This window comes from Paenibacillus sp. FSL M7-0420, assembly GCF_038002345.1.
GTDB lineage: Bacteria > Bacillota > Bacilli > Paenibacillales > Paenibacillaceae > Paenibacillus_AQ.
Map to the genome: position 1 here is coordinate 5651193 of NZ_JBBOCJ010000001.1, position 57671 is coordinate 5708863.

Consider the following 57671-nt stretch of genomic DNA (forward strand, 5'->3'; position numbering starts at 1 on the left):
CCCGCGGCGGAGCACGCCGGGCGTAATGAACGTGCCCGCCTCCGCATGGCTGGCCACATTAACGGGCAGCCCCAGCTGCCGGGCTTCCGCGGCAACGGCCTCATTCACCGCCCTGTTATCGCTGGCGGCATAGACCAGCACAGCTCCCTGGAGATCTCCGGGAGCATAGGGGCGGCTGATCCATTGCAGCCGCTCCCCATCAGCCATCGCAGCCAGCGTCCCGCTGAGCGAGGGGCTGATCACCGCCAGCTCCGCGCCCGCTTCCAGCAGCGGAGCCGCCTTGCGCGCAGCCACCGCCCCGCCGCCAATGATCACCACCCGCCGGCCTTCCACATCCAGCATAATCGGCAGATACTTTTTCATCCCGCTTCACTCCAGCTCTCCCAGCGCTTCCTACTCACTGTCACCCAAATTCCATTCCACTGGCAAGCTACTCTTCATCCCGCTTCACTCCAGCTCTCCCAGCACTTCCAACTCGCTCTCATCCAACTTCCATCCCACTGGTTAGCCACTTTCCATCGCGCTCACTCCAGCTCCCCCAGCACTTCCAACTCACTCTCATCCAACTTCCATTCCACTGGCAAGCTACTCTTCATCCTGCTCACTCCAACTCTCCCAGCACTTCCAACTCACTTTCATCCATCGTCCATCCCACTGGTTAGCCACTTTCCATCCCGCTCACTCCAACTCTCCCAGCACTTCCAACTCACTCTCATCCAACTTCCATCCCACTGGCAAGCTACTCTCCATCCCGCTTCACTCCAGCTCTCCCAGCACTTCCAACTCACTCTCATCCATCTTCCATCGTCCATCCCACTTCACTCCCCGCCCCAGCCATGGAACTCCGACCAGGAATTCAGCAGGAAGTTAAGAATAATGAAGCCGTACCCGGTAATCGCCCAGCGGGCCATGACGGTACCGCTTCGGCGGCCGGAGAATTTCAGCACAAGGTAAACGATGTAGACGCCCAGGCCCGTAAGTGTTGTCAGGACCTTCGTATCCTGAAAAAGCGGTGTCCGCCCTTCCGCGACAATCGACAGACCCGCCAGAATCAGCGAGGCCAGCAGCAGCGGAACTCCGGCCAGGATCGCCGTGTAGGAATATTTGTCCATCGTCTCCAGGCTGGGCAGCCTGCGGACACGGTCATCCCACTTCTTATTCTTCAGCTTCGTATGCAGGAATAGATACATTATCGCAAATACCGTCCCCAGTGTCAGTGCGGCAAAGCTCAGATTCGCCAAAATCACATGCATCGCCAGCCACCCGTGCACCGCACTCCAGCTCTGCAGCGTATGATCCTCCGCCGTCAGCCATACCCGGTTCAGCAGGAATACACTGAAGCCCGCCATGCTGAGCAGCAGGACGGTGAACTCGCCGCCGCGCGTATAGGCCACCGCAAACGAGGTGACCACCATGCTGAAGGAGAACCAGAACAGGAAGTCGTAAGGCGTAAAGATCGGCAAGCCGCCCTCCTGGGAGAAGCGGATGGCCAGGCCCCCAAGCTGAAGCAGGCCGACAACAGCAAGAAGCCCTGTGCCCAGCCGCTTTCCGCCCGGATTGCGCCGAAGGCAATCCGAGAAAACAAACAGCAGGCTCAGGGCATATAGCAGCAGAGCGGCATCATATATTCCGTTCAGCAGCATGTGGCTCACCCGCCCAGCAGACCGGCTGGGGTAAGCACCGCTCCCGGCACACGGATCTCTCCGCCGGAGGGCCGTTCAGCAGAGCTGCGCTGAAGCGGTTCAACACTTTCACCGGCCGGACCTGCATCCAGCTGCTCCTGCAGGGCGAAGATTTGAGTGAAATACTCCAGTGCTTCATTCCCTTGCTTGCCGCCGGACATCTCCTTGATCACATTGATCGGATCATGCATCATCTGGTTGACAATGCTCTTGGTCAGGCGGCGGATCACCTTGCGCTGATGCTCATCCAGCTCAGGCAGCTTGTTGAACAGACTATCCATCGTGTCTTCATATATTCCGTTTGACTTGTCCTGCAGCGCACGGATCACCGGTCTGACGCCCAGCGTCTTCAGCCATTGCTGGAAATCCGCCATCTCGCCTTCAATCATAACCTCGATCTTGGCAGCTTCACTGCGGCGCATCTCCAGGTTGCTCTCCACAATGCCCTCCAGATCATCGATATCATAGAGGAATACATCCGGTACACTGGCAGCAGCAGGGTCAATATCGCGCGGCACAGCAATGTCGATCATGAACAGCGGCCGTGAAGGGCGGCGCTTCATGCCCTCGGCTACCTGGGCAGCCGTCAGCACATAGCCGTCCGCACCCGTAGAGCTGATCACAATATCCACTTCATCCAGAGACTTCAGCGCCTCTTCAATCGTGCTGGGCTTACCCGAGAATTTCTCGGCCAGCTCGATAGCACGGGACAAGGTACGGTTGGCGACAATCACTTCCGCCGCGCCGCTGCTGTACAGATGCTTCACCGTCAGCTCGCTCATTTTGCCGGCGCCGAGAATGAGCACTCTTTTGCCGGTGAACATGCCGAAGATGCGCTTCCCCAGCTCCACCGCCGCATAGCTGACCGACACCGCACTCTCGCCGATCGAGGTCTCACTATGCGCACGCTTGCCGAGCGTCACCGCCTGCTTGAACAGCCGGTTGAACCAGGTTCCGGTAACCCCTTCCGCCTGAGCCGTCAGGAAGGCACTGCGCACCTGACCCAGAATCTGCGTCTCGCCTATCACCATTGAATCCAGACCGCAGGTGACACGCATCAGATGGGCAATCGCCTGCTCGTCTTCATATATATACATATGTTGCGTAAATACATCGCTTCTTACTCCGAACCACTGCTCCATGAAGCTGCGGATGAAATATCCGCACATATGAAGGCGGTCCACGACCACATAAATTTCCGTCCGGTTACAGGTGGCGACAACGACCCCTTCCAGAACGCTCTTCGTCTGCAGCAGCTGATGAAGCGCAGCAGGCAGATCCTTCTCGGCAAAAGCGAACTGTTCCCTCACCTCTACGGGAGCCGTACGGTAATTCAGGCCAACGACGACAATATGCATCGCTTGTTCACCATCCTAATCTATATTCATTGGTGTAGGCACTGTTGCTGCTTATCAGCAGATATTAGAATCAATTTCACAAGATCCACGAACACTGTGTTAAGTATATCACATCAAAATACGGCTTTTAACAAAACCTTTGAACTATTTATGAATTGCAGATAATAATTATTATAAACAAGTATTTAGGTCATGTAATATGACACAATAATGAAATATTGACACACTTTATTACGGATGATAGCATATAACAAATGATCTGAGTTAACTTTTATAACATCCATAGCAAAAATCGTCTGATTCCCCGTCCCTAAGTTAACACCGCGTCAGTTATCCCCCTTCAAACCTCTCTTGTATAAGCCCGTTAATCCGGAACGGGCGTATCTACAGGCAACCGTAAATTGCCCCAGGCTACAAGAGGCCAGCCCCCCTGCTGGATGTATCAGCGTGAGCTCACGGGCGAAACCGTGCTTTTCTGCGCTGATGTATCCTGCTTTGGACTGCGCCTCCTTTAGCCTGGGGTTTTTGGCATCCATTATAATAGAAGGAGTGAGGGCAAATGAGTGCTTCCTACGCAAGCTTAAGTGAATCGATCCGCAAGGCCAGAAATGTGAGGATCTACAAGAACAAGGACACCGCCTATGACTTTAAGCTCTACCCCTTCGGAGAACGCGGTACGTATATCGCCCCCGAGCTGATCCGTGAAATCACTCACAATCTGGCGGAAGCTGTAACGGAACAGTTTCCCGATTTTGATTACATTGTCTCCCCTGAACCCGGCGGTCATACCTGGGGGATGCTGGCTGCCTATAAGCTGATGAAGCCGATGAATATTCTGCGCCTCAGCACTGAGCTGTACGAGAATTATGAGGTTAGTGTGAGACGCGAGACGGCGTATAATGAGAATTATATTTATTTTGACGGCTTCTCCGCCGGTGACCGGGTACTGCTGCTGGATGATGTGATCAGTTCCGGCGCTACGATCCGCTGTATTGCTGCTCAGTTGTCCGTGATGGGCATAGAGCTTGTCGGCGTGCAGGCGATTCTGGCCAAAGGGGAGCATTACAAGCAACTGGAAGCGGACATTGGAGTACCCGTCAGATTTCTGTCCCAGGTATGATTTGTAAAAAAATAGCAGGGGAGTGACAAGCCATGGCTTTTTATTACGAGCAGCCTTCAAGAACCTTCAGTGAGTTCCTGCTGGTACCCAGCCTGACCACCAAAGATTGCATTCCCGGAAATGTGGATCTTAGCACACCAGTAACCAAATTCCGCCGGGGAGAGACCCCAGCACTGACCATGAACCTCCCCGTGACTTCGGCGGTAATGCAGGCGGTATCCGACCACAACATGGCGATTGCGCTGGCCAAAAGCGGGGGCATCTCCTTCATCTACGGCTCCCAGTCCATCGGCCAGCAGGTCGAAATGGTCCGCCGGGTCAAAAAGTTCAAAGCAGGATTCGTCCTCAGCGACTCCAACCTGCGCCCGGAAGATACGCTTCAGGATGTGCTGGCGCTGAAGGCGCGCAGCGGCCACTCCACCATTGCGATCACAGACAACGGGGAACCGACAGGCAGACTGATGGGCATCGTCACCAGCCGGGATTACCGCGAGAACCGCCTCCCGCCGGATTGCCCGATTACAGAGTTCATGACCCCGCTTGCTTCGCTGATCTACGCCGAAGAAGGGATCACGCTGACAGAAGCGAATGACATGATCTGGGATCATAAGCTGAACTGCCTGCCGATTGTGAATGCCAGCGGCCATCTCGTCCATTTGGTCTTCCGCAAGGATTATGACAGCCATCAGGAGTATCCGCTGGAGCTGCATGACGACAACAAGCAGCTCATTGTAGGCGCAGGAATCAATTCGCGGGATTATAAGGAGCGTGTGCCAGCACTGGTGGAAGCGGGGGCAGATATCCTGTGCATCGATTCTTCTGACGGGTATTCGGAGTGGCAGGCGGAGACCATCCATTATATTAAGGATACTTTCGGGGAGAGTGTGAAGGTTGGCGCGGGCAATGTTGTTGACAAGGAAGGGTTCCTGTACCTGGTGGAAGCCGGGGCGGATTTCATCAAAGTCGGCATCGGCGGCGGCTCCATCTGTATTACCCGCGAGCAAAAAGGGATCGGCCGGGGGCAGGCCTCCTCTGTCATCGAAGTGGCGGCGGCCCGCCAGGAATATTACGAGCAGACCGGTATCTATGTCCCGATCTGCTCGGACGGCGGGATTGTCCATGATTATCATATTGTGCTGGCGCTGGCGATGGGCGCTGACTTCGTGATGCTTGGCCGCTATTTTGCCAGATTCGATGAGAGCCCCGGACGTAAGCTGCTGGTCGGCGGGAACTTCGTGAAGGAATATTGGGGCGAAGGCTCCAGCCGTGCCCGCAACTGGCAGCGTTATGACTTCGGCAACACCGATAAGGAGAGCAAACTTGAGTTCGAGGAGGGCGTGGATTCCTTCATTCCCTATGCCGGGCGGCTGAAGGATAATCTGGATCTCAGCATCAGCAAAATCAAGTCCACCATGTGCAATTGCGGCTCGCTGACCATCCCGGAATTACAGCAGAAGGCCAAGATTACCCTGGTCTCCTCGACAACGATCTTTGAAGGAGGCGCACATGATGTTATGCTTAAGGAAAAGGATAGATCCTCCTCGTGATCACATCCTAATCCATAAGGAGCGTCAACCATGACCCAAATTACCAAAGTTCTGGTCAGCAAGGACCAACTGCAGCAGCGAGTACAGGAACTGGGCGCTGAAATATCGCGCGATTACGAAGGCAAGGAGCTGGTGCTTATCGGCATTCTTAAGGGCGGGGCCGTCTTCATGTCTGATCTGATGCGTGAGATCACCTTTCCGGTCGGCGTCGACTATATGTCGGTGTCCAGCTACGGGGCAAGCTCTACCTCCTCCGGCGTCATTACGATCAAGAAGGATATCGACATGGATATCCGCGGCAAGCATATCCTGCTGGTCGAGGATCTGATCGACACCGGCCTGACGCTTCAGCATCTGAAGGAGCTGTTCGCCCTGCGCGAGGCGGCAAGCGTGCGTATCTGCACCATCCTCAGCAAGCCTTCCCGCCGCCTCGTCGATGTTCCCATTGACTACAGCGGGATTGATATCCCCGACGAATTTGTTGTCGGCTACGGTCTCGACTACGCCGAGCAGTACCGCAATCTGCCGGAGGTCTGGATCGTCGAGACCGGGGACTAGGATGAATAAGCAAGCAGAAGGGAGCGCCATTCACGGCGCTCCCTTTGTACTGCAGCGGCCTTCAAAGCCCGCTCAGCAAATCAATGTTCAGATAATTCGTATTTCCGAGCGCACTGTTATACCCGAGTTGAATGGTGTTCGAGCCTGCGTTCAGCGGGATCGTGACGGATACCGTTCCGTAGGTGCTCCAGCTGGAGGTGGAATTGAACACCAGATTGGAGGTAGTAACCACGCCGTTCACTTTCACGTAGCGGGAAGCATTGCCTGCCGCCGCCGCGTAGCGGAAGGTGACAGTTCTGGTTCCTGCCGCATTCTGGTTGACATAGAAATCAATGGAGGTGCCGCTTGTGTTCCAGCCCCCGACATACCCTCTTCCGGTAAAGCCGGCATTAGTGCTCTCATTGATCATCCCGCCTCCGCCGACCAGCGTCCGCGCGGCATTCTCCGCTTCATAAGCCCCGTTGCCCGCAATGTACCCGGTGTAGCCGTCAGCGGGAACGAGCTGCAGAATGGAAGCGCCCGCAGCAGCGGCCAGGCTCTGCACATAGGAAGTGCCCGTATTACGCAGCCAGTCGCTGCCGATGATTCCGTCGCTCATGCGGCGGTGATTCCAGGCCTGCGTTGCATTCTGCTGAAGAAAGCTTAAGTATTGCGGCTGTCCGCCCAGCGTACGGAGACGGTTCAGGTTGCGGGCAAAGACCATTTTAAAGCCCGCAGCATCATTCTCCCCTTCATACAACAGTGTCTGGGCGGAAACCATTTTATTAACGGCATACCCGGCTGCATTGTTGGCATCCGTTAGGTAGGCGGAAGCTCCGGTAGCCTGATACAGGGACACAGCCGCCCCCAGGAACGTTCCGTAATTGTAAGTGAAATCCCAATCCTTAATGAGACCGCTGCCCGCACCTTCAATATGATCGTTGATTTTGCTGCCATTAACCAAGGTAGCCTTGGTCCAACTATAGATTTGAGTAGCCTTGGTCAGATACGCAGGATCATTGTAGGCACTATACAGCTTGACTGCGGTCATGACCATCGGGGCATTCGTGGCCATATTCTTCTGGGCGTTGGCCTGGCCCGGGACATGGGCGTCCCTTCTCCACCAGATCCCGCCGCCGTATGTGCTGTCCCTTTCGCTGTAGATTTGGCCAAACAGGAAGCTGGCACGGTTCAGATACTCCGTAGTTCCCGTCAGTTCATAGGCTCTTGCGCAGGCCAGCGCCCACCAGCCCAGGTCATCGTTGAACGGATTCGTCATCATATCCGGGTATTTGGCGTTGAATCCGGTGTAGATCTCATCGATCATCGTGCGGTAGACATTGCTGCCCGTGCGCTCGTAGGCATCCATTACGGTCTCCCAGAGCTGTGCCTCCCACCAGAAATCGGTGTAGAGTCCCCCGTTCGGCCCGTGAGCATGTTCAGAATGAATCAGATGATCACTGTTGGTATAGAAGTATTTGGCGGAAGAATCATAGAATACTTGCACAAATGAGTTCATTGCAGCATCAGCGTTAGAGACGGTGAATGCCTCTGCCGTACCTCGTGCACTGGGAGACGGCACAGACACAGACAGAGACAGGGACAACAGACAGAGAACAGCGGCACTCCTTATTTTCTTCCAGGTGAACATTTCCGGATACCCCCTTCATTTGTACATCCAGTCCGTAACCGTCAGGCGGCAGCGGGCTAATGCTTAAGCTTGGCTACTCCCTCCAGCAGCATCAGACCGCTGAGCTGTACACTGAGCTGTACCGGCAGCCCGGGAACCTGCTCCCAAGAGGGTCCGCACAGCCCCAGCGTCCGGTCCAGCCCTTGCGCCCATAGCGTCCGGGCATTGGCCAATATAACTTCACGGACCCGGTCATTTCCGGGGAAATGCTGCTCCAGCTGTACCAGATAGCGGATCAGAATTCCCTTGAACAATCCGGTGTCGTCAATCCCTTCATCCGGCAGCAGCAGCGATTCAGAATGGCATAAGCGGTCTAAGCAGGCCTCAGCGGTCCGGCGGGCATCTGCGGCATAGCCGGAATCGCCGGTGACACGGCAGAGCTCTATTCCCGCTCCTATGAATACTCCCTGATAGTAAGTGAATTCCCAGTCGTAATCTATCTGCCCATCCCCCTGCCGGTTCATTCCATCCCATACGAATCCGGTGTCCGGGTCCACCAGATTGGCCTGGTTCCAGCGGTAAATCCGGATCGCCCAGTTCAAATCCTCCTCCTGTCCACGCAGCGAGTATAGGCGGGCGGCCAGAATAGCGGCCGGGGCATTCGCCGGAGTGTTCTTATAATCCAGCTGATCCTTTTTCCAGGCCATGCCGCCCCCGCAGTGCTCATTCCAGGCCGTCTGAATATCCGCCCATAATTCAAGGACAGCACTCAGATATTCCGCTTCGCCGGTAGCCTGATACGCCCGCAGCAGCGCAAGGGCGGTCCATTCCATATCATCATAATAATTATGCTTGAACGTCCCGCCGTTATAGGCGTGCAAGCTGCGGCTCAGACTGCGGATGCGTTCGGCATACCTGGAATCCCGCGTCCTTTCGTAAGCATCGGTCAGAACATCAATGACATGAGCCTGCCACCAGTAGTAGAAATTGTCGCCTGCCCTGCTGTATTCCTGCGGATACCATTGGTTCATTATTCCGCTGTCTGCATTATAGTAATGCTCCCACAGGGAGTCCTGGAACGAGTCGGCGCGCGCCGCCCAGTTCTCTGCCAGTGATGTCCCGTTAGAATGATCCATAAGCCAGCTCCTCCCCTTAAAATGAGGCTCGGGCATTCGCCTGCCCCTTCCCTGCAAGCACAACCATCCGCTCCAGCAGCTTGATTCCGCTGAGCTGGGTGCTCAATTGCACAGTGTCCGAAGGTGCCTTCGTCCAATCGGGTCCGAACAGCACCCGGTCCGCCGCCTTCCCTTGGTCCCACAGCAGCTCTGCGTTACTGCGCAGAAAAGCCCCGGCAGCTCCATCTGCCTGACCGGCCTGTGCCAGTTCTGCCGCATAGCGGACCAGAATGCCCTTGAAGAGACCGGCATCACCGCCGCCCTCCTCCGGGAGCACGCCGCTATTCGGGCCAGCCAGTTCCTTGACCGCTGCGCCGAACGTGCGCCGGGCCTCCTCCAGATAGTCACGGCTCCCGGTAACCCGGTACAGCTCGATAGCCGCACCGATATAAACACCCTGATTGTACGTATATTTCCAATCCTTATCGATCCTGCCGTCACCGGTACGGTTCATTCCATCCCAGACGAAGCCCGTCTCCGGGTCCACCAGATGGGACTGCTGCCAGTTATACAGCGTATGTGCCCACTCCAGGTCCTGCGGATCTCCAAAGGCCTGATACAGACGGGCGGCAAGGATAGCAGCCGGTGCATTAGCCGGGGTGTTCTTGTAATCCAGCTGCGATTTCTGCCAGGCGATACCGCCCCCTGAATGGCTGTTCCAGCCGGTTCTGATATCCGTCCAGAGGATAAGAACCGTTTCTTTGTAGAGCTCATTTCCGGTTGCCTGATACGCGCGAAGCCAGGCCAAGGCCATCCACTCCATGTCGTCGTACAGCTCATTGGGCCACACGCCGCCGTTGCGGCGGAGCAGTCCAGCATGTAGAGCGGTCAGTCGTTCGCGGTACATAGCAGCCCCAGTCCGCAGCAGGCCGTCCACCAGCACATCCACGGCATGGGCCATCCACCAATAATGAAAGACCGTATTACATGCGCCTTCCGGACAAGGTGTCTCAATGTCATACATTCCGATGGCTTCGTTCCAGAAGCATTCATCCAGCGCTTCCTGCGCCGAGTCCGCCCGTTCCGTCCATTGTTCAAGCTCTATTTGCTTCATATGGTGTCTCTCTCCCCGTAAATGATTTGCCATCGGCAGCTGACTTAGCCTTTGATGCCGCTGAAGGCAATCCCCTGTACAAAATAACGCTGCAGCGCCAGGAACAACACCAGTATCGGCAGTATCGCCACCAGCGCCCCGGCCATCATCGGCCCGTAGTCCGTCTGGAAATTATAAGAAAAAGCCTGCAGGCCCATCTGAATCGTTGCCTTGTCCGGATCATTCAGCACAATCATCGGCCACAGGAAGCTGTTCCAGCCGGCCTGGAAGGTGAAGATGCTCAAGGTCGCCAGCGCCGGGCGGGTAAGCGGCAGATAAATCCGCCAGAAAATTTTAAATTCCCCGCAGCCCTCAATCCGGGCCATCTCCAGCATGTCGCTGGGGAGCGTCAGAAAAAATTGCCGCATGAAGAATACTGCGAAGCTCCCGGATGCGCCGGGCAGAATGATGCCCCAGAACGAGTTCATCAGTCCATTGCCGCCTCCGCCAAAAAGATCATTACCCCCGGCAAACGGAATATGGCGCATCACATACACTGTCGGGATCATGGTCACAATGCCGGGAATCATCATTGCCGCCAGCAGCACGCGGAACACCGGCTTGTTCAGCCTGAATCTTAGCTTCGCAAAGGCATAGCCGCTAAGTGATCCGAAAAACAGGTTAGCCAGAACGCCCGACACAGCAAGCACGAGCGAATTCCAGAAGAATAAAGCAAATGGCACCGTTGAAAAGGCTTTGCGGTAATGCTCGAAGGTCAGATGCTTCGGAAACCACTGAATCGGCATGGCAAAAATCTCATCATCCGGCTTGAGTGAGGTTAGCAAACTCCAGTAGAATGGCAGAAACATAACAACCGCTATAAGGATACATACAATATAGAAAATGAGCTTGTAGAGGCCCTGCTTCAAGGCCGAACCGCCAGTAACACCCATCCTGCAAACCTCCTTTTCCTGGACAAGCTGCTCTAAATGATCGATTCCTCCGCTTTGGAGACCCGCATATTAATCAGCGAGAAAATAAGAATGGCTACAGCAAGCACAAAGGCCTGCGCCGAGGCATAGCCCATCTGCAGCTGATTGAAGCCCTGCTGATAGATTAGGTAGACCGGGGTCTTGGTCACATTGGCCGGACCGCCCTGCGTCAGCACAAAGGCCTGGTCAAACAGCTGCAGCGCACCGATAATCGCCATCGTACTGACCAGGAAGGTCGTAGGCCGCAGCTGCGGCCAAGTGATGTAGCGGAAGCTGGCCCATTTGTTCGCCCCGTCCAGCCGTGCCGATTCATAGAGATAATCCGGGACCCCCTGCAGACCGGCCAGATAAATAATCATATTGGAGCCGACGGATTGCCAGAGGGTGAGCATGACAATGGACAGCATCGCCGTGCTTGTCTCGGACAGCCAGGCAGGACCGGTAATGCCCACATAGGACAACAAACCGTTCACCAGACCGAATTCCGGATGCAGCAGCCAGATCCATACGGTTGCCGCCGCTACAGCCGAGGTCAGCGTGGGCAGATAATAGAAGGTGCGGAACAGCTTGACGCCCCGCCACGCCCTGCTCAGCAGCATGGACAGCAGGAGGGAAATGACAATATTCAGCGGAACAAAAATAATCGAGTAGAAGAACACATTCTTGAATGTCTTCCACAGCAGACTGTCTTCCATCAGGCGGCGGTAGTTGTCCAGGCCGACCCAGTCATTCTGGCTTAGTACATCATAGTTGGTGAAGCTTAAATACAGGGCCATCACTACAGGAATCACTGTAAACACAGTGAACAGCAGCACCGTCGGCGTAATGAATACATAAGCCGTCCGGGCTTCGTGCCGTTCCACTTTTCTCATGGAAGCCATACAACTCCCCCTCTCATCCTCCGGTAAGGTTCCATGGCAGCAGGGAGGCGCTGCCTCCCTACGGTACAGGGCAGACTATTTAACGACTGCGTTATCCTTCAGCATCTTGTCGCCTTGTTCCTGAGCCTTCTTCAGCGTGTCTTCAATGCTCTGCTTATTCTGCTGGTTCAGCTGAAGATTAGGCGCAAGCGCATCGGTCTCCATTACGGAATAGCCAGGATGGGTCGGACGGATCTTGGCGAATTCCAGCGTATCCAGGAACGGCTTCCACTGCGGGTCATCCTGGAAAAAGGGATCTTCCATCGAAGGCTTGAAGCCCGGAAGATTCAGGCTGGTCTTGGCCCACATCAAGGCATTATCCTTGTTGGCGGTCCACCATTTAATGAATTCCCATGCTTCATCATGATGCTTGGAGCCTTCAGGAATCACGAGTCCGAAGCCGCCCATCACACTGCCCTTGTCGCCGTTTGGTCCGGCAGGAGGCGGTACAATGCCATAGTCGAGATCTTTACCGTATTTGTTATAGGTACTGAGCATCCAGGGCCCGGAATAGAGCATGGCAACCTTGCCTGTAACGAAGGCATCCTGCCCTTCGCCAAGCCCCAGCTCGAACCCAACCTTATACACCTTGTCTTTGTTCATCAGACGGTCCCAGAATTCAAGCACCTGCTTGCCTTGCTCATTATTGAAATTGGTTTTGCCGTCCTCTGTAAGCATCTGGCCGCCCGCCTGCTGGAGATACATATTGAACAGGCCAAGATCGCCCATGGAGAAGCCTGCCACCTCCAGCTTGTCGCCGTTCCACTTGGTCAGCTTGGCGGCAGCCTGCTCCAGCTCATCCCAGGTAGCCGGAGGCTGAAGCCCTGCATCGTCCAGCAGCTTCTTATTGTAGAATAAGGCCCGGGCATCAACGGTCAGCGGAAGCCCGTATAACTTATTGTCATGGGAGAGCTCAGTCAATGATTCGCTGTAGAAATCATCCTTGGAAATGCCGTCACGTGTTAAGTACTCATCCACCGGATGCAGCACGTTCTTGGGAGCATACAGCGAGGTCCGCCAGCGGTCCCAGAACAGCACATCGGGAGCACCGCCATTCGTAGCCGCCGTCAGGAATTTGGTGATCATATCCTGCTGCAGCACATATTTCACATGAATCTTGTCTTGTGATTTGTTGAAGGCATCCACCATGGTCTCGAACTGCTTCTGGCCTTCACCTCCCCAGTCGCCCCAGAACGTAAGCTCCGTCTTCTTCCCGCTGCTGCCGCTTCCGGCTTTGCCGTCATTTGCAGGGCTTTCTTTTCCCGAATTGCCGCTGCAGCCAGCCGCCAAGGCAGCGACCATCATCACCGAAAGTGCCGTAACCCATCCTTTTCTCATTGCTTCATCCCCTTAATTTGTATTTGTCTGTTATAGGAGCCAACGCTGCTCAGCTTCGCTTCACCTCAATTCCGCAGCGCATAAGCAGCAGCTCGCAGAACATCATATTGGCCCAGGAGAACCAGGGTCTGGTATACCTCTGCGGATCATCCGCATGAAAAGCCTCATGCATGAATCCGGTCCCGGCATCCGTCTGTTCCAGCAGCCCCAGCAGAGCCTCCTGCTCCTCCCTCTTCCCGGAGGTCATTCCCTGAACCGCCAAGGCGATAGGCCATATATAATGCGGAGGGGTATGCGGACTTCCAATACCCGTTGCGGCTTTGCCTTCATAGAAATAAGGATTGGTCCGGCTTAAAATAAGCTTGCGGGTGTTGAGATACACCGGATCATCTGCAGGCGCATAGCCAAGGTAAGGAATGGACAGCAGGCTGGGCACATTGGCGTCATCCATAAGGTTCACCCCTCCCAGGCCATCGGTCTCATAGGCGTAGACCGGGCCGTATTCAGGATGCTGCACAATGCCATGCTGCCGGATTCCCCCGTCAATCTGCTCAGCCAAATCTTCCGCTGCCTGCGCAAGCTCCGGGTTGTGAAGCACTTCGCCTGCAATTTCGCTGACGTATCGTAAGACAACTACGGCGAACATATTGGCAGGCACCAGGTAACCGTATTCGCAGGCATCATCACTTGGGCGGAAGCCTGACCAGGTCATTCCGGTATAGGCAGTAACAGCTCCTTTGCCGCTGCGCACAAGGGTATCCGTTGGGACACCGTTCATGCGCTCAAAAACATAATCGGAACCGCTCTCATGATTCTGCTCCCTGATCCACAATTTAATAATCTGCCACACTCCGGCTTCAAACGCTGAATTGAACTGCGTGACCCGCCCGGTGTTTTTCCATAGCAGATAGCTAAGCTGAATGGGATAGCAGAGGGAATCGATTTCGTATTTCCGTTCCCAAATCCATGGATTCATCATTGTCTTGTCTTCCTGGTGACCCCGTCCATCCGCTTCCCGGTTGAACGCATTTGCATAGGGATCAAGGGCAATATAAGCGAATTGCTGTGCGATAAGCCCTTCAATCATGCCGGCCATCTCTTCATCTTCGGAGGCGGGGATCAGGAAGGGGCGGACTTGTGCGGTAGAATCCCGCAGCCACATGGCCGGGATATCACCGGTAATGACAAAGGTGGTTCCATCCGGATTGCGCTTGATCTTTGTGTTCCAGGTGTTGAGCATGCATTGTTCGAACATGTCAGCCAAGCGCGGATGGTCCGGCAGTGTGTTACGTACACGGTCAGCCAGCTTCTTCAGGGAATCAGGTGTTTCTATAGTCGCTTTCAGTTGGAATGACCTCCTTTTGTGTAATGAAGCGCTTTCACAAATGAGTATATTGATATGCTATTGGTATGTCAATATATATTTTCAGATAATAATATACTAATATATGAAATTCACGGTAATCCACTAGATTGCAAGCTTCACCCCCGACCGGAAGAAGTCAATTAGACGCACCAAAAAAACCCATTCGGCAGAATGGGTTCTCGGATTATAACAGCTAGTTGTTACGGACAGGACCGGTCGAATTCCCGGGCACCAGCTCAGCTTCCAGCATCACCTTATTGGGGACGGCTTGCCCGTTCATAATACTGAGCACATTCTCCAGGGCCATCCGACCCATCTCCTCTTCATTCTGCCGCATATGGGTGAAGGCATACCCGCTGCCCAAATGTGTCGGCGGACTGTCGAAGCAGATAATGGAGATATCCTCAGGTATGCGCAGCCCCAGACGTTCCACCGCCGTCTTCGCGAGCAGCGCAATATTGTATTCAATGGCAAATAACGCCGTTACGGACGGATGGCTCTGCAGATGGGTGACCAGCCGCGAGATATCCCGCTCAATATTATCCGCATGAAAAAACTTCGGCAGTGTCGAGGTTAAATCACTGACCCACAGTTCCTTATCAACCACGACTCCCCGCTGGGCATGAGCCTGAATGAAGCCCTCAATCCGGTCCTCCACCGCAGTGGTATCCACGGGAGGCGGAGACAGAAACGAAATATGCGTATGCCCGAGGTCAAATAAATATTCCGTCGCTTCAAGAGCTGCCTGCAGATTATCGGTGCTGATGGAGGCCGCAGCTACTCCTTTTAGATGTCTGTCTACCAGCACGAGCGGAAAACGTCCGATGACCAGCTTCAGAATTTCCGCATTGAAAAACTCGCCCTGGGCCGGGAAAATAATCAGACCGTCCACACCCAGATTCAGCAGCTTCTGGACCGCCTGCTCTTCATTCTCCGGAACACCGAAGGTTCTGCGCAGCACCAGAAAGCAGTCATTGTCGCGTGAAGCCTGCTCCATCCCGTAAATCAGCCCTGTCCCGTAGCTGTTGCCAAAGTCGGTGATAATCAGGCCGATTGTTTTCTCATTGGCACGAATATTCATCGCAGCCGGGGCTGTAAGGCTCATCCCCGGGTCAGGCTGCTTAGCGGAACCATCGGCCACGAACGAGCCGCGGCCGGGCTTACGGACGATCAGCCGTTCGGCGGCAAGCATCTCAAGTGCTTTTTTGCTGGTGATGCGGCTGACACTATAGGTCTCGGCCAGCTCTTTCTCGGAAGGAACTCGCTCTCCGGGTTTATAAGCCTCCGTAAGGATGCTCTCCTTCACTTCATCAAAGATCTTCTCATACATCGGCTTGGAAGAGGTTGATTCAGCCATAACGTTCCTGGTCCCCTGACGTTCATTTTTCGGTATCATACATAATAATATATCATGATATATTGTATTTGTCGATCCGTGGCGGTTCATGAGCATTCTGATTACTATGATTTACAGAATTCAGTCGCCCGGGTGATCCGAAGACTAATGTAGTCCACTTTCTGCTTACAACAAAAAACCGCAGCAGGAGTGATTTGTCCCGTCTGCGGGTGTTCGGGTAGTACCGGTGATCTCTGCGAGGATCAAGACAGGCTAGTAAGTGCGGCTGTCCTGAACATGAATATAATTAACGCCTTGCGCAGTCAGTTTAGAGCCGCTTGTATTCGCGACGCGGACCGCCTTCTTACCTTTACCGCTGAGGGAGAAGCTGATGTTATTCGCCAGTTTGTTCTCCACAATCTGTTCGAGTGCACTGTGGAAGCCCCCGACCGTCACACCCTCCAGGTTCTCCAGTACCGGTTCTTTGCCCTCTTCAATCGTCTTGAGAATTTGATAGATCAACGACTTGCTTCCGTCCATCCTGATTCGCCTCCTGCATCTATTGTGAGCGTTTACAACACATCCGCCTTGCATGCAAGCTTTTCCATCATTATGTATATTCTCTTATTCGACAGCCCAGACCGATTACCTCTTATTGGAATCTAATCTTCAATAAAAAGTCTCATCTATATGTCCTCCGCTCATGCTGCTGACTCCGACTAGTCTGAACACTCCATTCACTTTGGCATAGGTATTTATCACACTGGTGAATGCCGGCAAACATACATTTCGGACTACTCATATACTCTTTCAGCTTGCGTCCGGTGAAATCAGATATACTCCCACTCTTTTTGCCCTTGCTTCACTCTTAACGCAAAAAAGCACCCCTCAAGGTGCTTCCTGCCACTAGCCACTCTTCCTGCCACTTTCCATCTTATGCGTTCTGGCGGTATATCGGTGCGCCCAGCGGAGAGCTTCCGGCCCCGCCGTCTACGGAAATATCTGCGCCTTGGATATATGACGAATCCTCGGAGGCCAGGAACAGTGCTACCTTAGCGATCTCTTCGGGTACACCCGCGCGGCCCAGCGGAATCGACAGTGCCATGCCTGCCTCGACCTGCTTCCAGTTATCCATCGCCGACTCTCCCCAGATCGGAGTGCGCGTTACGCCGGGCGCGATGTTGTTGACCCGGATGCCCAGCGGAGACAGCTCGGAGGCCAGCACCTTCGTCATGCTGCTGACCGCTCCTTTGCTGGCGGCATAGGCGGAATTGCCGGGTCTTCCGGCCTTGGCTAACACGGAGCCGGTCAGAATGACTGAAGCTCCAGCCTTCAGATGAGGCAGTGCAGCCTGGACGGTGAAGAAGGTACCGGTCACATTGACCCGGAGCACTTCCTCGAAGGTGGCAAGCTCTGTGCTGCCCAGCGGTGTATAGCCCGCGATTCCTGCATTCGCATAGACCACATCCAGTCTGCCGAAGGCCTCTATTGCTGCATTCACAGCCTTCACCGCACTCTGCGGATCAGTCGCATCCGCCTGGACAGCAACTACGTGCTCCGCACCCAGCTCTTCTACCGCCGCCTGCAGAGATACCAGATTACGGCCGGTAATGACCACTCTGGCGCCCTCCGCCACAAATAACCTGGCACTAGCCAGCCCAATCCCGCTATTCCCTCCAGTAATCAATGCAACCTTCCCGTCAAGCTTCCCCATCGTTAACACTCCTCATCTATTTTATTTGAGACCGTTCGTTCTACTATAGTCAAAAAAATAATCTGCCTCGTACCAGCATCTTAGTACATTCGAGAACGATCAGTAAAGTATTTTTTTACCGGACGTTCTCGAATATCATCAGCCCTGCAAAAAACAGAAAATATCCCCCAATCCACAGTAACGCCCCTATCATGATGAAGATTCCTGTGTACCCTGCCCAGCCTGGCGGTTTCCTTGTGTACTTCAACAGAAGAAGCGATGCAACAACCAAAACCGCAGAGGGGATGCCTAAGATCTGCATTAGCATTATATTTACGATATCCAGGATAAACCCTTGGCTGAACCCCGGGCTCGTCTGTAACAGAAAGAGGGCCAACCCTACGATATTCAGCACTACAGCGCTGATCCAGAGTATTCTAACGGGTCTAACCATACTTCACCCCCTATGCTATCCCATTACCCGCTAGTCACAAGTATTACACCAAAGCAAACGTTATTCTCCACAATACCTGTCCTTCTGCTGCACCACAATAGAAACGATACCGTCCATTTAAAAGGACGGTATCGTTTCAGCCGAACACAACGTATGCTGTTTTTCGCATACATTCAGGCCGGGCCTGCTTGCGAGCACCGAATGTAATCGAAAAACCGATTACAACGGGACGAGGAGCGGCACGTGGTCCAAATGTAATCGAAAAACCGATTACAACGGGACGAGGAGCGGCACGTGGTCCAAATGTAATCGAAAAACCGATTACAATGGGACGGCGAGCGGCGCGTGGGCCGAATGTAATCGAAAAACCGATTACAACGGGACGGCGAGCGGCGCGTGGGCCGAATGTAATCGAAAAACCGATTACAACGGGACGGCGAGCGGCGCGTAGACCGAATGTAATCGAAAAACCGATTACAATGGGCCAGCGAGCGGCGCGTGGGCCGATTGTAATCGAAAAACCGATTACAATGGGACGGCGAGCGGTGCGTGGGCCGATTGCTCCTATTACAACAAGCAAGACGGGCCCGCCCCCATAGGGAGAAGACCCGTCTTTGTCTTTGTCTTTGTCTTTGTCTTTGTCTTTGTCTTTGTCTTTGTCTTTGTCTTTGTCTTTGCCTTTGACCTTCGTCATTTGTCATTCGTCATTCGTCATTCGTCATTTGTCATTTGTCATTCATCTTCGTCATTCATTCTTTCCTGCGTCATTCGCCATTATCTTACGGACAACCTACCGCCCTGCCGTCTCAAAAGAAAACCGCGCTGTCCAGGTAGCACCTGCATCCTTAGTCACGTAGAGGGTGGAGCTGTTCAAATCCTTGACCGCCAGCCAGCCCTGGTTGGCATCGGTGAACGAGATCGTTCCTTCGAAGCCGGGAACGGTCTGCTGATTCTTCCAGCTCTGTCCGTTGTTCTTGGTGAGCCCGATGCCCACTTGCTCCGCTGCCGGCTGGTACCCTGCCAGGAAGGCAGTCTTTGAGCCGATCAGCACCATATTGCCTGGGGTGCCCGAAGCGGGGCCCTTCTTCGCTACGGCTGCGCCGCTGCCCGGAGCCGGACCGCCGCCTGCGGTCTCCTGGGCAATCACCCGGGTCCAGCTGCCGCCGGAGTTAGAGCTGCCGTAGAGGGAATAAGAGGTCTGCGACATGCCGACGCCGCCATACAGCAGCGCATACACCTGACTGCCCTTAGCGTAGATCCGTCCGTAATTCGCCTCAGGGGTGGAGGCGCTAAGTACCTGCTTCCAGGATGCTCCGCCGTTAGTTGTCTTCATTACCCGATAGCCGCTCCCGGGAACAACTACCACAGCCCAGCCGTTATTCCTGCTGGTGAATTCCGCTCCGCGTGTGTTGGCAGGCGTCTTGATCAGACTCCAGTTCTCCCCGCCATCCTTCGTATAATATGTAGATGCGCGGTTGTAGCCGAAGCCCTGGTTGCTGTCCAGGAACTCTATCCGTTCAAAGGTTACTGCCTGGTTCGACAGCCTTGTCCAGGTAGAGCCGCCGTCTGCCGTTCTTAACAGATATTTAGCCTGTCCGTCCTTAACCGCGGCTAGTGCCCAGCCATGGACATTATCCGGGAAATCAATCTGCTGGAAGCTCCATTGCCCCTCATAAATCTTCTGGAAATGGCAGCCGCCGTCCGAGGTTCCAATCAGGAAGCCGTTCCCGGCTGCGCGCCCGGTATTCGCGTTCAGAAACTCCACATCCGAGAAGGTAAGCGGAATGCTGTCAGCTCCGCTATGTGCCTTTTGCAAATCCTGAAGCAGTCCGTGATCTCCAGTCCCGCAGGCCGGTGCCGGTGCCGAAGCTGCCGCCGCCTGAACCGGGGAAGCCGCCGTCCCCCAGCCTGACAGGGTAACTAGACCTGCGGTAAGAAGAGTTACGGTTATCTGCTGTAATCTGGTCGTTCTATTCATCGGTAACACCTCCTACATATATATACCCTCTCCACAGAATGCCACTCCGAAGGCACATGAGTATTGTAACCAGAGCTTCTGCTTCACATGATATAAAAAGACCGCATTCCGTCACTAAAGTAACAGAATGCAGCCTATTCATTTGTCTCTTCTTTGCTCATTTCAGTTTTAAAGGATTCGACACGTTCATCTGCCCAATTGTATACCTTATCTTTATCACGAGGACCTATAGCAATAATCTCCATACGAATTATTCCATTAGACTGCAGAACCGGTCTGTAAACAATCCGCAACGCCATTGCTTTGGGTTTTATTTTTGTAAAACCCAACAGCTTTCCAATAAGAGGTTCGCCATAACCATCAGGTTTGATCAGCGGCCCTCTCAGTGCCTGCTTATAGATTAAGGCCAATATGGTGGTGATCTCTTTTCGGTAGCTCTTTAAATCATTAAGCGCACCTGATCCTAAAACGACTTCAACATTAGTATCGGCAAGTAGCTGCTGTAATTTATTCTCTATTTCGGATGGCTGCATCAACTATATCTCCAATTCATCCGCCATATCTTGAATTTCCTGAAGATTTATATCCGTTACACCGATCTCATCTAAAGCGTGTGCCAAAGAGACGTTAGGTTCGAAGGTTTCCAGCCGCTGTAAGGCTGTAGCTTCTACTGCCTTATCCATGGCCTCGTAATACTTATCACGCAGTTGAAGTAATTCAGTCAGAAATTCCACGTTAATTATCGCACCCATGGAGTCCCTCTGACGGCCACTCTTCACTAAGAAGATTTCTTCACTTTTTTGATCATTAAAGGTTTCGAGTATTTCTGACAGCTTATTTTTACGAGTCAATTCTGTAATCGAGAGTACATTATTTTTGGCAAAGTTTATCATTGAGGCTGTGATGTTCTTAGGATCACTTGTCATTGAATGCACCGCCTTGTGACGAATGGTATTCATATGGGCTATCGACCTCCCCTTCTACTTTTAACTTGATATGCTAAGATTATTCTTACACGCACTTAGTTGTGTCGAAGTATACACATATAATAACACATTTATTATTCATCCTAAACATTCTTGGCCAGCCTGCATAATCCAATTTGAATCCATGACTATCACTCATAGCGCTTCCACCTCTTCAGACAGCGCTATTAACAATATACCTCCATCAGCCGAATGTATATAAGAAATGGTACAAAACTGTAACCAATTTTGCTGTTAAAATCTCCTATCCGTGTTTAATAATAAGTACAGAGCTTTACAAGCATACTGCATTCGAGGAGGAAGTGAACGGTATGATTAAACAGGATATTCAGCATGCACTTCTCTCCAATCTATGCCAGCGCGTGCATTTGATCAGCGGAGAAACGTACACCGGAGTATGCCAAATCGATCATTCCGCAGATGCACTGCATATTGAAACGAATAAAGGGACCTTCACCGTCCCCTATTGGACCATCAAGCGATTCATCTAATCACATAACGACAACCAAAAAGACCTCACGGCCACATCCGCAGATGTGAATCATGAGGTCTTTCTTGTATACTCATACAACCGGATTTGGTATCATACTGCCGCCCCGGCAATGCTTCAGGTAATTCAGCGCATGAACCTGGCCTGTCATCTCCAGCTCGTCCCGGTAGACCGGATCATGCCAGCCTTCAATATCAATCGTGCCCTGATAGCCGCCCTGCCGGAGAATGGTGATAATATCCGTCCAGTTCGTATCCCCGAAGCCCGGCGTCCGGTCCCACACATAAGGCTTCGGACCATGAATTCCGTACTCCTTGACTATGTCCCAGGCAATCGTCGCATCCTTGCCATGGACATGGAAGATCTTATCCACCCATTTGCGCAGCTGCGGGATCGGATCAATCAGCGCGGTGTGCTGGTGGGCAGGCTCCCATTCCAGCCCGAGATTGTCTGCTGTAACGGCGTTGAACATTTTCTCCCAAGCCGTAGGGTTATGGGCGATATTCCAGTCACCCTTCTGCCAGCTCCCGCCCATCGCACAGTTCTCAAAGGCAATCCGCAGACCCTTATCTGCCGCCCGCTTCGACAATTCGCCGAACACTTCAGCGAATCTCGGAAGCGATTCGTCAATCGACGAGCCGGGCAGCCGTCCGGTGAAGCCGCCAATAATATCCGTCCCGAACAAGTGAGCGTACTCAATCAGCTGCTCCCAGCCCGCCAAGGTCGCCTCCGTCTCGGCCTCCGGCCCGCCGCCAAGCGGATTACCATAGATCCCGACAGATGAGATCACGAAGTGATGTTCAGCAGCCAGCTCCCGAATCCGTGCCGCCGTCTCCACCAGATCGGTATCGCCAACCGTCTGCCAGAAATTCAGTTGAAAGGATTCGAAGCCATGCTCCACAATCTGCGGAATGACCTGGACGGCTTCGCCGCCGCGTACAAGCGTTCCTATTCTTAGTGAATCTTGCATGATTTTGTCATCTCCAGTTAGTTTTATAGTCAGCGCCCTGCTGTTACCGGCCCTTAATCATCTTGCAAGAGCCACGCTTGAGCAATACCGCATCATAGACAATATGCTGATGGGGGGAATGTTTGGTAATCAGGTCGAACAGCACGCCCACACTGGACAGTGCCATTTCGGTGCCCGGCTGGCTGATCGTATCCAGCGCAGGATGATAGTATTCGGCCATCTCAATACCGTCGAAGCCGATGATCGAAATATCATCGGGGATAGATAAGCCTGCGGTAAGCACAGCTTTGGCCGCACCGATCGCAATCGTATCGGAGGCCGCAAAGATAGCAGTTACGGTTCTGTCGCGGTTCAGCAGTCTGCGTGCAGCGTTGAAGCCCGAGCTTGGACTGTATTCACAATCCTCTACGAATCCCGAATGATAAGGTATGTTATGTTCTTCCAGCGCCATCCTGTAGCCAAGAAGGCGGCGGCTGCCTGTGGTGTCTTCCAGTAAAGGGGATTTGGCGAGAAAGCCGATGTTTCGATGTCCAAGCGAAAGTAAATATGAGGTTGCCTTATAGGCTTCCTTGGATTCATCGATCGTTACGCTTGAGAAGATGGACGGGTCCACTTCCTGTGAGGTAGTGATGGTCGTGAGTACGAATGGAACCGTTAACTGCTTGAATTTCTCTTCGGAGTGATTATAGGTACCGCCCATGAAAATGATTCCGCTAAGATTCTTCTCCTTCACCAGCTGAATAGCAGCGTTGATCTCATCGGTGCCGTCCTCTACCTGATGGATGAGAAACGGATAGCCGCGCAGATTGACCTGACGTTCAATCTCCTTAATCATAATGGAGAAGAACGGGTTAGTAATCCCTTTAACCATAAGTGCAATATTTTTGGATTGGGTTGTTTTCAGATTTCGGGCATTGGAATTGGGAATATAGTTATATTCCTTGACGACACTCAGAACCTTCTCCCGGGTGGCATCGCTCACCAGCCCCTTATTATTAATGACTCTGGATACTGTTGAGATGCCGACACCGGATATCCTCGCGATATCCTTAATGTTTACGTCCACTCTACTCCCCCATTTATAGGTAAGGGAGCTATAAGATATAGCTCCCCTGTAACCTATACATTCTTTTAGTTAACAGGTGTAAATTCTGCCAATTGTTTCTCTACTTCGGCAATGACCTTGTCAACTCCTGCTTTTTTCAGCTGATCGCGGTATTCTGCTACAGCCGTTTTTGGATCTTTATTTGTTTTACCCAGCATGAGCTGAATACCAAGCTGTGCATTCACGTTCGAGATCGAAGCAATTTCGGTAGTTACATTAGCCGGGTCGAAGCTGAAGCCGTTGTACGGATCATCGATCGCTTCTTTATCCCATGCAGCGAACAGGTCTTTACGGACCGGGTTCTCAGTATCACTAGGAATCACGAACTTGTCGTTTCTGAGCGACCAAGCTGAGAAGCCGCCGCCGTCTGTTTTTTCATTGAAGCCTTCCGGCTGTTTCTTCACGCCGTCTTCAATAACATAGTGCTTGCCTTCGATACCGTACTGCATCAGATCGTAGTAGCTCTTATCAGTCATGAACTTCTCAATGACCATCAGGGAGCGCTCTGGATTATTGGAATTTGCGCTGATAACAGTTGAGTTGTCTACACCCATCTTACGTTTGATTTTTTTGTTGGCTTCAGCAAAAGTATAGAAAGCTGTAGGAGCATCAGGCAGCGCCTTGATATCTCCGCCATACTGGCCGATCCAGTCTTGTGCATGAGTCAGATAACCCGCAGAGTTCGCGGCTCTGAAGTTGTCTTTGCTGCCGAGGGAAGCGGACAGAACGTCTTTGCCCCAGTAACCCTTGTCGCCCCACTCACGCATTTTCACAGCCCAATCCTCGAATTCCTGGGTGAAGGCCGGATGGAATACAGTCTTGTAATCCTCTGGGCTCTTAGTAACCAGGTTCAATTCATTAAGCGAGATCCCAGGTGCGTTCAGCCACATGCCTGTAGTATCTACGAGCATTCTGTACATGTTCTGTGCATCCTCAGCCTTACCGTTAATTGGCGGGAAGGATTCCTTGGCCACTACATTATCCATGTATTTAACCATATCATCGATTGTCTTAATTTCAGTCATACCGTATTTCTTCAGCAGATCGGTACGATAAGCATAACCGGCAGGCGTATATTCGCTGAACAGACTCGGTACGCCGTAGATTTTGCCATCCACCTTGGTGTTCTGCCAGGAGGATTCTGGAATCTCCGCTTTCAGCTTAGGCGCTACCTTGTCCAGCATGTCGGTAATGTCAGTCAGCGCGCCTTCAGTAGCCAGGGTGTAGTAGGACACAGGAGCACCCGGAGAAGCATGCGACAGATCGAACGATTCGCCGGAAGCGAACAGCAGCGGATACTTGGTCGCTACGTCTCCCCAGTCAATATATTTGATTTCAAGCGTAGTATTCAGATCGGCCTTAAGCTTCTTGTTAATCTCAGCCAGAATGTCTTTATTGGTAACTCCCTCACTGCCCCACAGGTAGTACGTCAGCTTCGCTTCCTTAGAAGTGTCTACGCCTCCGGAATTAGTGGAAGAGGATGGAGTATTCGACGAACCCGTATTTCCATTTGCATTATTGCTTGACGAACAAGCGGATAGCACTCCAGTAAGCATGAGGACAGCAGCTAGAGAAGAAGCAATCTTTTTACCTTTCATTCGGTAAGCCTCCCTTTTCTTTTCTATATTATGGATTTTGCATCTATAACAAACACCCTACAATAAGCAGGCGTCCATTAACCCTTGACAGCACCGATGGTAAGACCGGTTACGAAGTAACGCTGAATGAATGGATACAGGAGAATGATCGGGCCTGTGGCCAGCACAGCTGTAGCCATTTTGATCGATTGGGTCGGCAGATCAGCTGTATTAATGACCGCCCCCGAGTTGATGAGACTGCCCATATTCGCCTGGTTGATCATGCGCTGCAGGAAGTACTGGAGCGGGAACTTGCTCTGAGTGTCCATGTACAGCATTCCGTTGTACCACTCATTCCAGAAGCCCAGTGCCGAGAACAGTCCGATCGTTGCCAGTGACGGAACCGCCAGCGGCATGAAGATCCGCCAGTAGATGCGGAAATCGCCTGCGCCGTCAATTGTCGCTGATTCATACAGGGAATCCGGGATCGCCTTCATGAAGTTACGCATCAGGAAGATCGACCACGCTCCTACCACCGCTGGCAGGATCATCGCGAACAGGTTGTCCTTGAGGTGCAGATGCTTAACCATCAGGATGTAAGTCGGAATCAATCCTCCGCTGAACAAGGTGGTGAAATAGATCAGGAAGGAGAAGAAGTTACGGTATTTGAAATCCTTGCGGTTCAGGACAAATCCGGCCATGGACATCATGAACAGCCCGAGCACCGTACCGACAACTGTGATAAAGATCGTTACCTGATAAGCATCCACCAGCTTGGAGGAGTTACTGAGCAACAATTCATAGGCCTTGAAAGACACCTCATTCGGTATCAGCTTGTACCCCTCGCGGATAATCTCCTGCTCATTCATGAAGGAGGAGGAGATCATCAGCGCAAAAGGAAACACACAGAACAGGGCAAATACGGAGATGCAAATGTAGCTGATCACCTTAATGAAAATGCTCCCTGAATCCTGTTTAATAGTATTACTTGCCATATTAACACCCCTGTTTCTTATCTTGTCTTAGAACAACGCACTATCCGGTTCAACCTTGCGCACAATAAAGTTAACGACAAGCACCAGAACCAGACCGAATAAGGATTGGTAGAAGCCTACAGCAGCACCCATGGAGAAGTTAAATTGTCCCACGAGCGACCGGAAGACATACGTATCTATAATATCCGTCTGCGGATACAGCACGGAGTTTGTTCCAATCAGATTGTAGAAGAGATCGAAGGAGCCTTTGAGAATTCCGCCCATACCGAACAGGAGGAGCAGAATGAAGGTTGGCTTCAGAATCGGCAGAGTCATATAACGGATACGCTGCCAGGTAGTGGCGCCGTCCATATAGGCTGCTTCATAGAGATCATGGTTAATCCCCGTAATGGCTGCCAGATAGACAATCATACCGTAACCGGTACTTGCCCAAATTTTGAACGCTACAATGATGTATTTCCAGATTCCAGCGTCGGAGTAGAACTCAATCTTGTCTAGGCCCGTACTGGTAAGCATCGTATTGATAAACCCGGAGTTGAAATTGAACAGGTTATACGCGAATACGCCGACGATAACCATCGAGATGAAATTCGGAAGCAGAATAACCGACTGGGAGATCTTCTTGAACCACTTGCCCGCAATCTCCGACAGCATGATGGCAAATACAATCTGGATGATGTTACCCAGTGCAAGGAACACCAGATTGTAGAGCAAAGTATTCTTGGTGATATTCCAGAGGTCTCCGTTCTGAATCAGGAACTCAAAATTCTTGAGTCCGATAAAGTCACTGCCAAAGATCCCTTTGTTGAGCTTGTAATCTACGAATGCAACGTACGCGCCAGGCATTACCGCATAATGAAACACAGCAAAATACACAATGACAGGCAGCAGCATGAGATACAACACTTTGTTCTTCAATAATTCCCGGACAACATTTCCGCCCGATTGTACAAATCTTGCCAATGAACCCACCTCCAAATTAAACATTGCATTCTACTGCAACTAACTTAACCCTTTTCGACCATATAGAAACGTTTCCATTATTTCTTTGTGTTTCCCCTTGCTCAGAGCATACTCCTTCCTTGTATACGCTGTCAAACATTTTTTATTTTCAAATAACAAGTAATAAATTTACATTTAACTGAGCATAATATATAAAAAGCCGGTTTTTTTATAGATAATTGACTTTTTTCCGTCAAAAGTCTACACTCGAAATGTATCGCCTATGGAAACGTTTCTATTTATTCTTTACATGGACATGTCAGCCCTTTTTTGTGACATCTGATGATGAATTCCCCCGTTCTGATCGATTTCATGTCCTAAAACAAGCACTGGAAAGCGAGGCTCGATATGATATTCAAACAACAAATGAACATGATTACCTTAACCCGGGATGACCTGTCGTATACATTCCTGCCTACAGGAGATATTTTTGAATTCACGCAGGGCTCCACTCTTATTAATCTGTTCCAGGGTAATCCGGCAGACGGCTCTTCCAATAATATCTATCTGCGCGTATATACGGAGCAAGGAATCCAGAGCTATCCGCTGCTGGGTATTACGTCGGGCTCCAAGCTGTCCCGTACAGATGACAAACTGATTTTTGAAGGTTCTATAGAAGCAATCAGCTACCGCGTTACCTTCGCACCGGCCAAGGACGGCATCTGGTTCTGGCAGCTTCAGCTCTCCGGCAACGGTGAGACTGTAGATGTAGTGTATGGCCAGGATGTGGGTATTGCTGACAAAGGCGGCATTCTCGCCAATGAGCTGTACATGAGCCAATATCTGGATCACAGCATCTGGGAAGGCCCGCAGGGCTACGCTGTATGCTCGCGCCAGAACCAGCCGCAGGGAACGGACTTCCCTTATCTCCAGCAGGGTGTAGTCGGTTCACGGGCTGTAGGCTATTCCACAGATGGTATGCAGTTCTTCGGCATTTCCTATAAAGGAAGCTATGTACCGGAGGCGCTGAACGGCAATCTGCAGAACCGTAATTATCAATACGAGCTGGCTTATACTGCACTCCAGACCGAGAAGATGGTCCTGTCGGCTCCGGCTGAGTTCGCCTTCTACGGCCTGTTCCGTCCGAATCATCCGGCTGCAGTTACAGAGCTTGAATTCCAGGCTGAGCTGCAGGCAGCTTATGCAGAGATCGACTGGAACGGCAAGGATGCCGTGCCAAGCCGGGATGTTCCTGCACTGAGTGACGATATCGGCAAGCCTTATGTCTCCCCACAGTGGTCACAGGCCGAGATTGATGCCGCCTTCCCTAACCGGAAGCTTGAGGAGACCCAGAACGGCCAGTTGCTGTCCTTCTTCACAGACGGGCATGTCCATGTGGTGCTGCAGCCTAAGGAGCTGCTGGTGGAACGTCCGCATGGCCATATCATCACCTCGCTGCTGGGCGACAAGCAGGTAGATAACAACCTGATCTCCTCCACTAACTATATGTACGGTCTTTTCAACGGTCAGACCGTGGTGGGGAATACCTCTTTCCATAAAGGGCTCTCCACGCCGCGCGGCCTGCTGAACATTCAGCACAATAGCGGTCAGCGGATCTATGTCCGCATGGACGGGGTTTACCGGATTCTTACGCTGCCGGCGGCTTACGAGATGGGCGTGAATTTTGCGAAATGGCATTATCAGCTTGAAGACGATGTGTTGACCGTGACTTCGATCGCAGCAGCAGGCCAGCCGGATGTCGCACTTCAGGTACAGTCGAAGCTGGGCAGATCCTATGATTATCTGATCACGAACCAGCTGGTTATGGGCGAGCATGAATTCCGGCACCCGGTAAGAGTGGAGTCCAAGGATGGCATCCTGCAGATTCTTCCCGATGAGGCATCTGTTCACAAACTTCCATATCCCGGCCTCCATTTCGATATCCAGTTGCCGGGAACCGCATATACGTACAGTGATGACCGGGTGTTCTATGCGGACAAACAGCCGCGCAACGGTACACTGCTGACAATTTCTGTTACACAGTCAGGTGGCTTCCAGCTAGTAATACAGGGCAGACTTACAACATCGGATGTTCTTCCGCTAGTGTCGCCTTACACCCAGGAGAAGGAGCAGGCTCTGTTCCATGAGTTCTACTCGTCGTTCATTTCCGGCTTCCAGCTCCAGATTGACGGCACAGAGCAGTCACGGATCGACATTCTGAATGAGACCGCATGGTGGTACACCCATAACGCAATGACTCACTTCATCATGCCGCATGGCCTTGAGCAGCCGGGCGGAGCAGCCTGGGGCACACGCGATGTCTGCCAGGGGCCAATGGAATACTTCCTGATGACCCAGCATTATGAGCTGGCCCGCAGCGTTCTGCTGAAGATCTATTCGCATCAGCTGTGGGAGAGCAAGGAATGGCCGCAATGGTTCATGTTCGACCAGCATCCGGTCCAGGCCCATGAATGGCATGGCGACGTAGTGCTCTGGCCGCTGAAATGCATCAGCGATTACATCATGGCCACCGGAGACTACGCGATTCTTAACGAAGAAATCGGCTATCACCATCTAGCGGATGCTCAGCCAAGCCAGCAGACCGAAACGGTCCTCGAACATGTGAAGGCTGCAGTAGAGACCATCCGTGAACGCTTCGTACCGGGTACGTCTCTGATCAACTATGCCGGCGGCGACTGGGATGACACCCTGCAGCCAGCCAATGAAGCCCTCAAGACCAAGCTGGTCAGCGCATGGACGGTCGCACTCGCCTTCCAGGTGATCCGCAACCTGTCCCAGGTGACTTCGGCGGACTCTGAATTCTCTGCCAGCCTGGCGGCTATGGCCGAAGACATGAAGGAATCATTCCGTACGCTCCTGATCAAGGATGGAGTCATTGCCGGCTTCGCTTACTTCCAGGAGGACGGCAGCATTGATTATATGCTTCACCCGCTGGATACAGAGACCGGCATTCATTACCGGTTACTGCCGATGACACGCAGCATTATTGCCGAGCTGGTCACTCCGCAGCAGGCGGCAGAGAACCTGCGCCTGATCGACGAACACCTGAACTGCCCGGATGGCGTGCGCCTGATGGACCGTCCTGCCCGCTATGAAGGCGGCGTAAGCACCATCTTCCGCCGTGCGGAGCAAGCAGCCAGCGTCGGCCGTGAGATCAGCCTGCAATATGTACATGCCCATATCCGCTATATTGAAGCTTCCGCCAAGCTGGGCGAAGCGAAGCGTGCCTGGGACGGCCTGTTCCAGATCAACCCGATCAACATCCGGCAGAGCGTGCCTAATGCCCAGCTGCGCCAGAGTAACATGTACTTCAGCAGCTCGGACGGCGACTTCCCTGACCGTTACAGCTATCAGGAGAACTTCGACCAGCTGCGTGACGGCAGCGTAGAGGTGAAGGGCGGCTGGCGGCTGTACTCCAGCGGTCCCGGGATCTATCTTAATCAGCTGATCTCAGCCGTTCTGGGTATCCGCTTCAGTGAAGAAGAGCTGATTATCGATCCGGTCCTTCCGGCCAGCCTTGACGGCCTGCGCTTCACTTATGAGTGCTTCGGCAAGAAGATGACCTTCGTCTATCACATTAGCGCAGGTGAAGCCCGCACCCCGGAAGTGCAGGCAGCAGGCGTTGCTGTTACCGGTCAGGTACTACCGAATCCATACCGCCCGGGCGCGGTAAGCATTGCCAAGAATCACCTGCTGAGCCTGCCCGGCGATGAGCTGCATATCTATATCACACAATAACTTTCAGTACGCTTACGAAGGAGTTAGCCATGACTAAACCGTTTATCCAGGATCTCGTGAACGATATGACACTAGACGAGAAGTTAGCCCAGCTTACCCAGCTTGGTCCATACTATTGGGGTCTGGATGATACCGTGGATTTGACGGGTCCATTCAAAGAGCTTAATATCGAGCCGCAGGTGATCAAAAGCATCGGAAGCGTTCTGAACGGCATCGGCGCACGGAATGTCATTGAGCTGCAGACCCGGCATCTGGAATCCAGCCGCCTGAAGATCCCGCTGATCTTCATGGCCGATGTCATTCACGGCTACCGGACCATTCTGCCGATTCCGCTCGCCATGGGCTGTTCTTTCGATCTTGATGCCTGTGAGCAGTTCGCTGAGGTAGCCGCGCGGGAGAGCGCTGCCGCCGGCATTCACCTCACCTTCTCTCCGATGACCGACCTCGTGCGCGATCCGCGCTGGGGCCGGGTCATGGAGACCTCCGGTGAGGACCCTTACCTGAACGCACGGGTGACCGAGAGCATGGTCCGGGGCTACCAGGGCAAGGACCTGAAGGAGCCGGGGCGGATCGCTGCCTGCGTGAAGCATTTCGCCGGCTACGGCGCGCCTGAAGGCGGCCGTGAATATAACACGGTGGACATGTCCACCGGCGTGCTCCGCGAGTTCTATCTGCCAGCCTACAAGGCGGCAGTAGATGCCGGTGTCGCTATGGTGATGGCTGCGTTCAATACCATTGACCGCATTCCGTCCAGCGGCAACAGCAAGCTCCTGCGCGGTATTCTCCGCGAGGAATGGGGCTTCGACGGCGTAACCATCGCCGATTTCAACTCCGTGAACGAGCTGGTGCCCCACGGCGCAGCGCAAGACGGACGTGAAGCTGCCCTGAAGAGCCTGGTAGCGGGACTGGATATCGAGATGATGTCCACCCACTATCTGAACCACGCTGCCTCGCTTATTGAGGAAGGGCTGCTCGACCTCCGTCTGATCGACGAAGCGGTTACCCGGGTACTGGAGCTTAAGGACGCCCTAGGCTTGTTCGACAATCCGTTCAAGGATGCCGACCCTGTAGCTGACGAAGCTGATAAGCCAAGTCCTGAGCACCTTCAGGCGGCACGCGAGATGGGCGCCCGCTCGATCGTTCTGCTGAAGAACGAAGGCGGAGTCCTGCCGCTTAAGCGCGGCATGAAGATCGGCCTCGCCGGTCCCTTCGCTACCTCAATCAATGTTCTTGGCGGCTGGGCCGGTACTGAGAAAGACCCGGCGGTCTCCCTCTACACCGGCATCACCGGCAAAATCCCGGCAGCGGACCTGCTCACAGCCATGACCGGCGAGCTGGGAAGTATGCTGGAGGGAGTATTCGATGTGGAGGATGCTTCCGAAGCGGCTTACGAGCAGTTGAAGGACTGCGATGTCATTCTGGCCGCAGTCGGCGAGAATCAGCAGGATACCGGGGAAGGCGGAAGCAAGGCCAGCCTGCGGCTGTCCGCCAATCAGGAGAAGCTGATCCACCGCCTCAAGGCAACCGGCAAGCCGGTGGTCACCATTGTGTTCAGCGGCCGCCCGCTGGAGCTTGCGCCAGTGCTTGAGTCCAGTGACGCGCTGGTACAGGCCTGGTTCCTTGGCACCGAGTCGGGGAATTCCATTGCAGATGTGCTGTTCGGCGATTATAATCCGTCCGGACGCCTCTCCATGAGCTTCCCTTACTCCGTGGGACAGATTCCGGTGTACTATAACGCATATCAGACGGGACGCCCTTATGATCCCCAGTATCCGAATGTACGTTATGTAACCCGGTATCTGGATATTCCGAATGATCCGCTGTTCTGCTTCGGCTACGGCCTGAGCTATTCCGCCTTTGCCTATAGCGGCTTCACGGTAGAAGCTGCGGCAGACGGCAAGGTGCTTGCCTCCATCCAGGTGGAGAACACCTCGGAGGTTACCGGCAAGGAGACGGTTCAGCTCTATATCCGCGATGTTACCGCAAGTGTGGTCCGTCCCGGCAAGGAACTGAAGGGCTTCAAGCAGATTACCCTTGCCCCGCATGAGAAGCAGACGGTATCCTTCGAGATCACCAGAGACATGCTCATGTTCTACGGCCAGGATGATCAGCTCGTGTTCGAGCCTGGAGACTTCGATATCATGCTCGGCGCAAGCTCCAGCGACCATTGCACACAGCGGATCTGGATCGGCTGATCCTTTTAACCAATAGACATAACAAATAGCGCCAATCCTCCACTTCACAAGTGTATGGATTGGCGCTATTTATATTGCATAACTCTACGTTACGCCCCGGTCAGCAGCTCGATATCCAGCCGGGCAAAGGTATCCTTCCATTCCGCAGAGCAGCCGCTGTCGGTCAGAACCATGGAGATATGCTCCAGCGGAGCGATCTGGGCAAAGGTAGTGATGCCGAATTTGGAATGATCCGCGACCAGAATGGATTCCTCGGCCCGTTCCATCATTTTGCGGGAGATGAGGGCTTCCTCCAGGTGGTAGTCGGTGATCCCCTCCGAGAGCGAGATTCCTCCGGCAGAGATGAACGCCTTATTCACCTTGAACTGACCCAGCAGATCATGGGCGGTGCCCCCTACTGCTGCCTGATACCCTGCATTCACCTCGCCCCCGGCAAAAATAACCTTCCCCGCAAACTGCTCCAGCGCACAGTTCAGCACAGGAACAGAGTTCGTAATCACCGTCACCTGTCCACGTTCCTTCAGCGCGCGCATAATCTCAAGGGTCGTTGTCCCGTTGTCGAGGATAACCGTCTCGCCATCTTGAATAAGTGAGGCTGCCAGCCTGCCGATGGCCTGCTTGCCCGGCAGATGCATCTGGGCGCGCTTCATGAACGTAGGCTCATGATTCTCCGAGCGGATGCGTACCGCTCCCCCGTACACCTTGCGCAGCCGCCCTTCCTTCTCCAGCCGGTCGAGATCGCGCCGGATCGTCTCCGTCGTCACCCCGAACCGCTCCGCGAGAAAATGCACCTGCACCTTCCCCTCAAGCTCCAGCTGGGCGAGAATCGTGTGCTTGCGTTCTTCATAGGTCAGCGACATCCAAGCTTCCTCCTATCGTTGTGGATTTTATATAGATTGTACTTTTATTTTTTCTATGTTGGGATTGGCCGTGACACCAGAGAATAGTTGCCCCTCCAGCCGCTGTTGTCCCAGATTCCCTTGATTCAGCCACTTCTTGCGGGAGAAATCCGGTGACGGCTGCTGCACGAAGGTAATCCGGCCCGATGTATGCGAAAAACAGCATACATTCTGCTTGCGCGAAGGTAACCAGGACCAATATATGCGAAAAACAGCATACATTCTGCTTGCGCGAAAGTAACCAGGACCAATATATGCGAAAAACAGCATATATTCTGCTTACGAGAAGGTATCAGGACCAATGTATGCGAAAAACAGCATACATTCTGCTTACGCGAAAGTAACCAGGACCAATGTATGCGAAAAACAGCATACATTCTGCTGCACGAACTAGTAGAGCATCAGAATAAAACCCAAAATCTAACGGACCGGAGAGATCTTATCCCCGCGAAAACGCCACTTTTTGCGGCTTAACGGACCCAGTGGACCTTATAGTCTCTCTATGAGACGTTTCGGAGTTGAAGTGCAAAGGATAAGGCCTGTGGAGTCCGTTACTCGCCCAATTGGCGACTTTCTTCCCAAATAAGAGCACCTCAGTCCGGTACGCTAAGCCAAACGCCCCTGAAGAACAAGGCCCGCTTGGAAGATGTAATTTGAAGGGGTATTGCGTCTGCTCCACTATTTTAAAATACGATAAGGTACTAGTTAGTAAACTCAAATGTATGTTGGGTATCTCTAGTCAAAATGTTGTTTTTAGTTTATTGATGTTGTTTTCACCAGTATATGAATCTGAATTCCACTTGTCAATGCGAGACCCCTGCCACAGAAATATCCTTGGTAGCTATGTAGGTCTAGCACACATTGTACTTCATACAGCAGATTACTCCAAAATCGTCCGAAAAATGGCCTCTGCTGCACTTTGTACACTAGAATTCTGCTAAGAGGAGGTTTTGAAGCTATATTAGTGAAATCTAATGTATGAACTACAGCAGAATGAGCTTTTGCCTAATATCGTGCTAATTCTATTGCAGAGAATACAACCAGCACGAAATGAAGCTTGACAGAATAACCATCCGAGCCTAAAATCAACATGAAACAACATGAAGAAAGATAAATCAACAACACTCCCGTAAGTGACAAGAGAGGGGATTTCCCGCATGAACAGTAAATTATCATTTCGGCCAGACGGCACCTTCACCATTGCACAGTTCACCGACCTCCACTGGATGGATGGAAGAGCAGAGGATCAGCAGACCCGGGAGCTGATGGAGCTGGTGCTGAAGGCGGAGCAGCCGGACCTGGTTATTTTCACAGGAGATACGATCTATACGGGTCCGGTCCGTGAAGGCGAGCTGCCTTGCCAGGACCCCAAGCAGGCCTTCCGCGATGCAGTGGCTGCTGTAGTGAATTCCGGTGTGCCTTGGGCGTTCGTATTCGGTAACCATGACACGGAGAACGGAGTGACCTACAGCGAGCTGATGGAGATTGCGCAGGAGTCTCCGTACTGTCTGGCTGAGGCTGGTCCGGCGGAGCTTGCCGGTTCAAGCAATTACGTCCTGGAGATTGAGGGCGCGGGCAATCATGCGGGAGCCATCCTCTATATGCTCGATACAGGTGCCTACTCTCCGCTGGAGCAGATTCCCGGGTATAGCTGGGTCCGGCGCAACCAGATGGATTGGCTGGCAGAGCAGTCTGCGCGGCTGAATCCCGGAGAAGGTCAGGCGAAGCGGCAAGCACTGGCGTTCTTCCATATCCCGCTGCCCGAATATGACGAGATGTGGAACACCCAGGTCTGCTACGGACATAAGTATGAACGGGTCTGCGCTCCGGTTCTGAATTCAGGGTTATTCGCTACGCTCGTAGAGATGGGCGATGTGGCAGGCACTTTTTGCGGACATGACCATATCAATGATTTCACCGGCACACTGCATGGCATCCGCCTCAGCTATGGCCGGGCAACCGGCTATAATACCTACGGGCACGACAACCTCAAGCGGGGCGCGCGCATCATCCGTCTAGAGCAGGACCATCCGTCCTTCGACACCTGGCTCCGTCTGGCAGACGGCTCCCGGTGCACTGAACAGCCTGCCCATACGCCTCTCTCTGCTGCCGATTCACAACACTAACTACTTCCTGAGGGGTTGACTATCCATGCTGCTGCCAATTCTTTTGGTGCTGGCTTCCGGAATGTGCCACGCGGTGTGGAGCATGTTCACCAAAAGAAGCCTGAATAAAAGTATCTTCCTGTGGTTGATCATGATGGTCTCCACGGTGCTGCTGCTGCCGGTCCTGCTGATCGAGCTGTGGACACAGCCGCTGGCCGCCGGTGCTTACGCCCTGCTGCTGCTGTCTGTGGCGCTGCAGGCCTTATATTCCTGGCTGTTATCCATAACCTATGAGATGGGCGACCTGTCCCAGATCTACCCGGTGATGCGGGGGACAAGCACGCTGCTTATTCCGCTGATCGGCGTTATTTTCCTGAAGGAATCCTTGTCTGTCTACGGCTGGATCGGGATCTGCTGCATGCTAGGCGGCTTCGCTGTCCTCAGCGGAATCGGCGCAAGAAGAAGCCTCCCGGCTTCCTCCGCCCCCGGCACCCCCTTAGGCTACTATACACCGGTACTCATGGCCCTCTGCGTAGGATTATGCACCACCTGCTACGTATTCGTCGATAAGCTGAACCTTCAGCATATGTCGCCGCTCGCGCTGCTTGAGGTGACCAATATCGGCTTCGTTGCCGGACTGACCCCTGCGGTCCTGAGATCGCGGAAGCTGCTCGAAGAGTGGCGCCGCAACAAGTTCACCATTCTGCTGGGCAGCGTGCTGAATCCGGGCTCCTATCTGCTGTTCCTGTTCGCACTTCAGCAGGCGCCGCTCGCCCATATCAGCCCGCTGCGGGAGATCGGTACGATATTCGCTACTCTCCTCGGCGTGCTTCTCTTGAAGGAGCGTCAGGGCCTGCGGCGGATGATATGCTCGGTTGTCATTTTCTGCGGCATTCTGCTAATTGGCATTTGGGGGTAAGCAGGATAAGGATCACAGATGTCGAATTGAAACCGTATGATGAAGATAACCTCGATGAGTACACACCTAATGAAGACAAAAGCCAGATTCAATCCCAAGCATGCTCTTTTGCTGCTTCTCTATCTAACCATTCTGATCAGTCTGCGCTATCTGTGGTTCAATGCCAATACAGCGTCTGAGCATCCCGAGGCACAGCAAGGGGTACTGGATATGCGGGGCTGGGACTTCGGGCATTCCCCGTCCATTCAGCTGGATGGAGAATGGGAGTTCTATCCCGGTGAATTCCTGGGCTATGAGGATTCCGCCCTACTTGCTGCGGACACGCCGCAAGTTGTCAAGGTTCCCGGTGACTGGAGCAGCGGATTCCCGGAAGGGGCGCAATCCTCTCTGGGCTATGGTACATACAGGCTGCGGATTCTGGTAGATCCGTCACAGACCGAGCCTTACGGCTTCTGGATTCAGCGGATTCAAGCCGCCTCCAGCATTGATATTAACGGGCAGAGAGAGACCAGCTTCGGGAAGCTGTCCACGGATAGCGGGGACTACATCCCTAAGGCGGTCTCTTACACCGCAGCCTACGAGAATCCAGGAAGACAGGAGATTGTTCTCCTGGTCCGGGCAGCTAACTACGACCATCCGCTGGAGGGCGGGATTGTGAGGTCGATCCGTTTCGGCTCCCAAGCCGCGGTGGATAGCGAACGGATGTATTCACTCGGCTTCCAGCTGGTGGCGTTCATGATCATGCTGCTGCATGCGCTGTATGCGGGGATTTTATTCTTTTTTAACCGGCGGCAGCGGTCATTCCTGCTCTTCTTCCTCCTGCTGCTGGCAGTAGCAACGACCATTGTAGCCGATAACGATACGATCCTGCTGCTCTGGTTCCCTATTAACTATACCTGGGCGCTGAAGCTCAAACTGCTGGCCTATCCTGCGTTATCGCTGTTCATGCTGCTGCTGACACGCAGCTTCTCTGCCTACGAGCGTCCTGGCTGGCTGTTCAAAATCTATCTGCTGGTTCTGCTGCTCTATACCGCCTATGTTCTGATCTTACCGGCACATTACGTGGTCTATGCCAGACCCTTCTTCTCCGTCCTCTACCTGCTTCCGGTAGTCGGAGTCATCTATTCTATCGGACGGATGGTCATGCGGCAGGAGCAGGATTCCTTCTTCCTGCTGTTTGCCGCCGCCGCCATCGGCTCCAGCGTCATTGGCGGGGCCATGGAGTCGAATGCCAAAGGCAGTATCCTGTATTATCCTATAGATGTCATTGCCGCCATTATCGGCTTCTCCTCCTACTGGTTCAAGCGGTACTTCCGCAATGCAGAGGAGAACCGCCTGCTCAACCAGCAGCTCAAGGAGAGCGACCAGAAGAAAGACCAGTTCCTGGCGAATACCTCCCATGAGCTGCGGACACCGCTGCACGGCATCATCAGCATTGCCCAGACCGTAGCCTCCAAGGAACAAGCTTCGCTGGACGAACAAAGCTATAAGGATCTGGAGCTGCTCATTACCATCAGCCGCAGAATGTCCCTGATGCTTAACGATCTGCTCGATGTGACCCGTCTGGAGGAGAAGCGGATTATTCTCCAGCGGGAGCCGCTAACCATGGGTTCACTGGTCTCAGGCGTGCTGGGAATGTTCGAATTCATGATCGAAGGCAAACGGCTCCAGCTGCGTAATGAGCTTCCCGCTTCATTGCCGCCGGTCTGGGGGGATGAGAAGCGGATTGTACAGATCCTCTATAACCTGCTGCACAATGCCATCAAGTACACGCAGACCGGAACGGTCACCGTATCCGCTGCAGCCGACGGCAAGCTTGCATGGATCAGCGTAGCTGATACCGGAGCAGGGATCGACAAGGAGACGCAGACGCGGATCTTCTCGCCTTATGAGCAAGGCAGCAAAGGCATCATTGACGGCGGCGGCATCGGTCTCGGCTTAAGCATCAGCAAGCAGCTGACCGAGCTGCACGGAGGAGACCTCACGGTTGATTCAGAGCCGGGTAAAGGCTCGGTGTTCACCTTCACCCTTCCGCTGGCATCCTCTGCCGTGGCCCGGGAGATGACGGATCAGGAATCAGCCGCCGCAAGGCAGCCGGACCACCCGGATCTGAAGGGACTGCTGCTTGAGGAAGGCCGGCTGTTATTACAGCAGGCGGATATCCGCAATCTCACAGTCCCTATAGAGTTAACGGCTCCGCCGCAGATACAGGATGCCTCGCAGTCGGCCAAGTCTCTGATCCTGGCTGTCGATGATGATCCGGTCAATCTGAAGGTGCTCTCCAGCATGCTCTCGGCAGAGCATTATCAATTGGTCACCGCCACCAGCGCCGGGGAAGCCTTGGAGCTGCTTGGCACCGAGCCGTGGGATCTGCTGATCGCCGATGTGATGATGCCATACATGTCCGGCTATGAATTAACACGGATCGTCCGGCAGCGCTTCTCCCTCTCGGAGCTGCCGATCCTGCTGCTCACCGCCCGCAACCAGCCAGCGGACATCTATACCGGCTTCCTGGCCGGGGCCAACGATTATGTCGCCAAGCCGGTGGACGCACTGGAGCTGAAGTACCGGGTCCGCTCGCTGACCGGACTGAAGCAGTCCATCAACCAGAGCCTGCGGATGGAGGCAGCTTACCTGCAGGCACAGATTCAGCCGCACTTCCTGTTCAACACGCTGAACGCGCTGATGGCGCTGAGTGAATTCGACCAGCCGAAGATGCGCGATCTCGGAGAAGCCTTCTCCTCCTACCTGCGCATCAGCTTCGATTATATGAATTCGCAGCAGCTCGTTGGACTCTCCCATGAGCTGGAGCTGGTAGAATCCTATCTCTTCATTGAGAAGGCGCGCTTCGAGGAACGTCTACAGATCGAATGGGAGGTTGATCCGGGCATCGAGCTGCTGCTTCCTCCGCTCACCCTTCAGCCCTTAGTTGAAAATGCCGTCAGACACGGCCTGCTGAGCCGCAAAGCCGGAGGCAAGCTCCAGATCCGCATTCACCGCCAGGAGGGATACACCTCCTTCGAGGTGGAGGATAACGGCAAGGGCATGAGCGAGGAACAGGTGGCCCGTCTGCTCGACGACACCTTCCAGGCCCACCGCGGCATCGGCCTGCTGAACACCAACCGGCGCCTGACCCAGCTCTACGGCGAAGGCCTCGTCATCCGCAGCCAGCCCGGGGCTGGCACTACAGTATCCTTTGTGATTCCTGAGCGGAGGCGGGAGTGATCCTGTAGTTATACAGCCCAGACTGTCGACCACAACACAAAGCAGCGATTCTCCAATACCGGGAGAACCGCTGCTTTTTTGAGTTTAGATATAATTTAATATTTCAACTGATACAACCGGTAGATCAAGGCAGCCGCCTCTGCTTTACTGGCGGTCTGGGCAGGGCGGAAGCTCTGATCCCCGAAGCCTTCGAACAGATGCATACTCTTGGTCAACGCCACACTGGATGCCGCCCATTTCGATATTTTGGCTCCATCTGTGAAGGCTGCAATCACTGCTGCCGGCTGGGCAACAGCTGATTTACCGTTATACGCTGTAAGTGCACGTGCAAGCATTGTTGCAATCTCTTCACGTGTGATGGTTGCCTCAGGGTCAAAAGCAGCCGGTGATTTGCCGTTAATGATCCCGGCTGCATAAGCCGCAGCAATCTCATCCGCATAAGGATTCGTTGTCTTAATATCCTTGAACGGCAAGATTAGCCCTTCCCCATTCAGCCCGTAAGCTCTGGCGATCATTGCCGCAAATTGCTGGCGGGTAATCTTGTCAAATGGAGCGAATACTCCGCCCTCATCCACGATGCCCTTGGTCAGCAGGTAGTTGATCTCTTTAACTGCCCAGTGATTGGCAGGCACATCTGTGAATGCAGCAGCTCCAAGCATCACCGTGTACTTGCTGAAGTGTCCTCTCGGCGCAGTTACAGTTTGAGTAACAGGATCATATTTACCCCCAACCGCTTCCCAGGTAAGACTCTTCTCATTCAGGACGTACACGGTCAGATTCTCCAGATTCGCCTCTGAATATTTCGAAATATCAATGGCTGACACATCAAAGGTCACATCGATCGGCTTAGCGAAGCTCTTCACCGGCTGGCCGCCAACAGAAGCACTGAATTCCATCACAGGGATGTTAGCCAGCGGTTCTGCCTGGCGGGGTTTGTTAATCACAGCATTCTGTACAACTTCTGCTGCCAGATTAATTTTCTGGCCTGCCTCAACCTTACCGAAGGTATCCGGCTCAATGGTAAATGCCGTCTGGTCCATTTGAATCTTCAATCCGGCAATATCATTCTCCCGCACCAGCGTGAGAATCTCGGATGGAAGTGTGGTATTCAGCTTATGAATACCTTTATCCACCGGAGGTACCTTCACCGTCAGGCTCAGCTTGAGGTCAGCAGCTGTTCCTGCCCCAAGCTTGCTTGTCAGCTCTCCAGCGACTGATGCTAATGCCTTCTTGGCCGTTTCAATCTGTGCGCTGATAAATCCCGAATCCAGCTGTGAAGAGACGGCATTTCCTTCTACACTTACATTTTCTTTGGCAATTGTAACTTCGCCAGCCTTGTTAAGCGCGGCCTGGCTGGAATGAATAACAGCATCCTTCAGCTTCTGAACCTCTTCAGCCGTGATGCCCTGCGCATTGCTCAGCACTGCAGCAGCATTATTAATAAGGGCCTGGGCAACTTCTACTGCCTTGCTGGAGCTATCCAGCTTGTTCAGTAAATAAGGCGCACTTCCTATCAATTGAGTAATTGAACTCACAATCTTCTGTTTCTCTGTGGAATCCTGAATAGTTCCCAGGAGCTGTGCTGCCGTATCCATAGCCTGAGACAGACTCTTACTGTTCTGTTCAGCTTGTTCAGGCGTATTAGCCGATTTGAGTGACTCGGCAATGCTGGACAGCGCATTCTGGGCAGCAGAAGCCTTCTCTGCTGCGGAGCTGGAGGTGTTCTTCAGCAAGTCCTGCAGCTTGTCATTCTGCTGCTGAACGTTCGCGTCAGTCCCTGTTACCGCAGCCGGAGCAGGAGCAGCCGGTGTTGCTGCAGGTCCAGGTTCTCCTGGCCCGCTGCCTCCTGGTGCCGGTGCAGGATTTGGATTCGTACCGGTATTGCCGCCGCTACCTCCATTATCGCTTCCCGGCGGGTTCGGGGCCGGATTAACCACAGTACCCCCAGTCGACTCCAGGATTACTTTTTTGTCCAGGGTATAGGTCTGTCCATCAATAGTCATCGAAGCTTTGATCACATAAGTACCGTCAGCCAAAAGCTTGTTATCTGTATTATCATAAGTAATTGCTCTTAGCGGGTATGCCAGAAAGGCCTCTTTGGATAGCACTTTCCCCGCTTCGTTCTGAATCTCATAAGTAGCCTTGTCCGGGTACAGACTCATGCTGCCACTGCTTGTTCCGCCATTGGCAACCAGAATTTGCGGCTTCTTGATTTGTCCGATGGAGTTGCCTGCCGTATCGACCAGTCCAATCTCAAGCAAGGTCGAACCAGCGGGCCTGATTAATTTACCATTCTGCAACCCCACAATATCCAGCCCTTTCAAGGCCAGTGGTGTAATCTGGGTGAGTGTACCTGCCTGCAGCGTTCCAGGTGCGAAATGAATATCGTATTGGTATTCGATGGCACCCTTGATTTGGTCTACAGATACTACTACATCGCCAGGGGTAATTTGCACCTGATTGGCATTGAACGCATAGCCTTGGAGTGTCGATTGGCCCGGTGTCGTATATTTAACCGCATAGATGGTTCCCGATTCAGGCGCCACCAGCGTAGCCAGCGCGGACGCACTGTCATCCATCGACAAGCTATTGTCTCCTGCACCGATTACAACCTTATCACGGTATACAAAAGTGTCTGACCGGGTATGTGCCAGCATACTGTAGGTTCCTTGAGTTGCGTAGAAATAATTCTCACCTGCAGGATTGTTGTCGATCACATAAGGAATATAATCTGCCCCTGCCAAATCCTGGCGTACCACATACAGCTCATCTGTCGGCTGATCCAATATAACCTTGCTGACTTCCTGAAGCTCTTGTCTGGCGTCCAGCACCAGCGAATAATCCTTGCCGGGTTCTGTGTTAATGGAGCCAAACATGTAGTAACCGTATTTGGCCTCCACTCCGTTATGGCTTCGGTTATATCGCATGAAGTCTACATCTACGGATGAAGGAGAATCTACCACCAGGAATCCCTGCGACCCAGGAGTTCGAATATAAGAATTGACAACGTAAGAAATCCCGTCGCTTCTTTTCACTGTAACCTGGATATTCGCATCATCCAGCGGAACCCCGCCCGCATAGTTGCCGCCTTCAGCCTTATCGAGGCCCCGCACACGGATGACAGCCTGCGATTGCGGATTAATCACCGCTACGTTCACACTTTTAGATAAATAATCAGCTTTCTTAAAGTACAGCTCACCTATATAAACAGCCTTGTCAGCCGGAATGGTGAACGTTCCCTGCTCATCGGTGGTGCCAAGCACCTCCCCATAACCGCTGATTTGCACTCCAGCCACCGGTTGCCCCTGGGCACCCGTATCATGCTGGCGTACAGTAATCATTACCTTCTGCGCCTGGTCAACGGTCAGGTATGGCTTGTCTACCAGATCCACCAGCTTGCCATCATTGTCTCTAATCTCTATATCCAATTCGTTCTTCGGCAGAACCTTCAGCTCGGCCTCACTCAGCAATTCTCCCAGAACATAACCACCATTTTTATAAGTGTTTGGGAATAATTGAACCTTATACGTCCCTGATTTGGCAGGCTTCCAATTCCGCATGTTGATCCGCTGCAGCTTCCCTTCCTGTTCCTCAGTGGACCAATACAGAGATTCATCCGAGATCACTGCGCCGCTCTCATCTGTGATGATCAGCTTATAATTACTGCTGAGATCCAGACGATTCTCATACTCATCTGTCACTTTCACCAGAATATTCACACCCTCACCCAGAACAACCTGATTGCGGATTTCAGCCCCATCATAGTAACTGGAGCCTGGCACCAGGAGACTGATCCCGGCCTTAAAAGTACTGCCGCCACGGATGTTATACTCATCGTCAACCGGAGTGAAATACGAATTCAGTACAAGTTCATTCGGGTTGCTGCTAGAATCCGTACCGCCAAAAGTGGTGTTTGCCGTCAGACGGTGAATTTGTTCGCCCTTAGGTACATACAGATGATCATCTACGGCAAGACCCATACTGATCTGGTTATAGTTATATCTTTCGTTCAGATAAGAAATATTTATTTTACCATGTCCCATCCCCATAGCCGGTATCTGAAGTTGCAGCTTGCTGAAATCCCGGGAATGACCCTCATAGAATATTTCATGTTTTGCTTCGGTTGGCGTAATTTTATTACGGAATAAGATATTGACGCCGGTATCACGATTTCTTGCAAGCGACGTGAATTCATATTCCTTATTCTTCTCCAGATAGATACTTTGCCCGAAAAAGAGCTGAGAACCTCTAGCATCGTCAATCTGTTTGTACCTGGTATTATCAATGAGAGAATAGTTCTCTACATATACAGGCTCACCATCCAAGGAAGCACGGAAGCTAATCCGGCTGTAGTCACTGGCATCCTTGATGATTTCTTTGTGTAGCCCTTCTTCCGTTGCGTACAATGAAGAGGCAGGAATCTGGAACATATAAGCTTCACGGTTCTCAGTAGCTATATAAGCTTTATAGTCTCCAGGCACCTCTCCCGTTCTGAATACCAGCACCGTATATCCCGGCACAGCAAACTGATTCGCCAATCCCCTGAGACCGGAGTTGGTCAGAAACGGCTGGGTGAACAGCTTCCCCTTGGCATCCAGATAACGGACAGCCACCATATACGTACCCGCTTGCTCCCGGTCAGTTACATAGATAGGCTTAGCCTCATACTGTTCGCTTCCCTGCTTAAGCAATACGAACATTACCGGACTATTCATATATAATTGATGATTATCCCTAAGCTGAATCTGTCCGTTCGCATCCGTGGTATAGTTAAAGGACTGATAATTCATCCATACCGCCACAGATCCATTCACAAGCGGAACACCATTATTCAGGATGGTAAGCCTTACATTCTTATCATCGCTGCGGACCTCCGATTGTGTAGCACTTTCATATGTATTGGAATCCTTCGTCATCCGTTCTACAGAGATATCAATGCCCGTAGCTGAAGGCACACGGATGCTCTGTGGAGGTGTCATCACCAGCCCCTGCCCGCCCGTATATTCGGCATGAAGAGAATATTCTTCACCGGCAGCCAGCCCTTCAAAAGAAAGATAATTGTACTCCATAGAAGTATACACTGCATCCAGCACAGTCAGCTTGGCTTCACTTCTCGCCTTCACCTTACTGGCTATCTCCACATCTTCTTTCATAAGTACGAACTTAACCTCATTCAGAACCTTCAGATCGCTATAAGTCACATCTACTACACTATTGACCATAATCTTTTGTGTGCCGTCCGGGAGCCGGTCATTCGAGACTACCCCTGCCCTGAACGAGGCGGCTGATACCTCAGGCACACTGAATAACGATAATAATACAACCAGAACCATGGAAACTGCCGTTCTTAATTTCTGCGAATACATACTTCATCTCCTTCTCCCCAGTTCAATCAACACATTTTACCTTATAGTTATATTATTACTCCCTCCCCAGTTAATCCTATTAAGAAGACTCACAACAAGGATGTTACATTTTTTTCGCGAAAATGTCTATTACTTCCTTAACAGGGTCCCGGAAAGTTAACTTTACGCCGGGGGTTTGTCACATTTTGTCTGAAATCAATTCCAAAAACATACAAAAAAGACGAAGACTCTAAGATCCCCGTCGTTCTTGTTCTACTATTATCACTCTCAGCCCAGCAGCTTGTCCCACTGCTTCTGATATACCTTATAGACCTGCGGATATTTGCGTTTCATTTGACGAATGCCTTCCTCCATGAAATAATCGGCTGTTCCCGGTCCGCCCAGACCATCGATAAGATCCATTGGAAGGAGAGCATTATCCATTTCCTCTGCTTCCCCTTCAGTCTTCCTGAGGATCTCATCCTTGAAGAAGGAGACTGCCTGCATTTTGATACCGGGATAGATCTGCTTATCTCTCATCAGCCGGTCAATCTCCAGAATCAGCTTCGTCCCTGCCTGGGCTTGACTGCGCTGCTCCAGCACCTCCTGATTCTTCGGAGCGGTATAATAAGCCAGATCCGCAAAAGTCAGGGCTTCTTTATAAGCATTGCTATCCGATAGGACTCGGCTTTGCTCCAACAGTTGCTCTACAGCCTGCTCCCTTTCTTCACCTTCAGGCAAAGAACGCAGATACGCGCGGATGCGCTGCTTGAGCTTGTTCCAGAACTGCATTTTGTTAACATGAAACATCAGCAAGGTCCAATGAATGTAGAAATTCAGCGTTTCCTCTGCCAGCTCAGCCTGGATCTCCTTATCCGGCTCCTCATCCAGTTCCTCTGCCGTCTCTTCAAATAGTCTCCAGGCCTCATCCTTCAGACCGTTATAGATCAGAATATCAGCGTAATCCATAATAAAGAGTCGCCGCCAGGACCTGTATTTCTTGTCCAGCGACCGCATAACGCTCAACGCCTTTTCCATTCGCTCGTAATCAATCAGAATGCGGAACTTAACGAGAGTGGCCGTAACCATATCCCGGGGAGTGGAAATATGTGACTCCAACCCCTTCCACACCCGGTTGAAGGCACTCAGCTTGTTATCCGCAAGATACAACATAGACAAAGAGACACCTGCCCCTGAATGGCCCGGATGGGTCTCCAGCGCCTTCAGATATAGCTCTTCCGCCAGCAAATAATCCCCTGAAGCGAACGCCTCCCCAGCCTGATAGAGAATCCCTTCCACGGAGTCGCCATATTTGCGCGTGAAATCATATTCCGCCCGCCGGGCAGGATCACGCAGAGCATCGTAAGCCTTGCGGATATTCTGGAATTCCTCCGGATAACGCTCCGGCGGGAATTCCTTGATCTTGGCAACATAAGCAGCCTTAATCGATTGCTGAGTCGCGTTCACCCGCACCCCCAGCAGCTTGTAATAATTCACGCCAGCCGCGTTTCCCTGCTTGGATCTTATGCGCGCACCATGTCTTGGCGCAGTTGATGATGATGTATTCATACTTCAAGCCTCCTATAATTCGGCGTCAATCAGCAGGTCGGTGACTTGATTCATAGCCTGTCTTATTCTGTCCACCTCTTCGTCCTGCAGAACTTGCTCCAGCTCCAGAATGGCCGCGAGCAGCTTCTCCTGTAAGCTTGTCTCCACACCTTCCAGCACTTCCCGGGCCTGTCGTACCAGCACCTTGCCCTCCTCATGCACCATGGTCGGCGCTTCGTCATCCTCAGGCAGATCCCAATCCTCATCCGGATCATCCAGATCCTCAGGAAGTTCGTCCAGCAGATCCCAATCCTCCATAAGGCTCTCATTCATTTCCTCAAGGTCGTCATCTTCTTCAATCCCCTGAGGAACATCCAACCACAACTGCTCCAGTCGCTGAACGCTCTCCTCGAACTCTTGGCGATTCAAGCGATTCAGTGCATCCTGCACGGTAATCGACATCTCTTCCCCCGAGCTTACGCTGCGCGCCGCCACCTCCAGAATCCCATTGAGATTATAGCGGAAAGTAACTTCGACTGCTTCATGAGCCTTCCAATTCTCCGGAATACCCTCCAGAATGAATTCACCCAGCCGATGATTATGCTTCACCCATTCATGCTCACCCTGGTAAATTTCAATCTCTACAGCAGTTTGACCCATCTCGGAGGTATAGAACTTCTGCGATCGTGTTACAGGAATTACAGTGTTCCTGGAGATGATCGGCGAGAAGCCACCGGGACGCGCTCTGCCCCTCGGGCCTTCAGCAAGAACCGCAATCCCCATGGAAAAGGGAGCCACATCCGTAGCAATCAGACCGCTTTCCGAGAGCAGACCAGCCTTCAACCCCGCTTGTACAGCAGCACCCAGTGCTACTGCTTCGTCCGGATGGACATCGGAGCGGGGCATCCTGCCCAGTAAGGCCGAGATGCGGTCTCTAACCAGCGGAATACGGGTCGAGCCTCCAACCAGCAGCACCTCATCAATATCCTTCACCGTGAGCTCAGCGTCCCGGATGACCTCCTGGACCCGTTCCAGAGTCTGGTCTATCGGATCTTCAATTAGTGAAACGAATCGGGCACGGGTGACTTCTACCGTCAGCCCAAGCGGATGATTATCCTTGACGGTAACCAGCGGAAGGGATATCGTGATGCTCTCCTCGGTACTGAGGGCCATCTTAACCCGCTCGGCCTCTTCCTTAAGCAGAGCCTTGCCCCTGATATCCAGCCGGGGATCAACTCCATGCTCAGCGAGCATCTGCTCCGAGAACCAGTCTACCAGCCGCCAGTCGAAGTCCTCGCCTCCGAGCATGCGGTCACCCGAAGATGCTTTTACTTCCAGCACACCGCTGAACATCTCCACAATAGATACATCAAAGGTCCCTCCGCCTAAATCATATACCAGAAAAGTCCGGTCCTCCTCCAGATGATCTAGACCAAAAGAAAGTGCTGCCGCCGTGGGCTCGTTAATAATTCGCTCAACCAGAAAGCCGGCCAATTCACCCGCAAGCTTTGTGGCTCTTCGCTGCTCATCGGTGAAGTAGGCCGGTACAGTGATCACGGCTTCCTTCTCCCCTTCACCGTATAGTTCATCCGCCCGCCGCTTCAGCTCTTTGAGAATCAAGGCGGATATTTCCTCCGGTGTGAAGGTCTGCCCCGCCAGGACAAACTCTTCAGCCGATCCCATCTTCCGCTTAACGGCAGCAATTGAGCGGTCGGGCATAGCCACCAGCGCATCTCTGGCATCCTGTCCCACGATAATGTTGCCCTTCGGATCAATCAGCACCACAGAAGGCAGCAGGTATTGCCCGGCCGCCGATGCAATAAGCTCCGGCTTACCGCCGCGAATGTAAGCAATAGCGGAGTTAGTAGTCCCCAGGTCAATCCCTACGACAGGATGGCTTGTATATTCCTGATTCATGACTGCCCCTCCTTGGACAATGTTATGACTTGAGCCTTGCGGTACAGACTGCCATCTTCCAGCCGGTAGCCTCTTCTTAAGACGGACATCACCTGATAAGGTACTGCAGTTCCGAAATCCGCCGATGCAGGAACAGTACCGGCCGCCTCACATAGAACAGGATCGAACACATGCCCAAGCACCACAATCTCCTTAAGCCCGAGCTGAGATAATTGCCCGAGCATCTGCTCCTGCCAGTGACGGGTCAGCTGCCCCCAGCCATCGGAAGCGCTCCCCCCTTGCTCGTTGCGTCCAGCCGTGATGGCATCCAGATCTCCAGCCAGCTAACTATAGCCTCTGCCGTGGATTGCAGCGCCGCAGCACTCTGCCGCCGCTGTGCCTGCTCCTGCTCATAGGCCGCTTTCCAGCCCGACTCCTGCCGCTCCAGCAGGCTGCCTAGGCGCTCCAGCTTGTCCGCTGTGTCTTTGCCGTTCTTATACGTAAGCCGTGCCAGCTTATTCCCCTGCTCAGCTATCCCAGTCAACTGTCCATCCGCTTCCACGGCCTTACTCTCCATTAAGGTACGCAGCCCCTGAACTTCTGCACGCACGGCATCCAGCCGTTTACCGAACCACATAATACGCCTCCTATCTAACACCTTGTAAGAATTCAGTTATTATTCCGCAGATCCACTGATCTCGATTTCGTGATTGTCGGCGGCTCAGTTAAAGACTTGATCATTTGCTTGTATGAAGATACAAACCATGATAGATATGGCACATAACTTCCTGTATTGTAATACTCTAAAATTGCTTCAATATAACCGCTACTCTTCACATATCCTGCCAGCAGAGGCATTTCTCCATTGCCCAGTAGCGAGAATGTCTGCACCATACGTGCGGTCCGTTTATTAATGTCTTGAAAGTACTGCAGATAACAGAGATTAAGCTTCAGATAAATGGCGCGTTCAAACGGATTCTTGACGGTCCCAGCTACCTCAAGCAGATACTTTAATTCCTCATTTAAGTAATCCCTGCCCACAGGGGGAGAATAATCCGTTCCAGATATTCTGACTGAATCTTCACGGGGAGCTCCACAATTTGCCGCCGGTAATAAATCCTTAGCCAAGATAGAATGCACATCAGTTACGAAATTACGATCTATTGCTTTATCTTTTGAAGTAAGCACAAAATTATAGGCATCCCGTAAATTGATAATCATTTGTGCATCAGAATATAACTTACCACCCGCTGTAATACCCAGTTTCAAAAGATTGATGGTGTCCACTTTGGAGTATGTATTTCCCTCTAATTTAGCAGAAGAATATACAAAATCAATTCCAATCTCCTCTACATTTCGGTAGTTCGTCAGAAAAGACTCTAGTGGATATCTCAAAGAGGCCTCCTGAAGTTGTTTGCTTTGAGAGCCTGTCAATTGGGGAAACTTATTTAATCGCTCCGGATCATAACCTGGCATTTCAATTCCTCCTGCTCTACAGAAAGTTCTTCATCCTAATTTTTCATTTTAACATTAATTCTATAATACGTATAACGGATCCTCCCCAACCCATCACAAAAAAAGACGAAGACCCCAAGGTCCCCGCCGTTTCAATTCTGCTATTCCTCACAACCCCAATCCCGCCGTCTCCCGCTTCAGCCACGCCCGGTGCTCCTCATCCAGCAGCGGAGCCAGCTTATCGTACACCTCAGCATGATAATGATTCACCCAGTCCAGCTCCTCCCTGCTTAGCATAGACGGCTCAATCGCCCGGGTATCGATCGGCAAATAACAGAGGTCTTCAAACTTCAGGAATCTTCCGAACTCCGTAGTCACATCCTCCGTAATCAGCAGTGTGTTCTCCGTACGGATACCATGACGGCCTTCCTTATAGACTCCCGGCTCTACCGTGATGATCATCCCAGGCTCCAGGCGGACCTCATTCGGCTTGAAGCTGAACCGCTGCGGCTCCTCATGCACATTGGAGTAATAGCCCACCCCATGTCCGGTGCCGCACTTGTAATCGAGGCCGTTGTCCCACATCGGCTTACGGGCAAGAATGTCGAGGGTAGATCCGGTGGAGCCGTAGAGGAACTTAGACGTAGACAGCGCAATCACAGACTTCAGCACCAGTGTAAAATCTCTCTTCTCCTCATCCGTCAGCGCGCCAAGCGCCAGTGTGCGGGTAATATCCGTTGTCCCGTTCTGGAAGTGCGAGCCCGAATCCAGCAGATACAGGCCTCTGGCTTCCAGCTCTACCGGATGATCGGCGGACGGCGAGTAGTGCATCATCGCAGCATTCGCGCCGTAGGCAGAGATACTGGAGAAGCTTAGCTCAGCGAACAAAGGCTGCTGCCGCCGCAGCTCCAGCCCCTTCTCATCGGCTTCAAGCTCAGTCACCGGACGAAGCGGAACGGTCTCCTGCAGCCATTTGAACAGTCCCACCAGGGCGGCCGCATCCTTCAAATAGACATCACGGATATTCCGGATCTCCACCTCGTTCTTGATCGACTTAAGGGCCACCACAAGACCCGGCGCTTCAATGATACGAGCGGAGTCCGGGATCGCAGCCGCCAGACTATATCCGGTTTTATTCGGATCGTACAGCACGGAGGCCGCTTCCGGGAGCGTCTGCAGGAACGGTAGGATGTCATCATACTCCCTGATCTCCACGCCATCCCTGGCCAGCGTATCCTTATCTTCCGGGGTGGCTTTATGTCCTCCGGCGAACAAGATTGCATGATGTACCCCTACTACGGCAAAAGCGGTCACATACGGATTGAACGGGATATCCCGTCCCCGGATGTTGAACAGCCAGCACAGATCATCCAGCGCGGACAGCACATAATAATCAGCGCCCTTACGCTTCATTGCCAGCCGGACCTGCGCCAGCTTGTCCACCCGGCTGAGGCCCGCATATTGTTCATCATGCAGCATTAGCGGCTCGGCCGGAATGGCCGGTCTGTCCGTCCAGATCGCCCCTACGGGGTCGAGGTCTGTGATCGTCTGAATCCCTTTCTCCGCGAACTTGGCCTGCAAGCCCTTCATAGCGGTTACAGACAACGTTCTGCCATCTACGGCCATACGTGCGCCTTGCGGCAATTGCTCGGCCAGCCATTCATCCCATTGCGGCACGCCCGGCTCAGCCATACGGAACAGACGGATACCCGAGCCTTCCAGCTCCCGCTCCGCCTGAATATAATACCTGCCATCCGTCCACAGACCCGCATCCGTTGCCGTAATCACAGCCGTTCCGGCGGAACCGGTGAACCCGGTAATCCAGCGGCGGCTTTTCCAATGCTCCCCCTCATATTCACTAATGTGAGCATCCCCGCTGGGTACCACACAGGCCTCTACCCCGCGCTCCGCCATCCATTCTCTTAGCTTATGTACTTTCTCTTTAGGCAACATATCAGCATCTCCTTCTCTCTATCTAGTCTACTGAATCATCATACACCTGCATTTCCTATAAAAAAAGATGAAGACCCTCAGGTCTCCATCGTCTCATTGTCCTCTTTCCGTACCAGCTTCCGCCGCTGCTTCCCCTTCTTCATCCACAGCCGGTCCTGGTCATCCCGGTAGAATCTGATCCCGAACAAGCGCAACGGTGTCCACACTTCCCTAAAATAATAATTGGGCATGGTCCATTTCTCCCAGACTATAAATAGATTTGCTCCTAATTATAGACCGGGATACCTGGTTTGTTTGTCGCATTGTGGAGACGGAGCCTTAAGGTTACCACCAGTTTCCCAAAATCGCCTTATCTGCGGAACCAACGCTTGATCCGCTCCAGTGAACCCATTGATTTAAAGGTATGCTCCAATTTGAACTTTATATTGTTCGTTCTCTTCTTCATTTGCTTGATTCCGATGCTGCCCAAACAGATCGACACATTTGATTACATTGCTCTCGTTATTGATTCTAGCGGAGGTTTCCAAACTTTGCAGGATAAATCCAATTCCTTCTTTGCGCTTGTTATTTAAATAATAGGCTGCTAATTCAGCGAGGAATTGGGTGTATTGGTTGGTTATGATTTGTTTGTTATGAAGAACCCCATATTCTGCAAGATCTGTCCGGTAAGGAATATAGGAAGCAAAACGCTCCAGAATAGAATCAACCTTCCAATCGTAGCGGTTAGCCGACAAGACAATACTGTATAACGCTGTAAATATCTCATCTGGTCGGTGGGAGATATGTTCAACATATTCAGAGAGAGCCTCATATTGTCCTGCCATCACCCGATAGAGCAGTCTGTTCGCGGTACCCCACTCCTGGAACTGAGCCACAGTCCGCTTCACTTCTTCATCGTCTTCCTGTATCCAGGTTCCATCCATATAGAGTGACACCCAATCTAATGCCGATGGGTAGTCTCCCATTTGCTCACATACATTTGAACGGATAAGCTGTGCGTACAGGATGTAGAAGTACAGGGGTTTCTCGGTTTTTTTCTCGTTACTCTCTCTACGATCCGAATGGCGCTGGAGATTATAACGAATAGTTGCTAATTGCAGCATCTTTTTCGCCAGCTCATCCACCTTATGCCACTTATGCAATGAAAAATATACATGAGCGAGATGCTTCAATCCCTCCAATTGATCCGCTTCATCCAGCCGGTCCAGGTAACCTTCGAAGATATGCGCCGCCTGCAAATTCCGCGTCTGGTCATCACCAATGGCGATTCGGAATAGACGGTATTGGCATACCGCAAGTCTCTCGGAATTCTGGTACTTCTCGCTGGCACTCACATTCTTATACAGCAATTCGGCAGCTTGCCACAGCCCCTCTTGAAACAGTCCTTCAGCCACTTCGAACAGCATGGGGGCATAGACCAGATTCTCCAGCAGATTCTGGACCACCTGTTCAACGCAATCCAGACGGCCCAGCTCAGCGGAGCGCACAAGAAAAGGCCGCAGACGCCGCCAGGTGGGTGACGAGAAATAGAAACATTCATCCACATATAAACTGTAGAAATGATCCTCCGGCAGATCCATCGCCCGGGTGATTCGCTCCAGATGATTCATAGCAATGGGCTGGTGACCACTAAGTATCCGGCTAAGCGTTCCTGAATTAATTCCGGATTGTCCCGAGAATTGATTAATAGGCATTCCCTTCTGCGACAAATGCAACGCTAATAGATCGCGAATCATAGTTCTAGTAGGGACCACGCAAACACCACCTAACTGGAATCCAATATAATTTCTTTTATAGTTGCAATAATATGTCACAATATTCCAATCGTCAATAATTTAGAATACTACAGATTAGTATAATCCGTGAACTACGGGCAAGCGGTTTGCAATGATGGCAAAAAAAAAGAGACCCTAGTAGTCTCATAAGGTCTCTGTCGTCCCGGTAGAACCTGCTCTGTCATCGCAAAGGTGTCGTGCCTTATCAGCGGAACCAACCGCTTAATCTGTTCCAGCGAACCCTTCGCTTCCGGGCCATTGTAGCCGAAGGCATTGCCAATCATCTTAATATTTAATGTATTTGCTGCCCGGTAAGCATCAACCGCCACCTACACCGTGATTCATAATTTGAATAAGACTTTGAGTACTGGTGTTTGCTACGGGGTCAGTTGTACCAAAAGGTATAATAATTGCAATAGCCAGACTACAGGAAGCTAGAAGAATGATAAATTTTCTTTTCATGGGAGTCCTGCACCTCTCTAATTAGAAGTTTGTATTGCTCTTTCTCTTCTTCATCTGCCAGATACCGATGCTGCTCGAACAGATCAACACATTTGATGATATTGCTCTCATTATTAATTCTAGCAGACGATTCCAAACTTTGCAGGATGAATCCAATACCTTCTTTACGCTTATTATGTAAATAATAGGTGGCCATTTCAGCAAGGAATTGAGTGTGTTGGTCCAACATAACCTGCCGGTTATAATCGCCAAATTCTGTAGAATACGTCCGGTAAGGAATATAGGCAGCAAATCGCTCCAGAATAGAATCAACATTCCAGTCATAACGGTTAGCCGACAAGATAATATTGTATATCCCTATGAATATCTCATCTGGTCGGTGAGAAATATATTCGACATATGCTGAGAGTACTTCGGACTGTCCTCCCAGCACCTGATAGAGCAGTCTGTTTGCGGTACCCCACTCCTGGAACTGAGCCATAGTCCGCTTCACCTCTTCATTGTCCTCCTGTATCCAGCTCCCATCCATATAGAGGGACACCCAATCTAATGCCGAATTGAAATCTCCCAATTCCTTACACACAGCTGAACGGATAAGCTGCGCGTACAGGATATAGAAGTACAGAGGTTTCTCGGTTTTTTTCTCGTTACTCTCTCTGCGGTTCGGCTGCCTCTGAAGATTATAACGAAGAGTCGCTAATTGCTGCATTTGCTGCATCAATTCATCCACCTTATGCCACTTATGCAGCGAAACATATACATGAGCGAGATGCTTCAATCCATCCAATTGATCCGCCTCATCCAGCCGGTCCAGGTAACATTCGAAGAGGTGCGCAGCCTGTAAATTCCGCGTCTGGTCATCACCAATGGCGATACGGAACAGACGGTATTGGCATATCGCCAGTCTCTCGGAATTCTGATACTTCTCACTGACACTCACATTCTTATACAGTAACTCGGCAGCTTGCCACAGCCCCTCTTGAAACAGTCCTTCAGCCACTTCGAACAGCATGGGGGCATAGACCAGATTCTCCAGCAGATTCTGAACCACCTGTTCAACGCAATCCAGACGGCCCAGTTCAGCCGATCGCACAAGAAAAGGCCGCAGACGCCGCCAGGTGGGTGACGAGAAATAGAAACATTCATCCACGTATAAGCTATAGAAATGATCCTCCGGCAGATCCATTGCCTTGGTAATTCGCTCCAGATGGTTCATCGCAATGGGCTGGTGACCACTAAGTATCCGGCTGAGCGTTCCTGAATTAATTCCGGATTGTATGGAGAATTGATGAATAGACATTCCCTTCTGCGACAAATACAACGCTAATAGATCGCGAATCATCGTTCTAGTAGTAGAGACCACGCAAACACCACCTAACTGGAATCCAAAAATTATTTGTTTATTGTATAGATGTAATAATATGTCACATTATACCAATGGTCAATAACATAGAGTACTACAGATTAGTCTAATCCGTGAACTACAGGCAACCCGTTTGCCATATGAGGGCAAAAAAATAGAGACTCTAGTAGTCTCATAAGGCAGGGCCACCCTTTCGATTCAAATTTCCCATCATCACCTCTATCTTGCTCATAACAGCATCCCGTAGACTTTGAGGCTCCATCGCTTCAATAATCGGGCCATAAGAGAGAAAATAATTTGAAAGCCAATCTCCTTCGGGCATGGATGCGATAACAGTAAAAGATCCATCTTCATGTTTTGTTATTTCTTTTTCGCTAAAGTCATCGTATATTCTATACGCTCCCGCCGGAGAGATTTTTAACCGAATATCAATAAATTTCTGTAAATGATTATCTGTCGTTTCAGCCGCAGATTCCACTGATGTCTCTTGCTCAAAAACCTCTTCAGTGATTTCAATATTAGCCATACGGGATATTTTGAATGTTCTGTATGTCCTTTTATCATAGCAATACGCTTTCAAATACCATGCCTTATCCTTGAAAATCAACTTATGCGGCTCAACCCTGCGCAAGCTTTTCACACCTGAGTTATTGAAATAGTCGAATATAATAATATGTTTGCTTATAATTGCCACTTTTATTGCATTGAAATTTTCTTTGTTTCGTTCATTACTTCCCCAGGGTGAGAAGTCCAATTCAATCCAATTCACATCACTCTTTTTGAAAAGGCTGCTTAATCGTGAAAGAATAGTATTAATTTCCGGATATCGCGCTGCTGATAGATTCTGTAAGGCGAGCAGTATTTCATCCTGTTCTTTTTCAGAAAGTAACGACTTATTTAGAATAAAATTGTCGAGAATGACGATTCCGCCGCCTCTGCCTTGATTCGTATAGACTGGTATGCCAGCGCTGCTTAATGTCTCAATATCGCGATATATGGTTCTAACCGATACTTCAAAACGGTCGGCAAGTTCTTTCCCTGTAGTTTCTTTTTTCTCAAGTAAGTAATAAACAATGTCGAAAAGTCTGCTGATCTGCATTCAATCACCTCAATTCAAGTACAGTATATCGTTCTAAACACGACAGCATTGTGTCATATTGACATATTTTTTAACACAAAACCAGACGGACTGTTGTCAGGTTTTGTCCTTTATATTAAGAAGTGTACAATCGACTGCGGCGTTGTCTGCACACTATAAAGGAGAATGATGATTATGATAAACAAAATTCAATTACCCCAACCGGTTGAGGAACATTTTCATGCGACCAATACAGATGATCCCGCGGCCTTCCTTTCGATCTTTGCCGAGGATGCCGTTGTTTTTGACGCCGGCAAAGAATATCACGGGAAAACCGCTATCAAAGAGTGGAGCGACCACGACTATTTCGGAGTAGGCTTAAGACTGGAAATCAAAAATGTTGTTGAGCATGCCAAGGAAATCGTTGTTACCGCAAAATCAGACGGAAATTACGACAAAACCGGACTACC

General features: G+C 51.9%; 45 protein-coding genes and 1 riboswitch (2 of these 46 cut by a window edge). Of the genes, 10 read left to right on the top strand and 35 right to left on the bottom strand.

Translation table 11 applies throughout. The annotated features are described in order from the left end of the window. From MKX51_RS24070 to hemA, 3 genes are all read right to left on the bottom strand, one after another. Positions 1–363 carry the 5' portion of a precorrin-2 dehydrogenase/sirohydrochlorin ferrochelatase family protein gene (locus MKX51_RS24070; RefSeq protein ID WP_340994131.1) on the bottom strand. Its footprint begins 285 nt before the window's first position, so 363 of the gene's 648 nt are visible here — the first part of the coding sequence; its start codon is at positions 361–363; its stop codon lies beyond the left edge, outside the window. Positions 364–818: 455 nt separating this feature from the next. Next, complete coding sequence (gene ccsA / locus MKX51_RS24075; protein ID WP_340994132.1) at positions 819–1643, bottom strand: cytochrome c biogenesis protein CcsA; 825 nt, start codon at positions 1641–1643, stop codon at positions 819–821. A 5-nt stretch (positions 1644–1648) separates the two neighbouring features. Continuing rightward, positions 1649–3040, bottom strand: a complete 1392-nt coding sequence (hemA, locus tag MKX51_RS24080) for a glutamyl-tRNA reductase (RefSeq protein ID WP_340994133.1) — start codon at positions 3038–3040, stop codon at positions 1649–1651. Positions 3041–3371: 331 nt separating this feature from the next. Continuing rightward, a riboswitch (purine riboswitch) is annotated at positions 3372–3474 on the top strand. Between the two features lie 125 nt (positions 3475–3599). Between hemA and MKX51_RS24085 the strand changes: the two genes are divergently transcribed. Genes MKX51_RS24085 through hpt form a run of 3 tightly spaced genes read left to right on the top strand, consistent with a single transcriptional unit; the run spans position 3600 to position 6265 of the window. Further along, positions 3600–4160, top strand: coding sequence for a phosphoribosyltransferase (locus MKX51_RS24085; protein ID WP_340994134.1), 561 nt, complete (start codon positions 3600–3602; stop codon positions 4158–4160). 32 nt (positions 4161–4192) lie between these two features. Then, a complete protein-coding gene (locus MKX51_RS24090) occupies positions 4193–5707 on the top strand; it encodes an IMP dehydrogenase (RefSeq protein WP_340994135.1) in 1515 nt (504 codons plus the stop codon). Positions 5708–5737: 30 nt separating this feature from the next. Continuing rightward, positions 5738–6265, top strand: a complete 528-nt coding sequence (gene hpt, locus MKX51_RS24095) for a hypoxanthine phosphoribosyltransferase (protein ID WP_076079431.1) — start codon at positions 5738–5740, stop codon at positions 6263–6265. A 61-nt stretch (positions 6266–6326) separates the two neighbouring features. On the opposite strand, the gene MKX51_RS24100 is transcribed toward hpt, so the two are convergent. The 15 genes from MKX51_RS24100 to MKX51_RS24170 form a co-directional block, all read right to left on the bottom strand. Continuing rightward, positions 6327–7895, bottom strand: a complete 1569-nt coding sequence (locus tag MKX51_RS24100; protein WP_340994136.1) for a glycoside hydrolase family 76 protein — start codon at positions 7893–7895, stop codon at positions 6327–6329. 56 nt (positions 7896–7951) lie between these two features. Further along, the gene (locus MKX51_RS24105) at positions 7952–9010 is read right to left on the bottom strand and encodes a glycoside hydrolase family 76 protein (RefSeq protein ID WP_340994137.1); all 1059 of its coding nucleotides are present in this window, start codon (positions 9008–9010) and stop codon (positions 7952–7954) included. Between the two features lie 16 nt (positions 9011–9026). Beyond that, positions 9027–10103, bottom strand: a complete 1077-nt coding sequence (locus tag MKX51_RS24110; RefSeq protein ID WP_340994138.1) for a glycoside hydrolase family 76 protein — start codon at positions 10101–10103, stop codon at positions 9027–9029. A gap of 44 nt (positions 10104–10147) precedes the next feature. Further along, positions 10148–11035: a carbohydrate ABC transporter permease gene (locus MKX51_RS24115; RefSeq protein ID WP_340938640.1), complete on the bottom strand. Its 888-nt coding sequence runs from the start codon at positions 11033–11035 to the stop codon at positions 10148–10150. 32 nt (positions 11036–11067) lie between these two features. Continuing rightward, positions 11068–11955 carry a carbohydrate ABC transporter permease gene (locus tag MKX51_RS24120; protein WP_340994139.1) on the bottom strand — a complete coding sequence of 296 codons (888 nt, stop codon included), beginning with the start codon at positions 11953–11955 and terminating at the stop codon, positions 11068–11070. Between the two features lie 75 nt (positions 11956–12030). Next, positions 12031–13332, bottom strand: coding sequence for an ABC transporter substrate-binding protein (locus MKX51_RS24125; RefSeq protein ID WP_340994140.1), 1302 nt, complete (start codon positions 13330–13332; stop codon positions 12031–12033). Between the two features lie 49 nt (positions 13333–13381). Continuing rightward, a complete protein-coding gene (locus tag MKX51_RS24130) occupies positions 13382–14677 on the bottom strand; it encodes a glycoside hydrolase family 125 protein (protein ID WP_445322080.1) in 1296 nt (431 codons plus the stop codon). A 214-nt stretch (positions 14678–14891) separates the two neighbouring features. Next, positions 14892–16055: a GntR family transcriptional regulator gene (locus MKX51_RS24135; protein ID WP_340994141.1), complete on the bottom strand. Its 1164-nt coding sequence runs from the start codon at positions 16053–16055 to the stop codon at positions 14892–14894. A gap of 252 nt (positions 16056–16307) precedes the next feature. Then, complete coding sequence (locus MKX51_RS24140) at positions 16308–16574, bottom strand: hypothetical protein (protein ID WP_340938634.1); 267 nt, start codon at positions 16572–16574, stop codon at positions 16308–16310. 394 nt (positions 16575–16968) lie between these two features. Continuing rightward, a complete protein-coding gene (locus MKX51_RS24145) occupies positions 16969–17748 on the bottom strand; it encodes an SDR family NAD(P)-dependent oxidoreductase (RefSeq protein ID WP_340994142.1) in 780 nt (259 codons plus the stop codon). Between the two features lie 115 nt (positions 17749–17863). Further along, positions 17864–18181, bottom strand: a complete 318-nt coding sequence (locus MKX51_RS24150) for a hypothetical protein (RefSeq protein WP_340994143.1) — start codon at positions 18179–18181, stop codon at positions 17864–17866. 136 nt (positions 18182–18317) lie between these two features. Next, positions 18318–18761: a hypothetical protein gene (locus MKX51_RS24155; protein WP_340994144.1), complete on the bottom strand. Its 444-nt coding sequence runs from the start codon at positions 18759–18761 to the stop codon at positions 18318–18320. A 210-nt stretch (positions 18762–18971) separates the two neighbouring features. Further along, positions 18972–20159, bottom strand: coding sequence for a hypothetical protein (locus MKX51_RS24160; RefSeq protein ID WP_340994145.1), 1188 nt, complete (start codon positions 20157–20159; stop codon positions 18972–18974). A 134-nt stretch (positions 20160–20293) separates the two neighbouring features. Further along, positions 20294–20692 carry a hypothetical protein gene (locus tag MKX51_RS24165; protein WP_340994146.1) on the bottom strand — a complete coding sequence of 133 codons (399 nt, stop codon included), beginning with the start codon at positions 20690–20692 and terminating at the stop codon, positions 20294–20296. Positions 20693–20695: 3 nt separating this feature from the next. Continuing rightward, positions 20696–21118 (bottom strand): hypothetical protein, encoded by a 423-nt coding sequence (locus MKX51_RS24170; protein ID WP_340994147.1) that lies wholly within the window; start codon positions 21116–21118, stop codon positions 20696–20698. A gap of 338 nt (positions 21119–21456) precedes the next feature. Between MKX51_RS24170 and MKX51_RS24175 the strand changes: the two genes are divergently transcribed. Beyond that, complete coding sequence (locus MKX51_RS24175; RefSeq protein WP_036697495.1) at positions 21457–21636, top strand: hypothetical protein; 180 nt, start codon at positions 21457–21459, stop codon at positions 21634–21636. Between the two features lie 72 nt (positions 21637–21708). Here the strand turns inward: MKX51_RS24175 and MKX51_RS24180 are convergent, their stop codons facing one another. From MKX51_RS24180 to MKX51_RS24200, 5 genes are all read right to left on the bottom strand, one after another. Then, a complete protein-coding gene (locus MKX51_RS24180) occupies positions 21709–22605 on the bottom strand; it encodes a sugar phosphate isomerase/epimerase family protein (RefSeq protein WP_340994148.1) in 897 nt (298 codons plus the stop codon). A gap of 43 nt (positions 22606–22648) precedes the next feature. Further along, on the bottom strand, positions 22649–23671 hold the full coding sequence (locus MKX51_RS24185; RefSeq protein ID WP_340938627.1) for a LacI family DNA-binding transcriptional regulator: 1023 nt from the start codon (positions 23669–23671) through the stop codon (positions 22649–22651). Positions 23672–23736: 65 nt separating this feature from the next. Beyond that, positions 23737–25308 carry a DUF3502 domain-containing protein gene (locus tag MKX51_RS24190; protein ID WP_340938625.1) on the bottom strand — a complete coding sequence of 524 codons (1572 nt, stop codon included), beginning with the start codon at positions 25306–25308 and terminating at the stop codon, positions 23737–23739. A 77-nt stretch (positions 25309–25385) separates the two neighbouring features. Continuing rightward, positions 25386–26282, bottom strand: a complete 897-nt coding sequence (locus MKX51_RS24195) for a carbohydrate ABC transporter permease (protein ID WP_340938624.1) — start codon at positions 26280–26282, stop codon at positions 25386–25388. Positions 26283–26309: 27 nt separating this feature from the next. Further along, positions 26310–27245, bottom strand: coding sequence for an ABC transporter permease (locus tag MKX51_RS24200; protein WP_036725975.1), 936 nt, complete (start codon positions 27243–27245; stop codon positions 26310–26312). 387 nt (positions 27246–27632) lie between these two features. On the opposite strand from MKX51_RS24200, the gene MKX51_RS24205 reads away from it, so the two are divergent. Together MKX51_RS24205 and bglX are read left to right on the top strand one after the other, a co-directional pair. Continuing rightward, complete coding sequence (locus tag MKX51_RS24205) at positions 27633–30983, top strand: GH36-type glycosyl hydrolase domain-containing protein (protein ID WP_340994149.1); 3351 nt, start codon at positions 27633–27635, stop codon at positions 30981–30983. 29 nt (positions 30984–31012) lie between these two features. Beyond that, positions 31013–33178, top strand: coding sequence for a beta-glucosidase BglX (gene bglX / locus MKX51_RS24210; protein WP_340994150.1), 2166 nt, complete (start codon positions 31013–31015; stop codon positions 33176–33178). 89 nt (positions 33179–33267) lie between these two features. On the opposite strand, the gene MKX51_RS24215 is transcribed toward bglX, so the two are convergent. Further along, entirely contained in the window at positions 33268–34038 is a 771-nt protein-coding gene (locus MKX51_RS24215) for a DeoR/GlpR family DNA-binding transcription regulator (protein ID WP_340938619.1), read from the bottom strand. Between the two features lie 1196 nt (positions 34039–35234). On the opposite strand from MKX51_RS24215, the gene MKX51_RS24220 reads away from it, so the two are divergent. The 3 genes from MKX51_RS24220 to MKX51_RS24230 all read left to right on the top strand — a co-directional run bounded on the left by MKX51_RS24220 (position 35235) and on the right by MKX51_RS24230 (position 40326). Continuing rightward, positions 35235–36203 carry a metallophosphoesterase family protein gene (locus MKX51_RS24220; protein ID WP_340994151.1) on the top strand — a complete coding sequence of 323 codons (969 nt, stop codon included), beginning with the start codon at positions 35235–35237 and terminating at the stop codon, positions 36201–36203. A 25-nt stretch (positions 36204–36228) separates the two neighbouring features. After that, positions 36229–37101, top strand: a complete 873-nt coding sequence (locus tag MKX51_RS24225) for a DMT family transporter (RefSeq protein WP_340994152.1) — start codon at positions 36229–36231, stop codon at positions 37099–37101. 69 nt (positions 37102–37170) lie between these two features. Further along, entirely contained in the window at positions 37171–40326 is a 3156-nt protein-coding gene (locus MKX51_RS24230) for a hybrid sensor histidine kinase/response regulator (protein WP_340994153.1), read from the top strand. Positions 40327–40421: 95 nt separating this feature from the next. On the opposite strand, the gene MKX51_RS24235 is transcribed toward MKX51_RS24230, so the two are convergent. From MKX51_RS24235 to MKX51_RS24285, 11 genes are all read right to left on the bottom strand, one after another. Then, a complete protein-coding gene (locus MKX51_RS24235; RefSeq protein WP_340994154.1) occupies positions 40422–45692 on the bottom strand; it encodes an S-layer homology domain-containing protein in 5271 nt (1756 codons plus the stop codon). A gap of 267 nt (positions 45693–45959) precedes the next feature. After that, positions 45960–47240, bottom strand: a complete 1281-nt coding sequence (locus MKX51_RS24240; RefSeq protein ID WP_340994155.1) for a DnaJ domain-containing protein — start codon at positions 47238–47240, stop codon at positions 45960–45962. Between the two features lie 12 nt (positions 47241–47252). After that, positions 47253–49136, bottom strand: a complete 1884-nt coding sequence (locus tag MKX51_RS24245) for an Hsp70 family protein (protein WP_340994156.1) — start codon at positions 49134–49136, stop codon at positions 47253–47255. Next, complete coding sequence (gene grpE / locus MKX51_RS24250; protein WP_340994157.1) at positions 49133–49360, bottom strand: nucleotide exchange factor GrpE; 228 nt, start codon at positions 49358–49360, stop codon at positions 49133–49135. Before grpE ends, MKX51_RS24245 begins: the two co-directional genes overlap by 4 nt. A 20-nt stretch (positions 49361–49380) precedes the next feature. Next, a complete protein-coding gene (locus tag MKX51_RS24255) occupies positions 49381–49752 on the bottom strand; it encodes a hypothetical protein (RefSeq protein ID WP_340994158.1) in 372 nt (123 codons plus the stop codon). Between the two features lie 32 nt (positions 49753–49784). After that, complete coding sequence (locus MKX51_RS24260; RefSeq protein ID WP_340994159.1) at positions 49785–50591, bottom strand: Fic family protein; 807 nt, start codon at positions 50589–50591, stop codon at positions 49785–49787. A 147-nt stretch (positions 50592–50738) separates the two neighbouring features. Beyond that, complete coding sequence (locus tag MKX51_RS24265) at positions 50739–52523, bottom strand: aminopeptidase P family protein (protein WP_340994160.1); 1785 nt, start codon at positions 52521–52523, stop codon at positions 50739–50741. A 77-nt stretch (positions 52524–52600) separates the two neighbouring features. Then, positions 52601–52753 carry a hypothetical protein gene (locus tag MKX51_RS24270; RefSeq protein WP_340994161.1) on the bottom strand — a complete coding sequence of 51 codons (153 nt, stop codon included), beginning with the start codon at positions 52751–52753 and terminating at the stop codon, positions 52601–52603. Positions 52754–52918: 165 nt separating this feature from the next. After that, the gene (locus MKX51_RS24275) at positions 52919–54217 is read right to left on the bottom strand and encodes a transcriptional regulator (RefSeq protein ID WP_445322031.1); all 1299 of its coding nucleotides are present in this window, start codon (positions 54215–54217) and stop codon (positions 52919–52921) included. Between the two features lie 505 nt (positions 54218–54722). Then, positions 54723–56123: a helix-turn-helix domain-containing protein gene (locus MKX51_RS24280; RefSeq protein WP_340994163.1), complete on the bottom strand. Its 1401-nt coding sequence runs from the start codon at positions 56121–56123 to the stop codon at positions 54723–54725. 172 nt (positions 56124–56295) lie between these two features. Next, positions 56296–57222: a helix-turn-helix transcriptional regulator gene (locus MKX51_RS24285; protein ID WP_340994164.1), complete on the bottom strand. Its 927-nt coding sequence runs from the start codon at positions 57220–57222 to the stop codon at positions 56296–56298. Between the two features lie 174 nt (positions 57223–57396). Here MKX51_RS24285 and MKX51_RS24290 point away from each other — a divergent pair, with 174 nt between their 5' ends. Continuing rightward, positions 57397–57671, top strand: the start of a protein-coding gene (locus tag MKX51_RS24290; RefSeq protein ID WP_340994165.1) for a nuclear transport factor 2 family protein. 421 nt of this gene lie beyond the right edge of the window; only the first 275 of its 696 coding nucleotides appear in the window; its start codon is at positions 57397–57399; the stop codon falls past the right edge of the window.

Bases quoted from the DNA above. Each gene is read 5' to 3' on its own strand.
- MKX51_RS24105 (WP_340994137.1), bottom strand. From the start codon at position 9,010: ATGGATCATTCTAACGGGACATCACTGGCAGAGAACTGGGCGGCGCGC.
- MKX51_RS24160 (WP_340994145.1), bottom strand. From the start codon at position 20,159: ATGAATAGAACGACCAGATTACAGCAGATAACCGTAACTCTTCTTACC.
- MKX51_RS24205 (WP_340994149.1), top strand. From the start codon at position 27,633: ATGATATTCAAACAACAAATGAACATGATTACCTTAACCCGGGATGAC.
- MKX51_RS24180 (WP_340994148.1), bottom strand. From the start codon at position 22,605: ATGCAAGATTCACTAAGAATAGGAACGCTTGTACGCGGCGGCGAAGCC.
- MKX51_RS24235 (WP_340994154.1), bottom strand. From the start codon at position 45,692: ATGTATTCGCAGAAATTAAGAACGGCAGTTTCCATGGTTCTGGTTGTA.
- hpt (WP_076079431.1), top strand. From the start codon at position 5,738: ATGACCCAAATTACCAAAGTTCTGGTCAGCAAGGACCAACTGCAGCAG.
- MKX51_RS24220 (WP_340994151.1), top strand. From the start codon at position 35,235: ATGAACAGTAAATTATCATTTCGGCCAGACGGCACCTTCACCATTGCA.
- MKX51_RS24170 (WP_340994147.1), bottom strand. From the start codon at position 21,118: ATGAATACCATTCGTCACAAGGCGGTGCATTCAATGACAAGTGATCCT.
- MKX51_RS24245 (WP_340994156.1), bottom strand. From the start codon at position 49,136: ATGAATCAGGAATATACAAGCCATCCTGTCGTAGGGATTGACCTGGGG.
- MKX51_RS24265 (WP_340994160.1), bottom strand. From the start codon at position 52,523: ATGTTGCCTAAAGAGAAAGTACATAAGCTAAGAGAATGGATGGCGGAG.
- MKX51_RS24135 (WP_340994141.1), bottom strand. From the start codon at position 16,055: ATGGCTGAATCAACCTCTTCCAAGCCGATGTATGAGAAGATCTTTGAT.
- MKX51_RS24150 (WP_340994143.1), bottom strand. From the start codon at position 18,181: ATGGTTAGACCCGTTAGAATACTCTGGATCAGCGCTGTAGTGCTGAAT.
- hemA (WP_340994133.1), bottom strand. From the start codon at position 3,040: ATGCATATTGTCGTCGTTGGCCTGAATTACCGTACGGCTCCCGTAGAG.
- MKX51_RS24140 (WP_340938634.1), bottom strand. From the start codon at position 16,574: ATGGACGGAAGCAAGTCGTTGATCTATCAAATTCTCAAGACGATTGAA.
- MKX51_RS24230 (WP_340994153.1), top strand. From the start codon at position 37,171: ATGAAGACAAAAGCCAGATTCAATCCCAAGCATGCTCTTTTGCTGCTT.
- MKX51_RS24165 (WP_340994146.1), bottom strand. From the start codon at position 20,692: ATGCAGCCATCCGAAATAGAGAATAAATTACAGCAGCTACTTGCCGAT.
- MKX51_RS24225 (WP_340994152.1), top strand. From the start codon at position 36,229: ATGCTGCTGCCAATTCTTTTGGTGCTGGCTTCCGGAATGTGCCACGCG.
- MKX51_RS24145 (WP_340994142.1), bottom strand. From the start codon at position 17,748: ATGGGGAAGCTTGACGGGAAGGTTGCATTGATTACTGGAGGGAATAGC.
- MKX51_RS24120 (WP_340994139.1), bottom strand. From the start codon at position 11,955: ATGGCTTCCATGAGAAAAGTGGAACGGCACGAAGCCCGGACGGCTTAT.
- bglX (WP_340994150.1), top strand. From the start codon at position 31,013: ATGACTAAACCGTTTATCCAGGATCTCGTGAACGATATGACACTAGAC.
- MKX51_RS24090 (WP_340994135.1), top strand. From the start codon at position 4,193: ATGGCTTTTTATTACGAGCAGCCTTCAAGAACCTTCAGTGAGTTCCTG.
- MKX51_RS24260 (WP_340994159.1), bottom strand. From the start codon at position 50,591: ATGCCAGGTTATGATCCGGAGCGATTAAATAAGTTTCCCCAATTGACA.
- MKX51_RS24125 (WP_340994140.1), bottom strand. From the start codon at position 13,332: ATGAGAAAAGGATGGGTTACGGCACTTTCGGTGATGATGGTCGCTGCC.
- MKX51_RS24175 (WP_036697495.1), top strand. From the start codon at position 21,457: ATGATTAAACAGGATATTCAGCATGCACTTCTCTCCAATCTATGCCAG.
- MKX51_RS24085 (WP_340994134.1), top strand. From the start codon at position 3,600: ATGAGTGCTTCCTACGCAAGCTTAAGTGAATCGATCCGCAAGGCCAGA.
- MKX51_RS24255 (WP_340994158.1), bottom strand. From the start codon at position 49,752: ATGTGGTTCGGTAAACGGCTGGATGCCGTGCGTGCAGAAGTTCAGGGG.
- grpE (WP_340994157.1), bottom strand. From the start codon at position 49,360: ATGCTCGGGCAATTATCTCAGCTCGGGCTTAAGGAGATTGTGGTGCTT.
- MKX51_RS24195 (WP_340938624.1), bottom strand. From the start codon at position 26,282: ATGGCAAGTAATACTATTAAACAGGATTCAGGGAGCATTTTCATTAAG.
- ccsA (WP_340994132.1), bottom strand. From the start codon at position 1,643: ATGCTGCTGAACGGAATATATGATGCCGCTCTGCTGCTATATGCCCTG.
- MKX51_RS24100 (WP_340994136.1), bottom strand. From the start codon at position 7,895: ATGTTCACCTGGAAGAAAATAAGGAGTGCCGCTGTTCTCTGTCTGTTG.
- MKX51_RS24275 (WP_445322031.1), bottom strand. From the start codon at position 54,217: ATGCCTATTAATCAATTCTCGGGACAATCCGGAATTAATTCAGGAACG.
- MKX51_RS24270 (WP_340994161.1), bottom strand. From the start codon at position 52,753: ATGCCCAATTATTATTTTAGGGAAGTGTGGACACCGTTGCGCTTGTTC.
- MKX51_RS24215 (WP_340938619.1), bottom strand. From the start codon at position 34,038: ATGTCGCTGACCTATGAAGAACGCAAGCACACGATTCTCGCCCAGCTG.
- MKX51_RS24115 (WP_340938640.1), bottom strand. From the start codon at position 11,035: ATGGGTGTTACTGGCGGTTCGGCCTTGAAGCAGGGCCTCTACAAGCTC.
- MKX51_RS24110 (WP_340994138.1), bottom strand. From the start codon at position 10,103: ATGAAGCAAATAGAGCTTGAACAATGGACGGAACGGGCGGACTCGGCG.
- MKX51_RS24285 (WP_340994164.1), bottom strand. From the start codon at position 57,222: ATGCAGATCAGCAGACTTTTCGACATTGTTTATTACTTACTTGAGAAA.
- MKX51_RS24240 (WP_340994155.1), bottom strand. From the start codon at position 47,240: ATGAATACATCATCATCAACTGCGCCAAGACATGGTGCGCGCATAAGA.
- MKX51_RS24190 (WP_340938625.1), bottom strand. From the start codon at position 25,308: ATGAAAGGTAAAAAGATTGCTTCTTCTCTAGCTGCTGTCCTCATGCTT.